56 protein-coding genes and 1 tRNA gene (2 of these 57 cut by a window edge) are annotated in these 56,130 nt (G+C 68.1%); 28 read left to right on the top strand and 29 right to left on the bottom strand.

Annotated features, from left to right (window positions below; genetic code table 11):
* The 3 genes in view from HHX30_RS34290 to HHX30_RS34280 are tightly spaced (at most 52 nt apart) and all read left to right on the top strand, a layout consistent with a single transcriptional unit that may run on beyond the window.
* Window positions 1–252: the end of a carbohydrate ABC transporter permease gene (locus HHX30_RS34290; protein WP_169987469.1), read on the top strand. The gene continues 690 nt to the left of window position 1, outside the view; only the last 252 of its 942 coding nucleotides appear in the window; the start codon falls outside the window, past its left edge; the stop codon is at window positions 250–252.
* The gene (locus tag HHX30_RS34285; protein ID WP_169987467.1) at window positions 252–1,133 is read left to right on the top strand and encodes a carbohydrate ABC transporter permease; all 882 of its coding nucleotides are present in this window, start codon (window positions 252–254) and stop codon (window positions 1,131–1,133) included. Before HHX30_RS34290 ends, HHX30_RS34285 begins: the two co-directional genes overlap by 1 nt.
* A gap of 52 nt (window positions 1,134–1,185) precedes the next feature.
* Window positions 1,186–2,913: an IlvD/Edd family dehydratase gene (locus HHX30_RS34280; protein WP_169987465.1), complete on the top strand. Its 1,728-nt coding sequence runs from the start codon at window positions 1,186–1,188 to the stop codon at window positions 2,911–2,913.
* Between the two features lie 69 nt (window positions 2,914–2,982).
* On the opposite strand, the gene HHX30_RS34275 is transcribed toward HHX30_RS34280, so the two are convergent.
* Genes HHX30_RS34275 through HHX30_RS34265 form a run of 3 tightly spaced genes read right to left on the bottom strand, consistent with a single transcriptional unit; the run spans window position 2,983 to window position 5,614 of the window.
* Window positions 2,983–3,642 carry a response regulator transcription factor gene (locus tag HHX30_RS34275; RefSeq protein WP_169987464.1) on the bottom strand — a complete coding sequence of 220 codons (660 nt, stop codon included), beginning with the start codon at window positions 3,640–3,642 and terminating at the stop codon, window positions 2,983–2,985.
* Window positions 3,639–4,784, bottom strand: coding sequence for a histidine kinase (locus tag HHX30_RS34270; protein ID WP_169987462.1), 1,146 nt, complete (start codon window positions 4,782–4,784; stop codon window positions 3,639–3,641). Before HHX30_RS34270 ends, HHX30_RS34275 begins: the two co-directional genes overlap by 4 nt.
* Complete coding sequence (locus HHX30_RS34265; RefSeq protein WP_169987461.1) at window positions 4,781–5,614, bottom strand: CPBP family intramembrane glutamic endopeptidase; 834 nt, start codon at window positions 5,612–5,614, stop codon at window positions 4,781–4,783. The genes HHX30_RS34270 and HHX30_RS34265 overlap by 4 nt, the downstream gene beginning before the upstream one ends.
* A gap of 257 nt (window positions 5,615–5,871) precedes the next feature.
* Here HHX30_RS34265 and HHX30_RS34260 point away from each other — a divergent pair, with 257 nt between their 5' ends.
* On the top strand, window positions 5,872–6,855 hold the full coding sequence (locus tag HHX30_RS34260; protein ID WP_169987459.1) for an ATP-binding cassette domain-containing protein: 984 nt from the start codon (window positions 5,872–5,874) through the stop codon (window positions 6,853–6,855).
* Window positions 6,852–7,700, top strand: a complete 849-nt coding sequence (locus HHX30_RS34255; protein ID WP_169987458.1) for an ABC transporter permease — start codon at window positions 6,852–6,854, stop codon at window positions 7,698–7,700. Before HHX30_RS34260 ends, HHX30_RS34255 begins: the two co-directional genes overlap by 4 nt.
* Window positions 7,701–7,706: 6 nt before the next feature.
* Here HHX30_RS34255 and HHX30_RS34250 read toward each other — a convergent pair whose 3' ends face one another.
* On the bottom strand, window positions 7,707–10,811 hold the full coding sequence (locus tag HHX30_RS34250) for a BTAD domain-containing putative transcriptional regulator (RefSeq protein WP_169987456.1): 3,105 nt from the start codon (window positions 10,809–10,811) through the stop codon (window positions 7,707–7,709).
* A gap of 88 nt (window positions 10,812–10,899) precedes the next feature.
* Here HHX30_RS34250 and HHX30_RS34245 point away from each other — a divergent pair, with 88 nt between their 5' ends.
* Both HHX30_RS34245 and HHX30_RS34240 read left to right on the top strand, forming a co-directional pair.
* Window positions 10,900–11,682 (top strand): hypothetical protein, encoded by a 783-nt coding sequence (locus tag HHX30_RS34245; RefSeq protein WP_169987455.1) that lies wholly within the window; start codon window positions 10,900–10,902, stop codon window positions 11,680–11,682.
* An 87-nt stretch (window positions 11,683–11,769) separates the two neighbouring features.
* Window positions 11,770–12,354: a dihydrofolate reductase family protein gene (locus HHX30_RS34240; RefSeq protein WP_169987454.1), complete on the top strand. Its 585-nt coding sequence runs from the start codon at window positions 11,770–11,772 to the stop codon at window positions 12,352–12,354.
* Window positions 12,355–12,401: 47 nt separating this feature from the next.
* Here HHX30_RS34240 and HHX30_RS34235 read toward each other — a convergent pair whose 3' ends face one another.
* A complete protein-coding gene (locus HHX30_RS34235; protein WP_169987452.1) occupies window positions 12,402–13,304 on the bottom strand; it encodes an NmrA family NAD(P)-binding protein in 903 nt (300 codons plus the stop codon).
* Window positions 13,305–13,477: 173 nt separating this feature from the next.
* Here HHX30_RS34235 and HHX30_RS34230 point away from each other — a divergent pair, with 173 nt between their 5' ends.
* Complete coding sequence (locus tag HHX30_RS34230; RefSeq protein WP_311922979.1) at window positions 13,478–13,795, top strand: helix-turn-helix domain-containing protein; 318 nt, start codon at window positions 13,478–13,480, stop codon at window positions 13,793–13,795.
* Between the two features lie 69 nt (window positions 13,796–13,864).
* Window positions 13,865–14,266, top strand: a complete 402-nt coding sequence (locus HHX30_RS34225; RefSeq protein ID WP_211593043.1) for a hypothetical protein — start codon at window positions 13,865–13,867, stop codon at window positions 14,264–14,266.
* A gap of 342 nt (window positions 14,267–14,608) precedes the next feature.
* On the opposite strand, the gene HHX30_RS34220 is transcribed toward HHX30_RS34225, so the two are convergent.
* Together HHX30_RS34220 and HHX30_RS34215 are read right to left on the bottom strand one after the other, a co-directional pair.
* On the bottom strand, window positions 14,609–15,055 hold the full coding sequence (locus HHX30_RS34220) for a cytidine deaminase (RefSeq protein ID WP_169987448.1): 447 nt from the start codon (window positions 15,053–15,055) through the stop codon (window positions 14,609–14,611).
* A 502-nt stretch (window positions 15,056–15,557) separates the two neighbouring features.
* On the bottom strand, window positions 15,558–15,938 hold the full coding sequence (locus HHX30_RS34215) for a PLDc N-terminal domain-containing protein (RefSeq protein ID WP_169987446.1): 381 nt from the start codon (window positions 15,936–15,938) through the stop codon (window positions 15,558–15,560).
* A 269-nt stretch (window positions 15,939–16,207) separates the two neighbouring features.
* Between HHX30_RS34215 and HHX30_RS34210 the strand changes: the two genes are divergently transcribed.
* Complete coding sequence (locus tag HHX30_RS34210; RefSeq protein ID WP_169987445.1) at window positions 16,208–16,927, top strand: hypothetical protein; 720 nt, start codon at window positions 16,208–16,210, stop codon at window positions 16,925–16,927.
* Window positions 16,928–17,229: 302 nt separating this feature from the next.
* Here HHX30_RS34210 and HHX30_RS34205 read toward each other — a convergent pair whose 3' ends face one another.
* The 14 genes from HHX30_RS34205 to HHX30_RS34140 form a co-directional block, all read right to left on the bottom strand.
* On the bottom strand, window positions 17,230–17,889 hold the full coding sequence (locus HHX30_RS34205) for a class I SAM-dependent methyltransferase (protein WP_169987443.1): 660 nt from the start codon (window positions 17,887–17,889) through the stop codon (window positions 17,230–17,232).
* Window positions 17,890–18,682: 793 nt separating this feature from the next.
* On the bottom strand, window positions 18,683–19,783 hold the full coding sequence (locus HHX30_RS34200) for an aldehyde dehydrogenase family protein (protein WP_211593042.1): 1,101 nt from the start codon (window positions 19,781–19,783) through the stop codon (window positions 18,683–18,685).
* 14 nt (window positions 19,784–19,797) lie between these two features.
* A complete protein-coding gene (locus HHX30_RS34195) occupies window positions 19,798–20,775 on the bottom strand; it encodes a cyclase family protein (protein ID WP_169987441.1) in 978 nt (325 codons plus the stop codon).
* Window positions 20,762–21,544, bottom strand: a complete 783-nt coding sequence (locus tag HHX30_RS34190) for an IclR family transcriptional regulator (RefSeq protein ID WP_169987439.1) — start codon at window positions 21,542–21,544, stop codon at window positions 20,762–20,764. The genes HHX30_RS34195 and HHX30_RS34190 overlap by 14 nt, the downstream gene beginning before the upstream one ends.
* A gap of 64 nt (window positions 21,545–21,608) precedes the next feature.
* Entirely contained in the window at window positions 21,609–22,694 is a 1,086-nt protein-coding gene (locus tag HHX30_RS34185; RefSeq protein WP_169987437.1) for an extracellular solute-binding protein, read from the bottom strand.
* 266 nt (window positions 22,695–22,960) lie between these two features.
* The gene (locus HHX30_RS34180; RefSeq protein ID WP_169987435.1) at window positions 22,961–24,100 is read right to left on the bottom strand and encodes an ABC transporter ATP-binding protein; all 1,140 of its coding nucleotides are present in this window, start codon (window positions 24,098–24,100) and stop codon (window positions 22,961–22,963) included.
* A gap of 7 nt (window positions 24,101–24,107) precedes the next feature.
* A complete protein-coding gene (locus HHX30_RS34175; RefSeq protein ID WP_211593041.1) occupies window positions 24,108–24,968 on the bottom strand; it encodes an ABC transporter permease in 861 nt (286 codons plus the stop codon).
* Window positions 24,965–25,825: an ABC transporter permease gene (locus tag HHX30_RS34170; RefSeq protein ID WP_169987433.1), complete on the bottom strand. Its 861-nt coding sequence runs from the start codon at window positions 25,823–25,825 to the stop codon at window positions 24,965–24,967. Before HHX30_RS34170 ends, HHX30_RS34175 begins: the two co-directional genes overlap by 4 nt.
* 96 nt (window positions 25,826–25,921) lie before the next feature.
* A complete protein-coding gene (locus HHX30_RS34165) occupies window positions 25,922–26,707 on the bottom strand; it encodes an SDR family NAD(P)-dependent oxidoreductase (protein ID WP_169987431.1) in 786 nt (261 codons plus the stop codon).
* Between the two features lie 128 nt (window positions 26,708–26,835).
* A complete protein-coding gene (locus HHX30_RS34160; protein WP_169987429.1) occupies window positions 26,836–27,624 on the bottom strand; it encodes an HpcH/HpaI aldolase/citrate lyase family protein in 789 nt (262 codons plus the stop codon).
* Window positions 27,621–28,538: a hypothetical protein gene (locus HHX30_RS34155; RefSeq protein WP_211593040.1), complete on the bottom strand. Its 918-nt coding sequence runs from the start codon at window positions 28,536–28,538 to the stop codon at window positions 27,621–27,623. Before HHX30_RS34155 ends, HHX30_RS34160 begins: the two co-directional genes overlap by 4 nt.
* A gap of 20 nt (window positions 28,539–28,558) precedes the next feature.
* Window positions 28,559–29,494, bottom strand: coding sequence for a 3-keto-5-aminohexanoate cleavage protein (locus HHX30_RS34150; protein ID WP_169987428.1), 936 nt, complete (start codon window positions 29,492–29,494; stop codon window positions 28,559–28,561).
* On the bottom strand, window positions 29,491–30,417 hold the full coding sequence (locus tag HHX30_RS34145) for a DUF6282 family protein (RefSeq protein ID WP_169987426.1): 927 nt from the start codon (window positions 30,415–30,417) through the stop codon (window positions 29,491–29,493). The genes HHX30_RS34150 and HHX30_RS34145 overlap by 4 nt, the downstream gene beginning before the upstream one ends.
* An 864-nt stretch (window positions 30,418–31,281) precedes the next feature.
* On the bottom strand, window positions 31,282–32,271 hold the full coding sequence (locus HHX30_RS34140) for a site-specific integrase (RefSeq protein ID WP_169987424.1): 990 nt from the start codon (window positions 32,269–32,271) through the stop codon (window positions 31,282–31,284).
* 1,398 nt (window positions 32,272–33,669) lie between these two features.
* Here HHX30_RS34140 and HHX30_RS34135 point away from each other — a divergent pair.
* The gene (locus HHX30_RS34135; protein WP_169987422.1) at window positions 33,670–34,335 is read left to right on the top strand and encodes a DUF6461 domain-containing protein; all 666 of its coding nucleotides are present in this window, start codon (window positions 33,670–33,672) and stop codon (window positions 34,333–34,335) included.
* A gap of 228 nt (window positions 34,336–34,563) precedes the next feature.
* Here the strand turns inward: HHX30_RS34135 and HHX30_RS34130 are convergent, their stop codons facing one another.
* Window positions 34,564–35,805, bottom strand: coding sequence for an IS110 family transposase (locus HHX30_RS34130; protein ID WP_169987420.1), 1,242 nt, complete (start codon window positions 35,803–35,805; stop codon window positions 34,564–34,566).
* A gap of 323 nt (window positions 35,806–36,128) precedes the next feature.
* Between HHX30_RS34130 and HHX30_RS34125 the strand changes: the two genes are divergently transcribed.
* The 4 genes from HHX30_RS34125 to HHX30_RS34110 all read left to right on the top strand — a co-directional run bounded on the left by HHX30_RS34125 (window position 36,129) and on the right by HHX30_RS34110 (window position 38,464).
* Window positions 36,129–36,614 carry a tyrosine-type recombinase/integrase gene (locus tag HHX30_RS34125; protein ID WP_249350744.1) on the top strand — a complete coding sequence of 162 codons (486 nt, stop codon included), beginning with the start codon at window positions 36,129–36,131 and terminating at the stop codon, window positions 36,612–36,614.
* A gap of 316 nt (window positions 36,615–36,930) precedes the next feature.
* A complete protein-coding gene (locus HHX30_RS34120) occupies window positions 36,931–37,176 on the top strand; it encodes a hypothetical protein (protein ID WP_169953045.1) in 246 nt (81 codons plus the stop codon).
* Entirely contained in the window at window positions 37,173–37,598 is a 426-nt protein-coding gene (locus HHX30_RS34115) for a PIN domain-containing protein (protein WP_169987416.1), read from the top strand. The genes HHX30_RS34120 and HHX30_RS34115 overlap by 4 nt, the downstream gene beginning before the upstream one ends.
* A gap of 209 nt (window positions 37,599–37,807) precedes the next feature.
* Window positions 37,808–38,464 (top strand): SMI1/KNR4 family protein, encoded by a 657-nt coding sequence (locus tag HHX30_RS34110; RefSeq protein WP_211593039.1) that lies wholly within the window; start codon window positions 37,808–37,810, stop codon window positions 38,462–38,464.
* Between the two features lie 464 nt (window positions 38,465–38,928).
* On the opposite strand, the gene HHX30_RS34105 is transcribed toward HHX30_RS34110, so the two are convergent.
* The 4 genes from HHX30_RS34105 to HHX30_RS34090 all read right to left on the bottom strand — a co-directional run bounded on the left by HHX30_RS34105 (window position 38,929) and on the right by HHX30_RS34090 (window position 42,954).
* The gene (locus HHX30_RS34105) at window positions 38,929–39,966 is read right to left on the bottom strand and encodes a hypothetical protein (protein WP_169987414.1); all 1,038 of its coding nucleotides are present in this window, start codon (window positions 39,964–39,966) and stop codon (window positions 38,929–38,931) included.
* 293 nt (window positions 39,967–40,259) lie between these two features.
* Window positions 40,260–40,802: a hypothetical protein gene (locus tag HHX30_RS34100; protein WP_169987412.1), complete on the bottom strand. Its 543-nt coding sequence runs from the start codon at window positions 40,800–40,802 to the stop codon at window positions 40,260–40,262.
* A 6-nt stretch (window positions 40,803–40,808) separates the two neighbouring features.
* Entirely contained in the window at window positions 40,809–41,654 is an 846-nt protein-coding gene (locus HHX30_RS43535; RefSeq protein ID WP_169987410.1) for a restriction endonuclease, read from the bottom strand.
* Window positions 41,655–41,658: 4 nt separating this feature from the next.
* Window positions 41,659–42,954, bottom strand: coding sequence for a helix-turn-helix domain-containing protein (locus HHX30_RS34090; RefSeq protein ID WP_169987408.1), 1,296 nt, complete (start codon window positions 42,952–42,954; stop codon window positions 41,659–41,661).
* Between the two features lie 349 nt (window positions 42,955–43,303).
* Between HHX30_RS34090 and HHX30_RS34085 the strand changes: the two genes are divergently transcribed.
* The 9 genes from HHX30_RS34085 to HHX30_RS34045 all read left to right on the top strand — a co-directional run bounded on the left by HHX30_RS34085 (window position 43,304) and on the right by HHX30_RS34045 (window position 50,056).
* Complete coding sequence (locus HHX30_RS34085) at window positions 43,304–43,588, top strand: hypothetical protein (RefSeq protein WP_169987406.1); 285 nt, start codon at window positions 43,304–43,306, stop codon at window positions 43,586–43,588.
* Between the two features lie 272 nt (window positions 43,589–43,860).
* A complete protein-coding gene (locus HHX30_RS34080; protein ID WP_211593037.1) occupies window positions 43,861–44,550 on the top strand; it encodes a GntR family transcriptional regulator in 690 nt (229 codons plus the stop codon).
* 117 nt (window positions 44,551–44,667) lie between these two features.
* Window positions 44,668–45,090 carry a plasmid replication, integration and excision activator gene (locus tag HHX30_RS34075; RefSeq protein ID WP_169987402.1) on the top strand — a complete coding sequence of 141 codons (423 nt, stop codon included), beginning with the start codon at window positions 44,668–44,670 and terminating at the stop codon, window positions 45,088–45,090.
* Window positions 45,087–45,401 carry a hypothetical protein gene (locus HHX30_RS34070; protein ID WP_169987400.1) on the top strand — a complete coding sequence of 105 codons (315 nt, stop codon included), beginning with the start codon at window positions 45,087–45,089 and terminating at the stop codon, window positions 45,399–45,401. Before HHX30_RS34075 ends, HHX30_RS34070 begins: the two co-directional genes overlap by 4 nt.
* Window positions 45,402–45,485: 84 nt before the next feature.
* Complete coding sequence (locus HHX30_RS34065) at window positions 45,486–46,907, top strand: FtsK/SpoIIIE domain-containing protein (RefSeq protein ID WP_169987398.1); 1,422 nt, start codon at window positions 45,486–45,488, stop codon at window positions 46,905–46,907.
* Entirely contained in the window at window positions 46,904–47,095 is a 192-nt protein-coding gene (locus tag HHX30_RS34060; RefSeq protein ID WP_169987396.1) for a hypothetical protein, read from the top strand. The genes HHX30_RS34065 and HHX30_RS34060 overlap by 4 nt, the downstream gene beginning before the upstream one ends.
* Window positions 47,092–48,708, top strand: a complete 1,617-nt coding sequence (locus tag HHX30_RS34055) for a replication initiator (RefSeq protein WP_169987394.1) — start codon at window positions 47,092–47,094, stop codon at window positions 48,706–48,708. The genes HHX30_RS34060 and HHX30_RS34055 overlap by 4 nt, the downstream gene beginning before the upstream one ends.
* The gene (locus HHX30_RS34050; protein ID WP_169987392.1) at window positions 48,705–48,932 is read left to right on the top strand and encodes an excisionase family DNA-binding protein; all 228 of its coding nucleotides are present in this window, start codon (window positions 48,705–48,707) and stop codon (window positions 48,930–48,932) included. Before HHX30_RS34055 ends, HHX30_RS34050 begins: the two co-directional genes overlap by 4 nt.
* Entirely contained in the window at window positions 48,929–50,056 is a 1,128-nt protein-coding gene (locus HHX30_RS34045) for a tyrosine-type recombinase/integrase (protein WP_169987390.1), read from the top strand. Before HHX30_RS34050 ends, HHX30_RS34045 begins: the two co-directional genes overlap by 4 nt.
* An 80-nt stretch (window positions 50,057–50,136) precedes the next feature.
* Here the strand turns inward: HHX30_RS34045 and HHX30_RS34040 are convergent.
* Window positions 50,137–50,210 (bottom strand) — tRNA-Gly (locus HHX30_RS34040).
* A 119-nt stretch (window positions 50,211–50,329) separates the two neighbouring features.
* Here HHX30_RS34040 and dcd point away from each other — a divergent pair.
* From dcd to HHX30_RS34025, 3 genes are all read left to right on the top strand, one after another.
* Window positions 50,330–50,905, top strand: a complete 576-nt coding sequence (gene dcd / locus HHX30_RS34035; protein WP_169987388.1) for a dCTP deaminase — start codon at window positions 50,330–50,332, stop codon at window positions 50,903–50,905.
* 156 nt (window positions 50,906–51,061) lie between these two features.
* Window positions 51,062–51,679, top strand: a complete 618-nt coding sequence (locus HHX30_RS34030) for a DUF47 family protein (protein ID WP_169987386.1) — start codon at window positions 51,062–51,064, stop codon at window positions 51,677–51,679.
* On the top strand, window positions 51,680–52,678 hold the full coding sequence (locus tag HHX30_RS34025) for an inorganic phosphate transporter (RefSeq protein WP_169987384.1): 999 nt from the start codon (window positions 51,680–51,682) through the stop codon (window positions 52,676–52,678).
* A gap of 55 nt (window positions 52,679–52,733) precedes the next feature.
* Here the strand turns inward: HHX30_RS34025 and mshD are convergent, their stop codons facing one another.
* Window positions 52,734–53,624: a mycothiol synthase gene (mshD, locus tag HHX30_RS34020; protein WP_169987382.1), complete on the bottom strand. Its 891-nt coding sequence runs from the start codon at window positions 53,622–53,624 to the stop codon at window positions 52,734–52,736.
* Between the two features lie 130 nt (window positions 53,625–53,754).
* On the opposite strand from mshD, the gene HHX30_RS34015 reads away from it, so the two are divergent.
* On the top strand, window positions 53,755–55,542 hold the full coding sequence (locus HHX30_RS34015) for a bifunctional UDP-sugar hydrolase/5'-nucleotidase (protein WP_169987380.1): 1,788 nt from the start codon (window positions 53,755–53,757) through the stop codon (window positions 55,540–55,542).
* 40 nt (window positions 55,543–55,582) lie between these two features.
* Here HHX30_RS34015 and HHX30_RS34010 read toward each other — a convergent pair whose 3' ends face one another.
* Window positions 55,583–56,130, bottom strand: the 3' portion of a protein-coding gene (locus tag HHX30_RS34010; RefSeq protein WP_169987378.1) for a response regulator transcription factor. It continues 166 nt past the right edge of the window; the window shows 548 of its 714 coding nt (coding positions 167–714); its start codon lies off the right edge, out of view — the gene reads right to left on this strand; its stop codon occupies window positions 55,583–55,585.

Genomic DNA, 56,130 nt, shown 5'->3' with positions numbered 1-56,130 from the left:
GCGCTGCTCCTGATCCTGGTCTTCTCGCTCATCGGCACCCTGCAGTTCTTCAACGAACCACAGATCCTGCGCTATCTCGCGGCCGGCACGATCTCGCCGGGATTCACCCCCAACATGTACGCCTACCAGCAGGCGTTCGGGCTCGCGAACTTCAACTACGGATCGGCGATCTCCTTCGCCCTCGGCGGGATCGTGTTCGTCTGCGTCTACGCCTTCCTGTTCTTCACCCGCAAGCGGAGGAGCTTCTTCTGATGACCGGCAGCTCCCGCGCCGGCGTACGCCGCCGTCCCCAGCGCCATCTCCCGCTGCAGATCTTCCTCGGCTTCCTGGTCGTCTACTTCCTGGTGCCGTTCTGGTGGGTCATCGTCAACAGTTCCAAAGACGCCCCCGGCCTGTTCAGCGGCAGCAACACCCTGTGGTTCGCCGATTCGGTCGACTACTTCGGGAACCTCCAGCGGCTGTTCACCTTCGACGGCGGCATCTACGGCAGGTGGATCCTCAACTCCACGCTGTACGCGTTCGCGGGCGGGATCGGCGCCACGGTCCTGGCCGTCCTGGCCGGCTACGGATTCGCCAAATACCGGTTCGCCGGCAGGCGCTTCAGCTTCTCGGTCCTGCTGGGCGCGTTGATGGTGCCCGCGACCGCCCTGGTGATCCCCACCTTCATGATGTTCTCCGGGCTCGGCCTGACGAACACGATCTGGGCGGTGATCCTTCCGTCGCTGCTCAATCCGTTCGGCGTCTACCTGATGCACGTGTACGCGCGCGACGCGGTGCCCGACGAGATCCTGGACGCGGCGCGGGTCGACGGCGCGGGTGAACTGCGGACGTTCCTCCAGGTCGCCTTTCCGCTGATGCGGCCCGCGGTGGTCACGGTGCTGCTCCTGTCCGCCGTGGCGTCCTGGAACAACTACTTCCTGCCCCTCGCCATGCTCTCCGACAACCGGCTCTTCCCCGTCACCGTCGGGCTCGGCCTCTGGCAGGGAATCGCCTCGGCGAACAACGCGGGTAGCACCTCTCTTTGGAGCCTCATCATCCTGGGCGCGCTCGTCTCGGTGGTCCCGCTCATCATCGCCTTCTTCACCCTCCAGCGGCACTGGCGCGGCGGACTGTCCGTCGGAGGCCTGAGATAGCCGCGGCCGGTCGTCCAGCAGCAGCAAATCCAAATGACAGAGAGGTGTCCCGATGTCGATGACGAATCGCCCGCTGCGTAGCCAGCAGTGGTTCGGAGCGGAGGGCCGCAACGGGTTCATCCATCGATCGTGGATGCGCAACCAGGGGTTCGCGGACGACGTCTTCGACGGCCGGCCGGTGGTCGGCATCGCCACGACGTGGTCGGAACTGACGCCGTGCAACGCCCACCTGCGCGACCTGGCCGAGTCGGTGAAGCGCGGCGTGTGGGAGAGCGGCGGCCTGCCACTGGAGTTTCCGGCGATGAGCCTGGGGGAGCCGCTGATGCGGCCGACGACCATGCTCTACCGCAATCTGCTGGCGATGGAGGCCGAGGAACTGATCCGCGCCAACCCGCTCGACGGGGTGGTGCTGCTGTCCGGCTGCGACAAGACCACGCCCGGGCTGCTGATGGGCGCGGCCAGCGTCGACCTGCCCACTTTGATGATCACCGGTGGTCCGATGCTGAACGGCAAGTTCCGTGGCCGGGACATCGGATCGGGCACCGACGTGTGGCGTTTCACCGAGGAACAGCGCGCCGGCCGGATGACGGCGGCCGACTGCGCCGAGGCGGAGATCTGCATGTCCCGCAGCCGCGGGCACTGCATGACCATGGGGACCGCCTCCACGATGGCCTGCGTGACCGAGGCGCTCGGCGTCCAGCTGCCGGGGGCCGCCGCCGTACCGGCGGTCGACTCCCGCCGGTACGCGCTCGCGCACGCCGCCGGGCGCCGGATCGTGGCCATGGTCGAGGAGGACCAGCGGCTGTCCACCGTGCTCACCCGCGAAGCCTTCGAGAACGCCATCCGGGTCAACGCCGCGATCGGCGGCTCCACCAACGCCGTGGTGCACCTGCTGGCGATCGCCGGGCGCCTCGGCGTACCCCTGTCGCTGGAGGACTTCGACACGCTCACCGCCGACGTGCCCATGCTGGTGAACCTGATGCCCTCCGGCACACACCTGATGGAGGACTTCGCGTACGCGGGCGGGCTCCCGGCGGTGATGAAGGAGATCGCCCCCCTGCTGCACCTGGACCACGTCACCGTCAGCGGCAAGAGCGTGGCCGACAACGTCAGCGGTGCCCAGTGCTGGAACCGGGAGGTCATCGGCACCATGGAGGAGCCGTTCCAGCCCGCCGGGTCGGGGACCGTCGTGCTGCGCGGGTCGCTCGCGCCGTCCGGGGCCGTGCTGAAGGTCTCCGCCGCCTCGCCCCATCTGCTGCGGCACACCGGACAGGCGCTCGTGTTCGACCGGATCGAGGACTACATCGCCGTGGCCGACGACCCGGATCTGGACGTCACCGCCGACACGGTCATCGTGGTACGCAACGCCGGACCACGCGGCTACCCCGGTTTTCCCGAGGTGGGTAACATGCCCATGCCGCGGCGGCTGCTCACCGAAGGGGTCACCGACATGGTGCGGATCTCCGACGCCCGCATGAGCGGCACCGGCTACGGCACCTGCGTCCTGCACGTGGCCCCCGAGGCGTCGGTGGGCGGCCCTCTCGCACTCGTGCGTACCGGCGACGTGATTCGGCTCGACGTCCCGGCGCGGCGTCTGGACCTGCTGGTCGACGCCGCGGAGCTCGAGCGCCGTCGCGCCGCCTGGCAGCCCCCGCGACCGGCCGCCGAACGTGGATGGGTGCGTCTGTACAGCGAGCACGTCCTCCAAGCCGACAAGGGCGCGGACCTGGACTTCCTCACCGGCGGCAGCGGCAGCGCCCCGCCCCGCCACTCACACTGATCATCCTCGTGGACCGGCGCCCGCCGCGGAGACCGTGCGGGACCTCGGCGGGCGCCGGTCCGGCGGGCCTCAGGTCACCAGGCCCCTGCGGTAGGCGTAGACCACGGCCTGCACGCGGTCACGCAGGCCGAGCTTGGTGAGGATGCGCGAGACGTACGTCTTGACGGTCTCCTGGCTGATGACCAGCTCCGCGGCGATCTCGCCGTTGGACAGGCCGTCGGCGATGAGGCGCAGCACCTCCAGTTCGCGCGGGGTCAGCGCGACGTCGTCCGGTGTGCCCTCGGCGGGGCGGATCCGCGCCGCGTACCTGCCGACGAGCTGCCGCGTCACCTCGGGGGCCAGCAGCGCGGCACCCGACGCGACGGTGCGGATGCCGTGCAGCAGCTGCGCCGGGGGAGCGTCCTTGAGCAGGAACCCGCTCGCCCCCGCGCGCAGCGCCTCGTACACGTACTCGTCCAGGTTGAAGGTCGTCACCACGAGCACCTTGACCGGATGCTCCACCCCGGCGCCGGCCAGCAGGCGGGTCGCCTCGATGCCGTCGAGCACCGGCATGCGTACGTCCATCACCACGATGTCCGGGTTCAGCCGGCGGGCGAGGTCGACCGCGGCGCGCCCGTCCCCGCACTCGCCCACCACCTCCAGGTCGGGCTGCGCATCGATGATCGTCGCGAACCCGGTGCGGATCAGCGCCTGGTCGTCGCAGACCAGGACCCGGACCGGCGCGTTCACGACGGGCTCCCCGCGGGGATGCGCGCCCGTACGACGAAGCCGCCGTCCGCCCGCCCGGCGCTGAACTCGCCGCCGAGGGCGTCCACGCGGTCGCGGAGCCCGGCGAGGCCCCGGCCGCTCCCGCCGGGCGAGCCGGCCCGCGAGCCGGAGCCGTCGGTGCCGACCTCCACGGTGATCTCCTTGCCATAGCGCACACGGACCACCGTGGGGCTGCCGTGGGCGTACTTGAGAGCGTTCGTCAGGGATTCCTGGACGACCCTATAGGCCACGACTTCGGCGCTGCCGCGCGATTCCGCCGGCGTGCCCTCCTCGGTGAACTCCACCGGCTGCCCGGCCCGGCGGGTCTGCTCCACGAGGGTGTGCAATTCACCGACCGACGGCATCGTGTCGGTGTCGTGGTCGGGGTTGAGCAGGTCGAGCAGGTGCCGCAGGTCGGCGATGGCCCGCCGGCCGGTGTCGGTGACGGCACTCAGGGCCGCGTCGAGCCGATCGGGCGCGGTGGTCAGGTAGCGCGCCGCCTCGGCCTGTACGACCATGGCCGTCACGTGGTGGGTCACGACGTCGTGGAGTTCGCGGGCGATGCGGGTGCGTTCGGCGGCGCGGGTGGCCTCGGCGATGTGGCGGCGGCGTTCGGTCTCGGCGGCCCGGGTGGAGCGCAGCCAGGCCCCGATGCCCCACGCGAGGACCAGCGTCAGGTAGAACACCACGTACCCTTCCACCTTCTCCGTAGCGCCGAGCCGGTCGAGCGCGACCGCCAGCGGCACGTACGCCATGGAGAGGAGGATCACGGTGGCACGCCGGTGGCGCTCCAGATGGGCGCCCGTGCTGATCAGCGCGACGGTCATCGCGTTGCTCGCGAAGACGTGGTAGGCGCGGATCTGGTCGAGGACGAAGCCGAGCGTCACCAGAGCCAGACACACGGCCGGCCACCGGCGGCGCACGGCGAGCGGAAGGCACTCCAGAGCGATCACCACGAGCGCCAGTGCGTCGAGGGGACGGACGGGCAGGTCCCCGACCTGCGTCCCCTTGCCGTAGAGCGCCGGTATCAGGGACACAACGGCCAGCAGCAGCCCGAACGGTGCGTCCCGGACCACGACGTCGCACCGCCGCCACAGGTCGGTGACCCGCCGTAAGTCGATCACTGGGTGAGCGTAGCGGTCGCGTCCGCCCGGGCGCCGCGCCGCATGGGGACCAGGTTGCCGCGCCGGCGGGCCAGCCACAGGAACACGACCGTCAGCGCCAGGCCGAACACCACCGCGTACGGGCTCGCCTCCGGACCGAAGTCGCCGCCGGTGAGCAGGGCCGGGCCCGACGTCACGCTGTTCAACAGCCCCTCGCTCGCGCCGTTGCCGGAGACCTCGGTGCTGAAGATGCCGGCCGCGGCGAAGTTCCAGCCGAAGTGCAGGCCGATCGGCAGCCACAGGGTGCGGGTGGCGGCGTAGGCGGCGGCGAGCATGCCGCCGGCCTCGATCGCGATGGCGATCGCGCCCCACAGGTTGGCGTGCTCGTTGGTCAGGTGCATCAGGCCGAACACCAGGCTGGTCAGCACCAGCGCGATCCACGTGCCGGCCCATCCCTCGACGATCCGGAACAGCACGCCGCGGAACATCAGCTCCTCCGTCACCGCGGCGGCGGCCATGAAGCCGAACAGCCCGGCCGCGCCCGTCACCGAGCCGAGGCCGTCACCCCGGTAGTACCCCAGGAAGGCGAGGTTCACGATGACGGCCGCGAACATGCCGACTCCGATCAGCAGCCCACGGCCGACGGCGGGGACGGCGCCTTCCCGGGCCACCTCCACCGGCGCGCGGCGCTCGGACCATCGCACCGCCCAGCCGTACACGAATACCGCGAGGACGGCTGTCGCGACACCGAAGATCAGGGTGAGGAACGCGTTCCCCTGCACCGCGCCCACGGCCGCGTTGCCGGCGAAGGCGACCAGCGCGACGGGCACGAACTGCTTCAACAGTCGCATGACGACTCCTTCGGGAGATTCCGCGACCGGAGCGCCGCGGCTACGCCGAGAACGCTAGGGATCCGGCGGCCGGGAATCGTCACCGTGCGGTGGACATTCGCCGGTAGCTCTCACGGGGGACACGTACGCGCAATCGACCCCAGGCCGGTGAAACCGCCAGGTCAGGGGTGAAACCGGCGTGAAGCCGCGATGAATCCGGCGGCCCGGAAGCTCTTCTCGTACGCCGGGAGGTACCCGGCGGAGAGAGGAGACGCGTCATGGCGGACCTCAGTGCCGTCCGGGCCGACGGCCTGGTCAAGACCTTCGGCGACTTCCGGGCCGTGGACGGAATCGACCTTCACGTACGGCAGGGCGAGATCTTCGGAGTGCTGGGCCCCAACGGAGCGGGCAAGACCACCACCCTCCGGATGCTCGCCACCCTGCTCCCCATCGACGGCGGCCATGCGGAGATCTTCGGCGTCGACGTCCGGCGGGAGCCCCACCGCATCCGGCAGTTGGTGGGCGTGACGGGCCAGTACGCCTCGGTGGACGAGGACCTCACCGCGCGGGAGAACCTGTGGCTGTTCGGCCGGCTGCAGGGCCTGACGAGCACCCGGGCCAAGAGCATCGCCGGCGACCTGCTCGCCCGCTTCGACCTTCAGGAGGCGGCCGACCGTCCCCTGTCCCAGTTCAGCGGCGGCATGCGCCGCCGCCTCGACCTGGCGTCGAGCCTGATCACCCGCCCGCCTCTGATCTTCCTGGACGAGCCCACGACCGGCCTCGACCCGAGAACCCGGGGCCAGATGTGGGACACCATCCGCGAGCTGGTCACCGACGGTTCCACGATCCTCCTGACCACCCAGTACCTGGACGAGGCCGATCAGCTGGCCGACCGCATCGCCGTGATCGACCGGGGCCGGAAGGTCGCCGAGGACACCCCCGACGCGCTGAAGACCCAGGTCGGCGAATCGACCCTGCAGCTCAGCCTGGCGGAGGGCGCCGACACCGCCCTGGGCGCGGACGTCGTCCGCCGGCTGCTGGGCGAGGACCCGGTCCTGAGCCCGGAATCGGGACGCATGAACATCCCCCTCCCCGACCCCGACCGGGCCGCGGACGTCCTGATCGGCCTGCGGGAGGCAGGCCTCGGCATCTCCTCGGTGAGCGTCGCCAAGCCGACGCTGGACGAGGTCTTCCTGGCGCTGACCGGCCACGGCGCCGACGACGAATCCCAGACCAAGCTCCAGATGGAGGCGGCCCGATGACCACGACCACCGTTACCCCGACCCCGCTCGACCCCCGGCGCGTCGACCCGTCCGTCGTGGTCGCCCGCACGACGTCCCACACTTCGCTGCAGGAGACCTGGGTCCAGACCCTGTCCATGGCGTGGCGTGCCCTGAAGAAGATGCGCCGCAAGCCCGAGCAGTTCTTCGACGTCCTCATCCAGCCTCTGCTGTTCACCGCGATGTTCGCGTTCATCTTCGGCGGCGCGATCTCCGGCAGCGTGTCGGACTATCTCCCGGTGCTGATCCCCGGCATCCTCGCCCAGACGGCCCTGACCGTCTGCATGGCGACGGGCGTGCAACTGCGCGAAGACATGGACAAGGGGGTCTTCGACCGCTTCAAGTCCCTGCCGATCGCGAGGATCGCCCCTCTGGCCGGCCCGATGATCGCCGATTTGATCCGTTACGGCATCGCGTCGGTGCTGACGGTCGTCACCGGCCTGCTCATCGGTTACCGCCCCGGCGGCGGTGTGCTCGGCTGCGTCGGCGGGATCGCGCTCACCGTGATCGCGGGCTGGTCGCTGGCGTGGATCTTCACCTGGCTGGGCACGATGGCGCGTTCCGCGCAGAGTGTCCAGGGGATCTCAATGATGATCATGTTCCCGCTCACCTTCCTGTCCAACGCCTTCGTCCCCGCCGAGACGCTGCCCGGCTGGCTGGAGGCGTTCGTGAAGGTCAACCCGGTGTCGCACGTCGTCTCCGCGGTGCGCGACCTGTTCAACGACGGGGCCGTGACGGCCGAGGTCGGCTGGGCGGTCATCGGCTGCGCGGTAGTCGTCGCGGTCTTCGCCCCACTGGCGGTCCGCTCGTACTCCCGCAAGATGTAGCCGGTGTCAGAACAGCCGTTCCAGGACGGCATGCGCCTCGGCCAGCAGGTCGGGGCCGCGTCGTTCGCCGTACTCCGCCGCGATCCGGGACATGACGCCGGGGGCGATCCGTTCGGCGTGCTCGGACAGGACCGACCACTGCAGCGTCGGGACGAACCGGTTGTAGGCGAACCTGTCGGCGAGCACGAGCAGCCGCACCGCCTCCTCGGCGGGCAGCGCTCCCTTCCGCAGGCCCCAGATGCCCAGCCCGGCGAGCACCATCCCCATCACCGGGTAGTCCGTGCGGTCCAGCCTGAAGGCGGTCCGGACTTCGGCACGCAACGACTCGAAGAGGTCCGCGCCGTCGTCGCCCTCGCCGTACAGCGCGAACGCCGAGAGCGCGACGACCTCGCCAAGGGCGCCCCACGGTGTGAAACCGCCCCCCGCGCCCGGGACGCGCAGGTTCCGCAGCGCCTCTGCGGTCTCGCGGTGCCGCCGCAGTCCCTCGGCGACGTCGCCGTCGGCGAGGGTCAGCTGGGCCCTGGCGGCCGCGACCGACAGGACCTCCCCGTAGGTGCCCTGGGAGGCGAGCGCCTCCAGGTCGTCGACCATGCGCGCGGCCTCGTCGCGGCGGCCCTCGGCGAGCGCCGCCATGGCGAGGGCGGCGCGGATCTGGACGGCGTCGTCCACCGCTCCGAGGCGTTCGAGCACCGGGAGCGCCTGGACGGCGTGCCCGGAGGCCGACGCGGAGTCACCGAGGTGCGCGTACAGGCTGGCCAACTGCGTGTGCAGCACCGCCCGGTGCCAGGGACCGCCGTCATCGCCGACGAGTTCGAGGGCGGCTCTGGCCGCTTCGATCGCGCCGACCGGGTCGCCGACGTTCTCCCGGCCGTGGCTCAGCCAGTGCAGCGCGATCCGGCGGATCATGGGGTCGGGATCGGCGGTCAGCTTGTCCAGGCCGTGCTCGGGATCCGACGCCGCTGCGAGCAGGGCGGTCACCGTCGCCCGGAGGGCGGGGTTCGCCGAGTCGGCGCCCAGCCCGGACAGCAGCCGCGTCAACGTCCCGGACTCTCCCAAGGGGACGATCATGGTGTTGAACAGCGCGATGCTCAGGGCCGCCCGGGTCCGGTCGAGGAGCCGGGGCGGCGGCGTCCAGCCGCTCAGGGCGGCGGCGACGGCGGGGGTGAGCACGATGCTGCGCGGATGGTCTCCGCGGATCGACCAGAAGCCGCCCAGAGCCGAGAACAGCATCACGACCGCCTCCTGGTCGGGGTCGGCGAGGGCCTCGCGCAGGATGTCGGAGAGGTTCGTCTCCTCCGCACGCAGCCGGTCCATCGCGTCGACCTGCTCCGGCGAGTACAGCCGGGCGCCGTGCCGGTCGGCGTGACCGACGGCCCACGCGCGTACGGCGGCCCGCGCCTCGTCGGTCTCGCCGGCCGAGTCCAGCCGCACCCGGCCGAACTCCCGCACCGTCTCGAGCATGCGGTACCGGACGCCCTCGGCCGTCTCCACGACGGTGAGCAGGGACTGCTCCACGAGCTCCTCGACGTCGCCGAGAGCGCCGTCGCCGAGCACCTCCTCGGCCGCGTCGAGGGCGAAGCCGTCCGGGAAGGCCGAGAGGCGGCGCAGGGCCCGGCGCTCCCGCTCGCCGAGAAGGTTCCAGGACCAGTCGATCACGGCCAGCAGCGTCTGGTGCCGGGAGGGGGCGCTCCGGTCACCGCCGCGCAGCAGCGCGAACCTGTCCTCCAGCCGTCGGGCGATCTCGGCCGGTGACATCACCCGCACCTTCGCGGCGGCCAGTTCGATCGCGAGCGGCAGGCCGTCCAAGCGGGCCACGACGGCGCGTACGTCGTCCTCGTCGAGGTGCACTCCGGGCCGGGCCGCGGTGGCGCGGTCGCGGAACAGCTCGATGGCGTCACCGGTCCCCAGCTGGGGCAGCGGATAGACGCGTTCGGCGGCGATCGCCAGCGGCGAGCGGGTCGTGGTGAGGACGCGCAGCTCTCGTGTGGTCGCGGTCAGATAGGCGACCAGGTCGGCGACCGCCTCCACCAGATGCTCGCAGTTGTCGAGCACCAGCAGCGTCGGGGCCGGGTCGAGCTGCTGGGCGATCCGGGCCCGGACGTCGGCGCGTTGCCGCGGGGTGAGCGTGCGGCGTCCGGTCACCGAGTCGCGGACGCCGAGCGCCGACCCGACCTCGCCGACCAGGTCCTCGGGCGCGGTCACGCCGACCAGTTCGACGAAGTGCACCACCGGCTGCGGGGCCTCGCGGGCGACGGCATGGGCGAGCCGGGTCTTGCCGAGCCCGCCCGGACCGAGGATCGAGACCACCCGGGAGGTGGCGAGCAGGGCCCGTATCCGCCGGAGGTCGTCGTCGCGGCCGAGCAGCGGGGTCGTGTCGAAGCGCACGCCGACGCGCACGGGGTTGTCGAGGGCCAGCAGCTCACGATGGACCCGCTGCAGCTCCGGGCCGACGTCGGCGCCGACCCGGTCGCGCAGCTTCGACCGATAACGCTCGAAGCGGTCGAGCGCGGCGCCCGTTCCGCGTACCGCGGCCTCGCTGTGCAGGAGATCGGCGAGCAGCCCCTCGTCCCCGGGGTGGACGCGCGCGGCCTCCTCGAGCTCGGGCAGGGCGATGTCATGGTCACCACTGCGGCTCCGGGCCCGGGCGAGCACGACCCGCGCGGCCGCCAGATCGCGTGCCGCGCGCCGGCGCACCTCGGCCAGCGGGCCGCCGCCCTCCGGCGGCAACGCTCCGACGCCCAGCGCGAGCGCCTCCTCGGCCGCCGCGGCCGCGGCGGCCGGGTCCTCGACGAGCAGCGCCCGCGCCCGGTCCGTCAGACCATGCAGTCGGCCCGCGTCGATTCGATCGGGCGGGACATCGAGCCGGTAGCCGCCCCCCTCCGTGACCAGCGCCTCCGGCCCCACGACCGACCTGGTCCGGGACACCAGGACCTGCAGCGCCTTCGCCGGATTGGCCGGTTCGTCGTCCCCCCACACCTCGGAGACGAGGCGGTCCGCGCTCACGGTCCGGGAAGCGGACGCGAGGGTCGCGAGCAGTGCCTGAGCCCTCTCGCCGACCACCGGCTGCCCCCGCCACCGCACCCCGGCGAGCAGGCTCAGGTCGGTCGGCATGGCGCCAGTCTAGGCTTCACCGGGCCGTCCACCCGTTCTCGTTTTACCTATCTGGAGGCCGGACCATTACGCGCGGATCATGTCTGCCATGTGGGCTTCGCTCCGATTCTGGGGGACGGCGCTGCTGGGACTGGCTGCCCTCCCCGTCATCGTCATGCTGATCGCCGATGGTCCCGTCGCCCGCGACGGGACCGTAGTGGAGGCCCTCCGCGCGGGTGTGATGCTGCTGGCGGGAGCGTGGGCGGGCGGGCGGGCCCAAAGCCGGAGTATCGGGCGAATCCTCTTGTTCGGCGGACTGCTGGGCGTGGTCCGGCTGGTGTGCGAGCTTCCGGGCCTCGTCATCGCGTCCGACGAATTGGCCGCGAGCTGGGATTCGTGGCTGCACTACTGGATCTGGGTACCGCAGGTCATGACGCCGCTGCTGCTCGCCACCGCCGTCTTTCCTGACGGGCGCCCGGCGCTGCCGATCGCCGCGAAGCTCTCGGTGTTCGCCGTCGTGGTGGCATCGCTCACCGCCGCCACCTACAACTGGCCGCGCAGCGACGGCGGCGCCGGCGGCAACCCGGCGGCGCTGCCGCCGCGCCTCGGCGACGTGATGCTAGTGATCACACTTGCCGCCGTCCTCGTGGCGATCGTCTGCGTGCTCGCCTCCTTGGCCGTCCGATGGAAGAGAGGCGAGGCGGCTGTGCGGCGGTCCCTGCTCCATCCTCTCGCCGCGCTGCTCCTCGGCATCGCGTACCAGCTGCTGCGCCCCGTATTGCCCGGGGTGCCCGGCGACACGTGGGAGGTGTTCCTCCCGATCTACTGCGCCGTCCTGGCCCTCGCCGTACGCCCGCTCGCTCTGGGAAGGCCTGGCTACGGCTTCGGCTGACCTCACCGTCGATCCGGCAGTCCGCCGTTCGTGTAGAGGGTGAGACCGGGGCGTTCCCGGCGAACCCAACCACGGAGGAGAAACAGCATGGGCAAGGTCGTCGCGATCGAGCATCTGACACTCGACGGCGTCATGCAGGCACCGGGGCACCCCGACGAGGACCTCCGCGACGGGTTCCGGTACGGGGGATGGGCCAGCCGGCGCCAGGACCCCGCCATGCAGGAGGCGATGGGCGCGCGGATGACGGACGCCTGGTCCCTGCTGGCCGGCCGGACCACCTACGAGCGCTTCGCGGACTACTGGCCCGCTCAGGAGCCGAACCCGTTCACCGACGCGCTCAACCGCGTACGGAAGTACGTCGCCTCCACCACGCTGACCGAGCCGCTGACCTGGCAGAACTCCACCCTTCTCAAGGGCGGCGCCGCGGACGCGGTAGCCGGTCTGAAAGAGGAACTGGACGGCACCCTTGTGGTGTTCGGCAGCGGAGTGCTGGTCAGGTCGCTGCTGCCGCGCCGCCTGGTCGACGAGTTCGTCCTCCTGATCCACCCGGTGGTGCTGGGCTCCGGGCGCCGGCTGTTCGAGGAGACCCCGCCGGAGTCCTTCGAGCTCGTCGACTCCACGACGACCCGGACCGGCGTCGTCATCGCCACCTACCGACCCGGCGCGAGGTGAGAGAAAGAATGATGACGGCGAGGAGACAGGCCCCAGCCGCGCTGCTGTCAGGTCCGGCTGGGGACCGACTGGTGAGCGCTTTCTCCGACAGCCTGGACGAGTTGGTCTCGTACATCGCGGGGCCCGGCCGGTAGGAGAGTGGTCAGATCGGTGTCGTGGGCCTCAAGGCATCCGGCGCGGATGTTGGAGAAGATCGAGAGCGTGTGGGTGATCTGGTAAGGGTCCTGGCCACTGCCGGCCAGTGCCTCGCGCGCTGTGGACAGAGAGATCGGCTGGTAACAGACCGGGCGGTTCAGCGTGTCGCTCAGCACCTCGGCGATGTCCTGACCGCCGACCGCCTCGACGCCCTCCAGTTCGTAGGTCTTGCCCGCGTGCCGGCTGCGGCGGCCCGAGGCGAGGTCGCGCTGGGTCTCCGTGGCGACCCGGACGGCGACCTCGGCCAGGTCCTCCTTCGCCACGACGGACACCCGCCCGGCGCCGAAGGCGGCGGCGAAGACGCCGGTTTCGGCGGCCGATGCGGCGGCGGCCGTGGCGAGGCCGGCCGCGACCTCGGCGTACAGGCCGTTGCGCAGGATCGTCACATCGAACGGGGCCGCGGCGAGGCGATCTTCGGTCCAGCGGTGCGGCAGCGCGATCGTCAACAGGTCGCCCGACCTCGCCAGGCTGGTGTAGACGACATGCCGGACGCCCGCCGCGCCGGCCGCGTCCACCACCGCGCCATGGCGGGCCAGCACCACGTCGTCCTCGGCGTATCCGGCCGAGACGAACACCAGGACGTCAACGCCTCGGAAGCCCTCGGTAAGTGAGGCCGGGTCGTCGAAGTCGATCCGGCGTGCGGTTGCCCCGTCGCCCGAGCGAGTGCCGCCGGCCACGTCAAGGCCGTCCTCGGCGGACAGACCACGGAAGATCAGGCCGCCGAGCCCGCCGGAGATGCCGGTGACGAGAATCATTCGAAGCTCCTTGATGATTGGTGCAGGCTGGAACAGCACCCGATCATCCGCGCCCCGCTGCGGCATCGTAAGGAGGCACTTTCGTGTCAGTCACGAACACGGCGGTAATCCCACAGGTCAGCGGCCCTGTTCCCACCGGACCGTGCGGTGATGACGACTGTGGGATCCGCGATGTGCTCGACCGGCTCGGTGATCGGTGGACCGTGCTGGTGCTGGTCGAGCTGTCCAAGGGAACGCGCCGCTTCCGGGAACTGGAGCGGGCGATTCCCGGTATCTCGCAGCGGATGCTCACGCTGACGACCAAACGGCTGTGCCGCGACGGGCTCGTCGAACGGACCGTCTACCCGACCATCCCGCCGCAGACCGACTATCGGCTTACTCCGATGGGCAAGAGCCTGGCGGACATGGTGTTCGCCCTGGCCGACTGGTCCCGCGATCACAAGGACGCCGTCGCCGCGGCCCGCGGCCGCTGGGATCAGGAGCACCTGTGAGTCTCGTGGCGCGATGCCGTCCTGAGCCGGGCCGATGAACTCCGTGTCCGGCCCATTTCCCGCGCCCTCATGCCGGCCTCGGCCGGCCCGTCGAGCTCGTGTCATGATCTTGATGATCTGTGCCTCGGTCCGCTCGCGCCGACGGGCTGCATCCGATCGGACGAGCCGCCGTCGCTGCCGCTCGCCGGCGTCTACGAGCATGAGGCGGCGGGTGAGAACTCGCAGGCCGAGCCGGCCCCGACCGACGGTACGGCAGGGGCTCTCACCCGGCCGTTGCGGGAGGCCGGTTGGTTCTGCGCGCAGGTCCGAGCCAACGCGGACGGCCGTGCCGTGTGGTGCCGGGTCGGTCGCCGCGACGAGGCGGAGGCGGTCTATGCGCAGGTGGCACAGTTCCTGCTCGACCGCGACGACCGGCTCGCCTGGGCATGGTTCCCGTCCACTGAGGCAGCTACGACGGGAACACCGGGCTGATCGTCACCGCCCGGGGCGCCTCCGTGCGGCGCTGGCCGTTCGGCTCCGAGCACTACGCGACCACGATGAGCGCCGCTGTTGACGATCTTCTGGCCGGTGGTTACGACTGCTTCTATCCACCTCAGCAGAGCTGCGACCGGCCGGGGCGCTGCCGAGGGAGGTGATCTCGTGGCGTACTTCGACATCCAGATCGGCGCACCGCTGGCCGCGACTTGATCGCGCAGGCCGGAGCAGGACATCGGACCGCTGATAGCGTCGCGGCTCCTCATGGATGAACACGTTGATGTTGCGGGGAGCGCTCACGCGCCCTTCCCCTGATGCGCGGACCGGGCCCGCGACGGGTCAGGAGGAGTGGAGCTCGGAGTCCGGCCAGGTCCCATCATCGGTGAACTGCGAGCCCCAGTAGTAAGGGTTCACCTCGCGGAGGGGGCGGGCGCTCCAGCCCGCCTCGCCGGAGCCGCCGGGCACGGCGACCTCGACGTCGGGTCCCCATAGGGCCAGGCGCTCCTGGCAGATGCCGCACGGCGGAAGGACGAGGATCCGCCCATGCTCGGGGTCCCGGTGCACGCATACCGAGGCGGTGACCCTTCCGCCGAGTGTGTAGGCCTGGCAGATGGCGCCGGTCTCGTGGCACAGCGCCGCCGCGCCGTTGAGGTTGTCCAGGCCGACGCTGGTGAGGATCCGCCCATCGTCCAGGTAGACGGCCGCGGCGCCGCCCTCCTCGTCCGGCGGCCAGCGCCGTTCCAGTTGCGCGACGGCCGCGTCGACGAGCTTCTGATCAAGCTGCATGCGTCCATCGTGACATGTCCTGACATGGCGGGCGGTGGACACCGACGGGTCCCTGACCGCCTCCGACCGCCTCCACTGCTCTGACGGCTTGTCGCCGAGCCCGCTGTCTTTTCCGCAGTCGAACTGGCCGTGGCGCTCCCAGGCCTACCTGTTGTCGGACGTCGTGCCAGATGATGCCGTCGTCGCCGTCGCCTGGCCAGTGGTGGTGGGGCTGCGGGCGCCGGTCACGGCGGGGTTCGAACGCCGGCGACTCGGGCTGGTCGACCTCTCCGCGGTGCGTCGGGGGCGTTCCGTCCCGCCCCGGACGACGGCGCTGGGACGGTCGCGCCGGCCTTCAGTCTGGGCGACCACCTGCTGGAGGCCGCGCTGCGACCTCTCACCGAGGCGCGCGACCGTGCTTCCGAGATCTCCGCGGACGTCCTCGCACCGCCCTGGGACCCGTCCGTGCTCGGCTTCGCCTCGCTGGCGCTGTGCCGGACCGGGCTCGACCCGTAGCGAGTCATTACTGGTCTTGGTTCTTCTCCGCCTGACGCTGCTGCTCGCGATGGGCGCGGCGCTGCTCCTCGGCCCGCTCCCGGCAGCGGCGGAGGAACTCATCGTCGTCGTCGGGGTTGGAGGGGACGAACCGGCCCGGCCGGTCGTACTCGGGGAAGCGTCCGGTGTTGCCCTTGTACGGCAGCCCGCCGGGCCGCGTCACGCTCTGCGGCCGACCCAAGACCAGCCACAGGATCGATCCGACCTCGGGGAGGAACAGGACGATAATGATCCACAACCCCTTGGGCAGGTTGCGGCAGTCCTCCTCCGCCGTGACGATCACGTCGATCAGGCAGAAGATCCATAAGGCGAGCAGAACCAGGCCGAACCCGCCGTAAATGAGGGGCATCCCGAATCCTCCCAGTGTCAGACGCGCAGAGCGTAGTGGATCCGATCTTCGTCTGGCGCGGATTTCCCGATACGTGATCTTTTCCGATGCGGCGCAAAAGCGTGGAGCGGGTGACGGGAATCGAACCCGCGCTGTCAGCTCGGGAACAGGCTACTGATCTTGCCCACTTGAGCTGGGAAAACAGGGGGTTCAGGTCAAGGCCGGTCGAGTGACCGTGAGTTTCCCTAATTCACCGCTGATCGCCCTCCGTTCTGGCACGCATCTGGCACGTGATCAAGGTCGTGACCTGGCCGCTTCTCTACCTGGCCTCGCGTTGGTCATTCAAGTCGAGCAGGGAGACAATTCCTGACGTGTACTCCATCTATCAGGACGGAAGCGACGCCGGGCGGTTCGCAGCCCAGATCTACCGGGGGCTGCGTGAGGGCGACCTTCGCGCCGAGCCGTTGGTCGAGCTTGCGTGCCTAATGGAGGAACTCGATGCAGGCCGCCCTCCGGTGAGAGAGATCCTAGAACGCCCGACAGCGGAGTTGACATTTGAGGAAGTGGCCCATCTCGGGCGGGACCTGCTTAGGGTGACAGGCTTCGATCAACTATGGGCCACGCTGGAGACAGCAGTGAAGGTCGTGGAAAACGATGTCCGCGCCTCAGGTATCGATGTGGTGCTGACGATCGTGATCCCGGACTGGGATGACAGCGGCTGCGCGCGGGTGGAGTGCTGCGGCGGTTGTGGCGGTCCTGCCATCTGGCCGAGCAGCGGACGAGACGTCGACGTCGCCCTTGTCGAGATCGCAGACGCAGTTCAGGACGTCGTGATGGAGCACATCTGGGGAGTGTGGCCGACCTGTCCCGAGCACCGGCTTGGCTTACATGCTGCCTTGGTGGAGGGCACCGCAGTATGGCAATGCGCGGGCAAGGGCCTCCACACTGCGGCTGCCATCGGTGACCTTGGCCTGAGTGCTCGCCAAAGGCATTCTCGCCGGTCGAAGTGAGGAGATGCATGAGGCTCGGTCATATCCAAGGCCATACGTTGGTCTGGGCCTTCTCGCTTGGAGCGGGTGACGGGAATCGAATCCGCGCTGTCAGCTTGGGAAGTCTTGCAAGATCATGCGGCCTGAGCTGCGAAAACGGTGACCTGGGCGTATGCCGATCAAGTTACCGCGAGTCCCCGTGGCTGCCCGGTGATCGCCGACTGCACGGGCACCACAACGGGCACGCGGCTTCGAATGGCGTCGGAACTTGGCGAACGGCGGGTGGCTCGTTCGCTGACGCGCACCCGCGACTGGCTGATCGTTCAGGCCCGGAAGGCTTTGACCGCCAGGACGGAGGGAATGGGGTGTTTGAGCGGCTCGGTCACCCGGTCGATGTTCAGTCCTGCGTCGATGAACGCGTTGATCAGGTCGGGCAGTGGTACGTGGCTCATTCCCACCCGGTCGCGGACTCCACCCTCGCGCCACCATGGGGAGCGCTTGTGCCACCCGCTCAGGCGGTATGTGGGGTGGATGATCATTGCCCCGTCCGGGCGCGGCTCGATGTGAGGGCCGTTGAAGCACGGGTGCACGCCGTAGAACAGCAGCATCCCACCTGGCAGCAGTACCCGTGCGGCTTCCTTCACCAGGCTGGCGAAGTCATCGATGTCGGTGGAGACCCACAGCGCGGTTACCGTGGCGAAGGTGCCTGGGGCGAACGGGAGCATCGTGGCGTCAGCTTGTAGGAGTGGAGCTTGGTCCCTGTTGCGGGCTCGGCGTAGCTGGTCGGCCGAGCGATCCAGGCCGATGACGGTGCGGCCGGTGGAGCGGATGGCCTGGAGGTACAGGCCTGTACCGCAACCGATGTCCAGGCATAGACCGTCCCCAGGTCCGAGAAGATCGACGATCCAGGAGATGTTGGTGCTGGCACTGGGCCCGATGTAGTCGTCGTACCATTCGGCCTGGCCGTCATATCGGGCGGTCATGATTCATTCATACACGGGGATCTGCCGCTTCGCGTGGCCTTGGGGTTCCTGCTGGCCCCGAACGCCCGTCTGAGGGTCTTGTCGCGTGTGACTCTTTTGCGCGATATCTCAGCGAGCCGACCGGCGGTGCACTCGGGGTAGGCGGTGGTCCGGGACTGAAATCAATGGCCTCGGAGAAGGTAGGGCGTCTGTGGTATTTCGCGGTCTGGAGCCGCCGCCGACCGGGACCGGCTCCAGGCCGCACGCCCGGACGGCGAGCGGGCGTAGGGATGGTGGCTGTCGGATTCCTCTTCCCGCACGGCCGAGTGACGATTTACAACGGTCTCGATGAGAACGGCATGGAGTTCGGAGACCCTGATCAGCGGTATGCGCGCCAGAGGCTCAGCGCGTAAGTGCTCGTGATCCACTGGCGAGGCTTATCGCCCCAGGAGATTGGAGCGGGTGACGGGAATCGCACCGGACCAGTAACAGGGTTCTCACCTGCGGGTTTGCTGTTCAGGCTGGTGGCGTCTACCGGGTTGAGCCGGGTTCTGTGGCGTTCTGCCTACTCCTGCCGGTCCGGTGTGCCCGCGTGGGCACACCGATGATCTCACTCAATGAGGAAGACGCGAGCCGTCAGGACGCCGGGGCCCTGCGGGCGGCGCTCGATCCGCCCCGCATGGGCACGGCATCGGACCGATCGCCGACCTCCATATCGGTTATATGCGGTACGGCGAGCGGCTCACCGGTGCGCGGCCGGTCTCTCCCCGGCCTGAGCTCAACCCGGGCGCGAAACGGTCTGACGGCGCGCGGCCTACGGGTGGGCGTCCAGGGCGATGTACTTCTCCTCGAGCAATCCGAGGATGCCGTCGAAGCCCCCCTCCCGTCCGAGTCCGCTCTGCTTCACGCCGCCGAAGGGCGCGGCCGGATCGCTCACGACTCCGCGGTTGATCGCGACCATGCCCGCCTCCAGTCGGCGGGCGACGGCCATCGCCTCGCGTTCCTCGCCGAACACGTAGGCCATCAGGCCGTGGACAGTGTCGTTCGCCATACGTACCGCCTCGTCGACGTCGTCGTACCGCACGACGGCCACGACCGGGCCGAAGATCTCCGTCGAGCTGATCCGCGAGCCGTGCCGTACACCGGTCAGCAGCGTGGCGTCGTAGAAGGCGCCGTGCTCGGCGGACTTCCCGCCGTGGACGAGCCTCGCCCCCTCCTCGACGGCGCCGTCCACGAGTTCGGCGACCTTGTCCCGCTCGGCGACGGAGACGAGCGCCCCGACCTGCCGTGAGCGGCCGAGACCGGGCCCGACGGACAGCGCGGCCAGTTCCGCGGTCATCCGCTCGACGAACTCGTCGTGCCGCGAACTGTGCACGTAGATACGGTTGGCGGCGGTGCACGCCGCGCCGCCGTTGCGCATCTTGGCCAGCAGCGCGCCTTCGACGGTGACGTCCATGTCGGCCCCGGGGAGCACGATGAGCGGCGCGTTCCCGCCGAGTTCCATCGAGGCGCTGACCACCGTGTCGGCGCAGGCGTGCAGCAGGTCGCGCCCGACCTCGGTCGAGCCGGTGAACGAGAGCTTCCGCACCTCCGGCCGGTTGATCATCTTGGCGACGAGGGGTCCGGTCGGCACCGGCGTCACCAGGTTCACCACACCGGCGGGGACGCCGACACGCCGCAGCACCTCGACCATGTACGCCGCCGTCAGCGGGGTCTCCCGGGCCGGCTTGAGGACCGTCGTGCATCCGGCCGCCAGCGCGGGGGCGAGTTTGCGCGTCGCCATTGCCGCGGGGAAGTTCCAGGGTGTGATCAGCAGGGCGACTCCGATCGGCTGCCGGTCGACGATGATGCGCTTGTCGTCGCTGTAGACGGCGACGTCGAACCCGGCGGCGGTGAGCCCCGCGACCTCGGCCACCTACGTCCGGCTGATTACTTGATCGCGAGCGCGTTCGGCGGCGAGCCCACCCCGCCGACGAGGTTCAGCGGCTTGCATGTGAGGAAGAACTCGTAGACTCCGTCGGCGGCGCAGTCGGCGGCGAGGTCGTCGAGCTTCCACAGCTCGCCCATCGCCATGCCGAGCAGCGCGATGAGCGGGCGGTGCAGCATTCCGCTGTGGTCCACGCCCCGCTCCGGAGGCCGGTCGTGCTCGGACCGGAAGTCGGACTCGAGCACGGGGTCGGCCTCGACGGCCGGGTTGTCGCCCGCGACGAGCGCGATCTGGCGGTCCCAGAGCCAGCGCAGGATCGACTCCCGCTGGGCCAGCCCCGGCGACTTGTTGCGCCGGTTGAACTCGACGCGTTCCTCGGTCGACTTGGCGACGTAGTTCTCGGCCCACCCGGTGCGCAGCAGTAGCAGGTCGCCGCCCTGCCAGGTGACGCCCTGCGCCGCGGCGATCGCGTCGAGGGCCACGTCGTCGAGCGCGATCGTCTGCTCGCAGTCGTACGGCCGGCCCTCCCGCTCGAAGAAGCGGGGCACGTCGAGCAGGACGCCTCGCCCCGCGATCCCCGACTGCGCCCAGTTGTGGATGCCGAGCGCCGTCGAGCCCTCGTTGTTCTCCTCAGCCGGAAGCCCGCCGTAGAAGCCGTGCCTGGGATGCCCGATGTGCCGCAGCGCGTCGAGCTGCGAGGTGGACTGCAGGTAGAAGGAGTCGAGCCAGTCGTCGCGGTGGAACTCGTTGTTGGCGAAGACGTGGTGCTCGGTCCGCCGCCTGGTCCCGGTCGGGTACGGCTCGAAGGCGTTGACCGGGTAGTCGAGGTTGAACCGGCGCCCGGTGCGGACCAGGCGGGCCGCCGCGGCCACGCGCTCGGGGGTCAGGAGGTTGACGGTGCCGAGCTGGTCGTCGCGTCCGAAGACGTCCCAGCTCGACCCGGCGACCTCGGCCTCGGCGAGCTCGTCATAGTTCGGCAATACGTTTCCTCTCTTGGCCGCCGCCCAGTTCGTCGCTGAGCATGGCGGCGGTGCTAAGGAGCTTGGTGAGGGCCGGCGATCCGGGCGAGAGGTCGGCCATCTGGTCGGCTCCGAGCACCGCCACGGTGGCGCAGATGCCGTACTCGTCGTACACGGGCGCCGCCGCGGCGAACAGGCCGTCGGGGTGGCTCGTGATGCTGTAGCCGTTTCGCCGGGCCATGTAGACCCCCGCCTCCAGCTCCGACCGCCTGGCGGCCGACATGCCCTCGGTGGCGCGTTCGAACGCCTGCTGGTCCTTGCAGGCGAGGAAGACGCGCAGTTGCGAGGAATTGTGGTCGAGTTGGGTGCCGGAGTGGACCGTCACGACGAGGGTGCGGCTGAGGTCCTCGTTGACGAGCGCCACGACCGGCCCCCGCGCGCCCCAGACGCCGAGCACCGACGTCATGCGCACGGTGGCGGTGAGCTCCGCCAGGTACGGCGGCGCGATCTCCACGACGCGCCGCCGCCCCAGGGCGTAGATCCCCAGCTGCACCATCAGGCCGCCCAGGACGAAGGTGCCCCTGCGGTGCCCACGCTCCAGAATGCCCGCAGTAACAAGCGAGGCGCAGTACCGGTACGCCGTCGTCCGGTTCAGCCCCAGCCGATCGGCGACGTCCGCCGCCGTGAGCTCGGTCGTATGCGGGCCGAAGAGCGCGCAGATCTGCCCGACCCGCTGGACCGCCTGGATGTCGGAGCCGGAGGCCTCGCCGCTCACGTCAATGTTCGTCATGGCTGAACTCTAGTTCACATGGAGAACTTGATAGTGGACGCGAGGTGAGCGTGTGAGACAACTCTCAGCTCACCAGCCAGTTGTTGAGCTTGGTCGTGACCTCGTCCCAGTGCTGGGAGTACCACTCGATGTCCTGGACCACGGTCTTGCCGGTGTTCGCCGGCCCGTAGACCTCCACGGCCTTGCCGTTGTCGGTCAGGTTCGGCTTGGCCTTGAGGTTGACCGGCACCGTCCCCAGCATCTCGGTGATCTTCGCGACCGGCCCGGGCTGCACCAGCGACCGCAGGAAGTCCTGCGCGGTCTCCTTGTTCTTCGAGCCGAGCGGCACGGCGAGCGCGTTGACCGACACCACGGTCGTGTCCCACACGATCTTGATGTTCTTCTTCTCGTTCAGCAGCGCGATCAGCCGCGAGTCGGACAGCAGGAACATGTCGACCTGGCCGGAGGCGGCCGCCTGCTGCAGCGCGCCCACGTTCGGCGCGAAGAGGGTGTCCTTGCGGATGGTGGCCCACTTGTTCAGGGCGCGGTCGACGTCGAGCGGGTAGAGCTTGTCGGGCGCGACGCCCTCGGCGAGGAGCGGGTACTCCAGGATGCCGTTCTGCAGGTTGGTGATGACGCCGCGCTTGCCGGGGAACTTCGCCGTGTCGAAGAAGTCCGCGAGCGTCTTCGGCGCCGTCGCCGGGTCCGGGAACTTGTCGGCGTTGTAGGCGAACGGGCTGGCGTTCCCGAAGTTGCCGACGTAGCACTCGCCGATCGCGTTGGGGACGAAGTCCTTGGAGTTCAGGTCGCCGAGGTTCAGCTTCTCGAACAGCTTCCCGCAGTGCTGCGTCGCCGCGGCGGGCGCCACCGAGACGACGTCCCACTGGACGACGCCGGAGGTGACCTGCGCCTTCACCTGGGCGACGTCGGCCGGCGAGGAGTTGACGAAGGTGACGTTGGGGTGCGCCGCGGTGTAGGGCTCCTGGAACGCCTTGATCTGCGCGTCCTGGCCCGATCCGCCGTAGGAGACGTAGGCGAGCCGCACCTGCCCGCCGGCCGCGTCCGAGCCCGCGTCGCCACTGCCGCCGCCACCGCCGCCGCAGGCGGCGAGCAGCAGCATGGCCGCGGTGAGACCGGCGCCCGCGAGGACGGTTCCTGATCGAAATTTCATGGTCTTACCTCTCAGAAGGAGTCTGCCGCAAAATTGTTCGCTATGCGAGCAATGTATCCCGAGATGCGCACACGGTACCCGAGTTGCGTCCGACAGGTACAGAGTCCGCATCGAGATCGTTTATGTTTGTGCGAGAAATGCAATGTGAGTTCACGATGCGGCCTTGCCGGCCGTCAGAGGGCATGCGAAAGAAACGCACCGCGAAACCGACGGCGGCCGCGTTTCCCGGCGCTTCAGGCGTGTGGAATGACGGAAAACCCCGGCGGTCAGGCCGCGACGATCCGCTGCGCCCCCGGCCGCCACCAGGCCACGATCTCGTCGCCGATGGCGTAGTCGCCGCGCAGCGGGCTGACCCGGGTACGGCCCGGCAGCCCCCGCCGGCCCATCGCGAGCAGCAGCGTCCGGTACGAGCCCATGTACTCCACGTCCCGGACGACCGCCCGCACGGCGTTGGCCCCGGGCGGCACCTCGTCCCGGCGGGCCGCGACCTCGACGTCCTCGGGCCGCACCACGATCGCGCTGCCCGCGCGCACGCCGGGATGCGCGGCGACGGTGGCGGGATCGACGCCCCAGCTCTCGCCGTCCCAGACGATGCTCCTGTCGAGAGCCGCCTGCCCGAGCTCGAAGACGTTCGAGTCGCCCAGGAACCGCGCCGTGAAGAGGGTCTCCGGCTCGGCGTACAGCTGCTGGGGCGTGCCGATCTGCTCGATGCGCCCGTTGTTGAACAGCGCGATGCGGTCGGAGAGGTTCATCGCCTCCTCCTGGTCGTGCGTCACGAAGACGAACGTGGACCCGACCTCGCGGTGGATGCGCCGGATCTCCGCCTGCAGCGCCGAGCGCAGGTTGCGGTCGAGCGCGCCGAGCGGCTCGTCCAGCAGCAGCGCCCTGGGCTCGAACACGATCGCCCGCGCCAGCGCGACCCGCTGCTGCTGCCCGCCCGACAGCTGCGAGGGGTGGTTGTCGTCGCGCCCGGTGAGCTGCACGAGCTCCAGCACCTCGGCGACCTTCCGGGCGATCTCCCGCTTGGGGACCTTGCGCTCCCGCAGCGGATACGCGACGTTCTGCGCCACCGTCAGGTGCGGGAACAACGCGTAGTTCTGGAACAGCATGCCCAGGTTGCGCCGGTGCGGCGGCACGTCGCTCACGTCGGTCCCGTTGAGCGCGATCGTGCCGGCGGTGAGCGTCTCGAACCCGGCGATGAGGTTCAGGGTGGTCGTCTTCCCCGAGCCGCTCGGCCCGAGGAACGTCATGAACTCGCCGGGCCGGATCGTCAGCGAGATGTCGTCCACCGCCGGGGCCGCGAGCCCGAAGTCCTTGGTGACGCGGTCCAGGCGGATCTCGGTGCCGCTCGGAGTCCCGGGCGACGATCCGGTGGCCTTCACCGTCGTCGAAGGTGTCGTCGTCATGGTTCTCCTATCGGCGGCGAGCCCTGCCGCGGAGCAGCTGGGGCAGTAGGAAGATGATGGTCACGGCCACGACCATCAGGCTCGACGCCGCCGAGATCGTCGGGTCGATCTCGACGGTCACGCTGTTGTACATCTGCACGGGCATGGTCTGGAACACCGGCGACCGCAGGAACAGCGCGAGCACGACCTCGTCGAACGAGACGATGAACGCGAAGATCGCGCCGGTCAGGATGCCCCGGCTGATCAGCGGCATCGTCACTCGGACGAACGCGCGCGACGGCGAGGAGCCGAGCGACGAGGCGGCCCGCAGCAGCTGCGGGTCGAAGCCGCCGAGCGCGCCGGTGACGGACACCACCACGTACGGCACGGCGATCGCCGTGTGCGCCAGCACGTACCCGAGCACCGTGCCGGTGAGCTGCCAGCCGAGGAAGGCGATGTACACCGCGACCGCGACGACGATCGCCGGGGCGACGATCGGCACCATCAGCAGCGTCCGGACGAACCGTGCCACCCTCCCCTGCATCCGCGACAGCGCCACCGCGGCGGCGGTCCCCACCGTCGTGGCCAGCACCGCCGTGAGCGTCGCGACCAGGAACGAGTTGCTCAGGGAGTCCAGCCAGATCGGGTTGGTGAAGAAGTTCTCGTACAGCCGCCAGGTGAAGCCCCGCGGCGGGAACTCGAACGTCGCCGCGTCGCTGAAGCTCATCGGGATGACGAACAGCGTCGGCAGGATGAAGAAGATGACGACGACCCCGCCGAACGCCTTGAGCCACCACGGGATCGGATCGACCTTCGTGTACCGCCGGCGTCCGATAGCCGGGCCACTGGCCGTCGCCGGGCTGCTGGTCATCGCTGGGCTGCTGGTCATCGACGGCCTTCCGTTCGACCGGCCGCGACCACACCGATCGCGGACATGGTGCCACCCATCCGGTTCGCCCACGCCACGAGCACGAGCGTGACGACGAGAACGAGCATGCCGAGCGCCCCCGCGGCGGCGAAGTCGAGCAGCAGGGTGGTGCGCTGCGCGAGCAACTGGGCGACGAGCGACTCCTGCGGCGACCCGAGCAGCGCCGGGGTCACGTAGAACCCGAGGCTGAGCGTGAACACCAGGATCACCCCGGCCATCACCCCGCCCCGGGACAGCGGCCAGTACACCTTCCAGAACGCCGCGGTCGGGGAGGAGCCGAGCCCCCGCGCGGCGAGCAGCAGCCTGCGGTCGATGGCGCCCAGGGTGCTGAACAGCGGCAGCACCATGAACGGCAGCATCACCTGGGTCATCGCGATCGTCACGCCGACGGTGGTGCCGTAGAAGACGACGTCGTCGGCCCCGAAGAACTCGAACAGGCTCTGCACCGGCCCGCCGTCCTGCAGGATGATGATCCACGCGAAGTTCCGCGCCATCACCGACGTCCAGAAGGGGATCAGCACGATCACCAGGAGGATGCCGCGCGCGCGTGGGCTCACCCGGGTCATCAGGTACGCGTACGGGTACCCGATCAGCAGGGCGGCGGCCGTCACCGTGGCGGCGGTCACCGCCGTGCGCCAGAGCACGGTCAGGGTCACGCCGTCGGTGAAGAGGTTGCTGTAGTTGCTCAGCGTCCACCCGGGGGTCGAGACGCTGCGGATCAAAGTGTCGGCCAGCGGCACCAGCAGGATCCCCGCCAGCAGGGCGAGCGCCGGTACCAGCAGGGGCCAACTCGGCCATCTGATCTTGTTCGAGGACATCCTCGTCCCCCTCCAGCTTGTACGGCTCAGGCGGTCAGTAAAGCAAGCCGTTGTTCATATAACAATTACTGTGTCCGTATCGTGAACATTCAACGGCTAGGCGCTGTACCCGCCGTCCACCGGCAGGACGACGCCGCTGATCTGGCTCGCGCGGTCGCTGAGCAGCCACGCCGCCGCGTTCGCCACCTCGATCGTCGTGCCGGCCTTCCGCAGCGGGACTGCGGCGACCCGGCGCTCCACGGCCGCCGGGTCGTCCTGCCGCCACTTGACGAACATCGGCGTCTCGGTGGGGCCGGGGGCGATCACGTTGACCCGGATGCCGAACGGCCCGTTGTCGTGCGCCGCCGTACGGGTGAAGCCGATCACCGCGTGCTTGGTCGCCTGGTACGCGCCGAGGCCCGTGTTGCCGCGGAACCCGCCCACGCTGCTGGTGTTGACGATCGACCCGCCCTTGTCACGCATGGCGCGGATCTCCTCGCGCAGGCACAGCCACACGCCCTTGACGTTCACCGCCATGATCCGGTCGAAGTCCTCCTCGGACACCTCGTCGAGCCGGCCGAGCTGGTTGATGCCCGCGTTGTTGAACGCGCCGTCGAGCCGGCCGTACCGGGCGAGGGTGTCGTCGACGAACCGCGCGACGTCGGCCCCGACGCTGACGTCCCCCACGGTGTAGGCGACGTCGTGACCCGCGGCGGTGAGCTCCTCGGTGAGCGCGGCGAGGGTGTCCCGCGACCGCGCGGCGACCATGACGGAGGCGCCCTCCTCGGCGAAGACCCGTACGGAGTCGGCCCCGATGCCGGTGCTCCCACCGACCGCGAGGACGACCTTCCCGGCGAGCAGCCCGGTTCCGGGCGCGGGGCGCGCTCCTGGGTTGTCGGACAAGATCTCTCCCTCTCAGTTTTGCAATTGGGGTAAATAGTGCATAACGCCGATCCGGCGCTGACCCCGGGGTGGCGGGAAGTGTCCGTCGAGCGGGGTGGTCGTCGGCGCCGGACCGGCGGACGCGCGGCTCAGCCCTCCTGGCCGGCCGCCCGTCCCTCGCGCACGGCGGCCGCGGCGGCCGACCCGAGCAAGCCGGCGTCGTTGCCGAGCATCGTGAAGGAGTACCCCGCGTCGATCGCGGCCCGCACCGACCGCCCGGTCGCCGCCCCGGCGTTGCCGATCGGCTTGCCGGCGGCGGTGCACGCCTTGATCGTCTGGCTGATCAGCTCGACCACCCGCGGGTCGTCCTCCGTCGTCTCCTCGGAGGTGGACAGGTCGGCGGCCCCGACGAGCAGCGCGTCCACCCCAGGCACGGCGGCGATCGCGCCCGCCGACCGGGCCGCCTCGGCGCTCTCGATCTGCGCGATGAACACCGCCTCCTCCTGGCCGTAGCGCAGGTACTCGGCGCGGTCCATCGCGCCCCAGGCCCCGGCGCGGCTCGTCGAGCCGACGCCCCTGGCGCCCAGCGGCGGGAAGCGGATCGCCCGCACTCCCGCCTCCGCCTGGCCGACCGTGTCCACGTGCGGCAGCATGATCCCTTCGGCCCCGGCGTCGAGGACGCGCTGGGCGATGCCGCCGTCCAGGTTGGGGATCCGGACGATCGGCGCCATTCCCAGGTGGTTGGCGGTGCCGATGAGCCGATACGCCGTCTCCAGGTTCATCGCCGAGTGCTCCAGGTCGATGACCACGAAGTCGAACCCGGCCAGCGCGAGCAGTTCGACGCTCTCCATCACCGGCAGCTTGACCCACGTGCCGAGGGCGGGCCCGCCGGCCCGGGCCAGCGCGGCCCGGAACCGGCTGGTGCGCGCCGTGCTCATGGCGCCGGGTACTCGTCCGCGTTGAGGATCCACCCGGGACGGGCGGAGAAGTCCTTGCGCGGCGGCGAGAAGATGTCGATCAGCTGCTGGTACGGGCCCACGCCCTGCGTGGTGTGGATCGCCGGCGGCGGGATGACGGTCAGCGACGGCGTGCCGACGCGGCCGTGATCCTCGGGCCGCCATTGGGTCGAGTCCGGCCCCCAGGGGTACTGCATGTGGTGGACGAACTCCCCCTTCACCCCCAGCGAGAGCTGTTCGAAGTCGTCGTGGGAGTGTGGGGAGAGCTTGAGCGGGTCCCTGGGGGTGGGCTCTTCCGCGAGGAAGTTCACCATCAGATTGGTGGTACGGAAGATCCGGCCGAACCGCCCCTCGGTGATCGGCGTCTCCGCGAGCCGGTAGACGCGCAGCCGGAAGCCGTCCACCGGGTCCGGCCACGGCACCAGCGGGGCGCAGCGGGGGTCCGGCTCGGCGTAGGCGGCGGCGTTGAAGGCCGCGTCGCGCAGGTCCTCGGCGACGGAGGAGAACACCCGGATGATGGGCCCGTCGGTCAGCGCCTCGATGACGCTGTCCCCCGGCGGCACCACCACGAACGCCTCCTCGGCCACCTCCCGCGTCTCGTCCCCGGCGATGACCCGGATCGAGGCGCTGTCGGAGTACAGCAGGACGGCGTACTCGTCGGGCTGTCCCGCACGCGTGAAACGATCGCCGGCGACGGCGTCGGTCCACGCCAGCACGACGTTCTGCCCGCGGGCCAGCCAGGTCCGGCTCCCGCCCGGGCCGGTCTCGGCGGGCGCGAACTCGGAGAACTCCAGATACTGGGCCGCCCGGATGGGGGTGGACGGATCGACGGCCGTCTGCGCGGCCGGGGCGTTCGCCAACTGGGACCGGAGGTCGTCCTTGGCGTACATCGTCATGTGGTTGCCTCTCGCAGCCGTTACAGCGTGATGTTCTTCGCGCCCTTGAGTGCCAGCATCCGGCGGGCGTCGGCGGGCGTCGCGATCTGTTTGCCCAGGTCGGTGAGCACGTCCCGGACCTTCCGCACCTGCTGCGCGTTGCTCGTCGCCTTCTCGCCCTTGCCGATGTAGAGGTTGTCCTCCAGGCCGACGCGTACGTGACCGCCCAGCCAGGCGCTGTGCGCGCAGAACTGCATCTGGTTGCGCCCGGCGGCGAAGGCGGAGAAGTGGTAGTCGCCGCCGAAGAGCTTGTCGGCGATGGCGACCATGTGCGTGAGGTTGGCGTGGTCGGCCCCGATGCCGCCGAGGATCCCGAAGACCCCCTGGATGAGGAACGGCGGCTTGGCGAGCCCCCGCTCGGCGAAGTGGGCGAGCGTGTAGAGGTGCCCGATGTCGTAGCACTCGTACTCGAACCTGGTGCCGCCCCGTTCGCCCAGCTCCCGCAGCGCGTACTCGATCTGTGCGAAGGAGTTGATGAACGGGTGCCCGTAGGTGTTCTCCACGTAGGGCTTCTCCCACTCGTACTTCCAGTGGGTGATCCGGTCCGCGATGCCGGAGAAGACGAAGTTCATCGACCCCATGTTGAGCGAGGCGAGCTCGGGGCTGAACCGGGTCGCCGCCGCGAGCCGCTCCTCGATCGTCATCGACGACGCCCCGCCGGTCGAGATGTTGATCACCGCGTCGCTGCCTTCGACGATCGGCGGGATGATCTTCTCGAAGACGCTCGGCTCGAACGCCGGCCGGCCGTCCTCGGCATGCCGCGCGTGCAGGTGGATGATCGCCGCTCCCGCCTCCGCAGCGGCGAGGGACTCCTCGACGATCTGCTCCGGCGTGATCGGCAGGTGGTCGCTCTGCGACGGCACGTGAACCGATCCCGTCACCGCCGTACTGATGATCACACGGTCGGTGTCGATCACGCCGGTTCCTCCTCCAGCCCCAGCAGGAACGCGGGATTGGCCGCGATCATCCGGCGGACGTCCTTCTCCGGCACGCCGTGGTCGAGCAGCGCCCCCACGAGGTAGATGTAGCCGTCGACGGGCAGCGGGTTGCCCTTCTGCCCCAGGTCGGAGGAGATGACGGTCCGCTCGGGGCCGACCCGGTCGATCCAGTTCACGAGCTGCTCGATGGGCCAGCCGATGGCGGTCACCTCGGGGTGGTACATGGCGATCTCGTGCTCGATGTAGGCGCCGTAGCGCATCAGCTCCTCGATGTCGTCCTCGGACGCGCCGATGATGAAGTCGGGGTGCTGGACGAGCAGGCGCCGCACGCCCTTGCTCTGGGCGACCTTGAACAGGGCCTTCATCGAGTCGACGTCCAGATGCCCGCCGGTGAGCAGCGTGTCGGTCTCGGCGACGATGTCGACGACCGCGGCGGTGTCCGCCGACACCTTCCCGGACTCGTCGAAGATCGACACCTCCGATTCGAGCAGGTCGATGGCGGCGGCGGGGAACTCGCCGCCGTGGTGGTGGTGATCGATGTGCTGACGGGCGCACGTCGTCGGCGCCCAGACGCACCGCCCGCCCATCCGCAGGCTCATCGCCACGGCCGACCGGTTCATGCCGCCGACCTCGCTGTTGAGCGCGACCCCTCCATACACCGGTGTGGGCGCGTCCGCGAGCCAGGTGCTCATGGCGAGCAGGTCCATGACCGTGTTGTGGTGGTGCGACTTGACGAGGATCGCGCGCATCCCGATGCGCGCCCCGTCGTAGGAGGCCTCGACGTGGTTCAGCCGTCGCGGGAAGGGGCTGGGCCCCGAGTGGCAGTGCAGGTCCACGGCACCGTTCAGGACCTTCAGTACGGCGGGCGAGACGGGCTTGGGGTCCTCGGCTGCAAGCAACATGATCTCCATAAGTGCGGACTACGAACTGGCTGTTCATATTACGGAACACAACTGTCCATGTCTACGTTGTGTGAGACGCCGATCGACCAGCGCCCACCGCACCGGCGGCCCGCACATCGTCGCTGGTCAGCCCGCCTTGCCGAGCGCCGCGCAGTCGCCGTTATCTGCGCAAGGACTGACAGCCCGCACGCCAAACAGGCTCCTGGCGCACCTTGCGGCCCGCACCGGGACTCGCTTTTCACGATCCGGACCGATGCACTGCATCGCGAACTTACGACGGATTGGCTGGGCATGACAGGCCTCCCGCGAGCGGAGGGATACTGTCGTAGGCGCCGCGGCCTGGGGAACCCGCTGCGAGGGGCTCGGCGATGTTGAGTGCCGGCGTTGCCAGGCCAGAAAAGGCGAGCAGGATGCGGGCTGGCCTCAGCTCCGGGGGCTGGACGCCGCGGAGTTGCATGTGACGTATGCCGACCAGGAGGCCGATGACCGACAGGTCGACGCTTGGCCCTACGAGGGGAGCCAGCCACGGTGCCCAGTCGCAGGCCGAGAGCCCAGCAGTTGCCGAAGAACAGTGAAGGTGAGCCTGGCAATGGCCACCATGGTCGTGGTGACGGTACGGTGGGCGAAGCCCGCGGTTGTTACCGGCTGCCCTTCTGGCAGCGGATCCTGTTCCGGCCCAGGGCCAGCCGTGTCCGCTTCACCTTCATAAGCGGAGGGCTCGCGCGCGGGGCGCTCTCCACGCTGGGGAGTACCTGCTTTCTCGTCGTTCGTCGGTTTTCTGGGTAGCGCGCTCGCCGCCGCACCGTCGGCTATGGCCGACCCCTTCGTATCGTCTGAGATGAATGTCACCAGGTCTCCGGGCTGTCAGGCGACGGCCCGCAGGGAACCCGTGAGTGCACGGTCGATGGCGTCGATGAGGTCCTGGTCGACGTAGGGGAGCAGGTGGCCGTACCGGTCGATGGTGGTGGTGATCGACTTGTGGCCCATGCGTCGCTGGATCGCGGCGAGCGGGATGCCTTCGGAGATCAACCAGGCGACGTGCGTGTGTCGTAGGTCGTGGATCCGGGGGCGCTTGGTCAGGCCGCGGCTACACGCGTCGTCGATCGCGGGAATCCAGCGGCGGTCATAGAAGGAGGAGTGACGCCACCACGAACCCGTGGGGGAGTTGAAGACGAACTCCTTAGGCCCCTTACCCGCGATGTTCGGCAGAACCGCGTCCATGACCTCGGAGGACAGGGCGACGGTCCGGCGGGACTGCTTGGTCTTTGGTGGGCCGACCTTGAAGGTGTTGTCCGCCTGCCGCTTCCACGCCCGCCGTACGCGCAGGGTCGGCACGGGCTTGCCGAACGGGTCGATGTCGCGCACCTGTAGCGCGGCCAACTCGGCGTAGCGCAGGCCGGTGCCGACGAAAACGGTGAGCATGTCCCGCACATCCGGCTTGGCGCACGCGCGGATCAGGGCGAACTCCTGCTCGGTGAGGAAGACCATCTCGTCGCCGCCCTCGCCGCCCTCGCCGTCATCCAGACGGGGCAGGCGGGTGCGCGCTGCTGGGTTGGAGGTACGCAGCGGGGGATCGGCCTCGACGGCGTCTTGGAGGATGGCGAACAGGATCCCGTGCAGGTTCTGGATGGTCTTTGGCGCCAGCGGGCGGCGCAGCCACTGCTTGGCATTGACGGGGTCGGCGACGCCGTGCTGGAGGGTGTTGACCCAGGTTCGCACGAGGGTGCGATCGATCGCGTTCCCGTCGCGGATGTCCAGGTCGCCGAAGGTCGGCAGGATGTGGTTGCGCAGATCGCGCTCGTAGTCGTGGCGGGTCCGCTCCTCGATGCCCGACAAGCTGGCTACGAAGGTCATCGCGTAGTCGCGGAACGGGATCGGCTCGACCTCGGGCTCGTCGGCTGCCGGCTCCGGAACTGCGGGGGGGCCAGCCGTACCCGCGGATCCATCCCTCGGGCCAGAGGTGGCCCGCGGCTTCCACCGCGAGTTTGAAGGTGACGGCCTGTGCATTCTGTTCGAAGGTCTCCGACTGGCAGGCGCCGTCACTGATCCCGCCGAGCCTCCAGCGGGCTCGGCAGCTGATCTTCTTTCCCTTGCCGGGACGCTTCTCGATACTCGCCACCAGGCAAGTGTCAGCAGGCCGTCAGTGATCCCAAAGGGAATCGCGGGAAGACGGATGTGCCCAAGATGTGCCCAGACGATCACAGCGATCAGAATGGGATCAAGGGATACCCAGGTCAAGGGCTATGTGATAGTGGAGCGGGTGACGGGAATCGAACCCGCGCTGTCAGCTTGGGAATTGCATGGATCGCGGCCTGTACTGGCGCTGACCTGGGCGCGGAGCCGGTCATGAGTGACCGTGGTTGCCCCCTCGTCACCCTGGGTCGCTAATGGCCCGTCGGTCACCCGCAGGGCCCCCATGCGTACCTCGCTAAATCTCAAGGAAGATGTTCGGATGGGAGAACTGCGTACATCGCTCCGATTGATCGGCTACTGGTGGAGCCCGGACGATCCGGGCTGGCCCAAGGCGCACGAGTGAATCGATGTCGACTGGGGTTCCACAGAACGGGAACTGGTCGCCGCCTACCTCGCGGGCGGCATGCGTGCTCCCTACGCAGCCGGAGGACCCTCTGAGTGCCGGATCTGTGGGTGTGCGAACGGCAACCTAGAGCTGACAGATGGGACGTACCTGTGGCCTGAGGGCCTGAGCCATTACGTCCGGGACCACTCGGTGCGGCTCCCTAAGGAGGTCATCGGGCACGCTCTGAAGTGGATGCATACCGAGAGCTGGGTTGAGGACTCGTCTTGGTGGAGGGAGCAGAAACCTCAACGCGGTAGTCCTCGCAGGAACCGAAGCCGCCGCCCTGTATGCGTGGTCGACTCGCCAGGCAGGCGGTCGGGGTCTTCCTGCGCGGACGTGCGCGTCTCGCATCGCTGATCACCCCGGCTGCCTCGACCCACCGCGGAGCGGCAGCGGGCCGGGGACGGAGGGGCAAGCCCGTCTTCGCGTGTACGCCAGCCAGTCGCCGTTCCTCGGCAATCGGACGTCAAGGGTCACAGACGGGCTTGAGCCGTAGGAGCCGGTCTGCTGGGCTTGCCTGGGTCGTGGTGGGCGGGATGATCAGGCTTCCACCTCAGCCAGCTACGGCCTCGGCAGAGGCGTGGACGATCATCCCGGAGCCGAGGCCCCCGCCGGAGGCAATATTGAGCTTGTCGCTCCCAGACGAGGGGCGAACAGAGTTTCGAGAGGACGCTATGTCGGTTGAGGCGGCTGCGGATTCTTACAAATGGATAACCCATGAAGGCTACGCCGGGCTGCGGGTTTCCGGGTTGTCGGTGATTTTCGTGCGCGATCGGGACCACTCATCGTTGCTAGGAGCGCTGGGCCTGCCTATTCCAGTGGATGAGGCAAGCATGCTCACACCGGGAGGGCCCTTCATCGCGTCCGTCTACGCTCACCCGGCAGGCGCCACCGTGGTCGAACGTGGCGGTTACGTGGGCGCGCTCCGCCCTGTCATGGAGGACCTGTCCACCGGCGCGGTGGCCGCCAGCGTCTCACGGACGTTCGAGACCGACATCTATTTCGCCTACGCGGAAGACGGTGAGGTGATCTCCGCTCTCAACATCGACGATCCGGCAGTCAGGCGCGGGCGCTCGCCCGACGCCATCGCAGCCCACATTGCAGATCTCGGCTTCCCAACTTTCGATGACGACCTTGAAGAAGACGAGGACGAGGGCGAAGAAGAAGACATTTACGCCGCGGTACCCGGCAAACGGCAACTGGCGCTATGCTGCGCGTTGGCTCTGGCCACCCGGCTGACAGGGCTTCGGCTGACGGAGGACCAGTTGGCGGTGCCACTGCCCCGATACCCGACCTCGTCGCTCTACTCCGCAGGCGGAGTCGCGACTCCGATCGTATGAATGCGTCACAGCCCTTTGTGTCCGTGGGCCCGTTTATCCTCCGGGCTCGGGCCTTGCTCGTTCACTGAATCAAAGATGACAGCGGTTACGGCTGGTGGCACAGACTGGGTGGCCCTCCCTGCTCGCTGAGCGGCGCTGCGCTGTGGCCGCTGGCTTGTGCGGGATACGGCGTGGCAGGCGTACGGCGGGCGGCCCGAGCCGCCGCCGGCCGGGACCGGCCCCCAGATGTCAGGCTGCGATCTCAGATGTCTTCTTGGGTTCGCCTCCCGCGCGATGCGACCACGCGGTTGCTTCGTCGTATTTTGTGCCCGTCTTCAGGCACCCGTGGAGGATTCCCACCAGCCGGTTGGCGAGTTGGCGGAGAGCCGCATGATGGCCTACCTCGCGTGCTCGCAGCTCGTCGTAGTAGGCGCGGGCGCCGGGTGAGGCGCTCAATGCGGCGAATGCCTGAGCGCCCAGGGCGTCGATGAGCCGGTCGTTGTGCACGAATCGTGCCAGCACAACCTTCTTCTTGCCGGAGGCCCTGGTGATCGGGCTGGTGCCGGCATAGTTCCTGCGGGATTTGGCGTTGTCGTAGCGGTTGGGGTCGTCGCCGAACTCACCCAGCACCCGGGCACCGAGTAGATGTCCCAGGCCGGGTTGGCTGAGGTAGATCTCAGCGTCCGGGTGCCGGCCGAAATGCGCTTCGACCTGGTCTTCCATGGTCTTGATTTGCTCGTTCAAGGTGACCAGGATCGCTGCTTGGGCACGCACCGAGGCGGCGTAGGCGGCAGTGACGACCTCGGGCTGGCCCAGGTGATCAGCCCGCAGGGCCACCTGAATCGCCGAGGCCTTGTCGGCCACGTTACGGCGCCGGGCTCGCCTAAGTGCCGCGCTGATCTGCTCAAGGGTCAGTTCGGCCGCCGACGCCGGATCCGGTGCAATCGCCAGCAACGCCAAGGTGTCAGCCCTGGTCAGGTCATCGAAGGCGGCCAGAGCCGCAGGGAAGTACTCACGCAACGCATGGCGGAGCCGCTGCACGTGACGGGTGCGCTCCCAGACCAGCGTCTTATGCGCCCGGGCCACTACCTTGATCGCCTCACCCTGAGGCGTATCACCGGCGATCACCCGATGCTGATACCGATCGGTTCGCACCATGTCGGCCAGCGTGCGCGCGTCCGCGGCGTCGCTCTTGGCCCCCGAGACGCTGTGCCGCTCGCGGTACCGTGCCACCGACAACGGATTCACCGCATACACCCGGTAGCCCGCCGCGATCAACGCCTGCACCCACGGACCTCGATCGGTCTCAATGCCGATCACCACCTGATCCGCCTCGACGCCCTCGGCCACATGCCGGCCGATCAACTCATGCAGTTTCGCGATCCCGGCGACGCCTTCCTCCAGCCGCGCTTTGCCCAGCCGTCGTCCCGTCTCGTCATGCAGCTCGACATCATGGTGCTCCTCAGCCCAGTCATCCCCGACGAACAGCACCTCAGTTCCTCCCAGTCAGTGACGGCACCCTGGTCCAGCAGCTCGCGGGAGAATGTCCGCAACCTAATGATCTAGTGCTCACGGCCGACTGCCCGGCACGACATCCCATCAGCGATCAACTCTCCCGACCACCGACAGGGGCACGATCTGGGGGTAGAACTCCCCGCAAGGGTCCCGGCCGCACGAGTGCTCACCTGTCGACGGCTACCGTTACCGAGTCTGCCCGAAGCTCAAAGCTGACCCGGTAGCTCTCATTAGGCCGCACGCCCGGACGCCGAGCGGGCGACGGCCCGCGAGGCGGCGCGCAGCGCCGCCGCCTTGACCTGGAGGCCGGGACCGTGCGCGTTCGGGCGGCTTTCGTCGAGCGCTCCACGGGGGAGCTGGTTCTCGGCCCGCCCAAGTCCAAGGCGGGCCGGCGGGTGGTCGGCATCCCCGAGGGGATCATTCCGGCCCTGCGTGAGCACCTGGCGACCTACGTCCAGGACGAGCCGGGCGCGCTCGTCTTTCCCGGTGCCAAGGGCGGGCCGCTGCGGCGTAGCGGCTTCAACACCCGTACGCGCTGGGTCGATGTCGTCAAGGACATGGGCATGCCGGGCCTGCACTTCCACGACCTTCGGCATACGGGCAACATGCTCGCAGCCGAGTCGGGCGCGGGGCTCAAGGACCTCATGGCCCGGATGGGTCACGACAACGTCCGGGCGGCCATGATCTATCAGCACGCCGTACGCGGCGCGGACAAGGTGATCACCGATGCGATCAACAAGCAGCTCCAGGCGCGGGACGTGACCGACGAGATGCCCGCAGGTTGATCCACGGAGCTAATGGCCCGCTAATGGCCTGCGAAGATCAAAGAGCCGCAGAAAGAATCAAGGCCCGGGTCGGGATTCTCTTCCTGACCTGGGCCTTCGCTCGTGGAGCGGGTGACGGGAATCGAACCCGCGCTGTCAGCTTGGGAAGTCTTTCAGGATTATGCGCTCTGAGCTGGGAGTACGTTGACCTGGGCCTACGGCGGTCGAGTCACCGTGAGTCCCCGCAGCTCCCCACTGATCGCCAATCGAACGGGCACGCCACGGGCACGCCATCATGTTCCTGCCGCTAGCGAGATCGCCAGCGTAGACTCGGAGTATGAGCGCCGGGCATGCGCATGAGGAGCTTCATCACCTGGTCGACCGGCTGTCGCCGGACCAGGCGGGTCGGCTGCTGCGGTTGGTCAAGACAGACCCGGAACTCGCTGAGGCCGCGAACGAAGATTTGTCGGAACCGGTACGGCGTCGCCGACTGTCGATCGCGGGAATCGGCGCATCCGGAGAGGGCGATCTGTCAGAACGGGTCGAAGATCTGCTGGCGGAGCGATTCAATCGGTCGGTGTGACCGCTACGCTCCTGGACACAGGGCCGCTGATCGCCGTTGTCGATCGCGATGACAAGCACCATGCCTTATGTGTGCGACTCCTTGAGCAGTTGGAAGGGCCGTTGCTTCTTCCTTCGACCATCCTGATCGAGGCTGGTTGGACGATCAACAGGCACATGGGACCGGCCGTACACGCGCAGTTCCTTGATCTCGTCACGGAAGAGTTCGAGCTGGTCGATCTGCTTGCCGCTGACGTACGACGTATGGCCGAACTCGTCCGGCTCTACAAGGATGCTCGCCTCGACCCTGCAGATGTGTCCGTGGTCGCAATCGCCGAGCGTCTGGGAATCACACAGATCGCGACGATCGACCGGCGCGACTTCGGCCTAATCCGGCCCCGGCATGTGGCCGCGTTCAGGCTGCTGCCGGAGGTGCTCGCTTAGATCTTGGAGCGGGTGACGGGAATCGAACCCGCGCTGTGAGCTTGGGAATAGGCTACTGATCTTGCCGTGCTGAGCTGGGAAAACGGGGTGCAGGTCAGGGCTGGCCGATGACCGTGAGTCCCCGTGATTCACCGCCGATCGCCGTCCGTTCTGGCACGCATCTGGCACGTGATCTAGCGCTGTGTCAGGCAGCGTATTTCCCTGGGGAGGTGTGGACCAAGATGGCTGGAAGGGAAGACAGCATGTCGTCGGTTTCGTCGTCGTGGCACCATATCGACGCCTGGCTGGCGGCGCATGCGCCGGTCACTCTGGCGATGCTCAATCCTCCGGCGACTGCGGAAGCGGTGGAGTCGGCTCAGCAGGTGCTGGGGATGCGTTTCCCCGACGAACTCACAGAGTCGTTGAAGTGTCACGACGGGGCGATCGATTGGATGAGCCTGTTTCCGGAACAGCAATCACCGCTCTCCGTAGCGGGCATTGCAAGGCAGTGGCAGATCCATATGGAGACGGCGTCAGACAGTGACGGCTTCGTCAGGCGGCCCTGGGACGATGAGCCCTGGTGGCATTCCCGGTGGATCCCCTGGGGGGAGACCGCTGACGGCGTCGTGCACATCATCGATCTCCGCCCCGGTCCTGACTGCGGCCGGCTCGGGTGGGCTGGCCACGATGGCTGCGACTTCTCTGATTCGTGTCCGAGCCTGGGCACGTATCTGCGCGAGGTGTCTCAAGCCCTATATCTCGGATGCGGCGTCCGCGGCATGTACCCCTACCTGACCTCGAACGGGCAACTGTGGTGGGACCTGGGTGAAGACTGCCGTTCGCTGGACGGCGAACCGCTTCTACCCGCGCCAGTGGGCCTAGGCTGATCGGCAGTGCTCTCAAAGAATGGAGCGGGTGACGGGAATCGAACCCGCGCTGTCAGCTTGGGAATTGCATGGATCACGGCCCGTAGGGGCGCTGACCTGGGCGTGGAGCCGGTCACGAGTGACCGTGGTTGCCCCCTCGTTCCCCTGGCTAATTGCACGCTAATTGCACGACGATCAGCCTGTGACCTGGCCCTTCCCGTGCGGCGCGCACGCCTCCGCCTCCTGATCACCCCGTCTGCCGTCGACCCGCCCGAAGGGGAAGCGGGCCAAGGCCACCGGGTCCAGGTGGAGCGCCCTACTGGACGAACGACCTGGACCCGGTGGCCTTGGTCTGCTCGGCTTGTCCCGGGTCGATGGCGGACGGGGCGATCAGGCCCTCTACCTCAGCTAGGTACGGCCGGCCACGATGAGCAGGCCCTTGGTGATCACCCCGGAGCCGGAGTGCCCCCGCCGGAGGCGGCTATTCACAGCGGCGCTTCCCATGACGAACCCCATTCGTCATCATCCTCTAACACGTTGTCGTCCATTCGATCGTGGACAATCTGGCTGACTCGCTCGTGGGTGATCTGCTCCCCGGCTTCCAAGGCAGCTAGAACGTCTGTAAACGCTCCAGCCAAAGACGAGCTCTCAGGGTCATCCCACGCAAGCCCGTACATTGCCGCGTAAAGAGCGGTGATCAGTAGGGCATTTGCACGGGTTGGGTTATCATCTTTGCTTCGCGTCCACCGACCCTCGCTGTCTTGCGAGAGACCCAGAACTGGTAGTAGCGCTTCAGCCTCGGAGATAGAACACCCTACAAACTTGGAGAACTCCTGAATGTTCCAGATCTCTCGGGTGTCTGCGAGGTCCTGGACATCGCCGATAGTACCGGCTCTCTTCTGAAGCCGTTCCTTGAGGCCGAGAATAGTGCGCTTTCCAGCCTTCCAGACGGAAGCTAAAGCGTGCAGGCCATCTGCTACCCCGCCGATCCGTGCGAGGACTTTTTCGGCAGCTAGAAGCGCTACGCCTATCTGAGTCCAGTCGAGATGGTCAAACGCGCCTGCAGGGCTCGATGGGAAGAGGTAGATCTTGTGAGGATCACCTTTGATGAGGTCCTTCTGGGCGGCTATCTCTAGCGTGCCCATAGGTACCGTGGTTACCCTCTGTCCCCACTGCACTTGCCCTTCCTCATTGAGAATGGGCGCAGTAATCAACCGAGCTTCCCGGCCCTCATCTGCGTTGTCTGCACGGAAGAATGCAACTTCATGCACAGCTTCGGAGACCGGCCGCAGGGCCCATTCGCTGACTGGACGCTCCTCGGACTCCCAGATGTGGGCTGTGACTCCCAGCGTCGCGGCAGCCTGATTCAGGACGTCTCCGAGGGTTGTTGCCGGGTCAACCTCGAAGCTGACGCGGGGGAGATCAAGCCACCTGGCGTCGCGGCTTCCCGCTTGTGTTGCAAGGTCCTGTGGGCACGACCAGGCTCCGAAAGGTGCGCCAGCCACAGCTACTTCGACTCGCATGGCAGGAGGCTAGAGGGGGGACTGCGTCTCGCGGGTGGGTATGCGGATTCGGATGCGAAATCGAGTCACGGAGGCGGTCCAAGCCGCCGGCGGCCGGGACCGGCCCCCAGGCCGCATGCCCGGCCGCCGAGCGGGCGCAGGGCCGCGAGGCGGCGCGGAGCGCCGCCCCTTGACTATTAAAAGAACAATTCGGCAGCAACGTGGAAGGGTCGAGTGTAGCGAACGCGATGGTTAGTAGCGGAGCAGTCGGAAAGAAAGCGCCGCTGTTCGTAGGCGAAGCGCTTTTTGAAGGCTCACTCGTACTGTAGGTAGAATCGCTCTACGGAATCCATAATCAAGTCGGCTGGATCCTCTCCTCGTTCTTTCATGTAGAGCATCTCTATTAGATGCTCTACGGTTATGAAAAGGATTACTTTGCCGTCCTCGCTATAGATTGTGTTCCGCTTGATGTGTGCTGCATCGTTTGGTTTTTTGTTGCTGACGATGAGCGCGAGGCGACCCATCGGCCGGTTGAGGTAGTTTCGCGTCTGGTTGACCTCTTCCTTTCCTATTTCCTCATCCTTGTAGTTCTTAAACTCAACAAGAACCATTCGAGCATTTAGCTCTTGCAGTAAGTGTCCCCAATGATTGGATGTATCTAAATTGCGATTGGGGAATACGGCGTCGCGTCTGTCGATTCCAGAATAGCTTCGCGCCTGCTCGATTGGCTCGGATAGTGGAGGGACGAAGAGAAACCGCAAAGTAGCGAGGGCGGCGTCTTCGAACTCTCGCCAGCCCTCTCTCCCCGCCGGGCACGCTTCCAGTCTTTTGCGTAAACTATCTGGCGTGACGGTCACGTCTGACTACTTTGCAGAGATGGGGGGAAAGTATTTTGATACGATATTCGGTCTGCCAACCAATAGGCGCCTTAATTCTGGCCCTTCTATGACCCTAATCCAGATGCCCATAGAAAGCGAGTATTCGTCTAAATACTCTCTGGTTGGAGATGTGAGCCGACCATTTGTTACGAGCAATCCGCGCGCGCGCTTCCCTACAACGTCCATCAGCAGCCGTTGCACGGTGTGGACGGTTGCTCGCCCTCCTCGTGCGTAGAGCTTTGCCTCCACCAGCCACCTTGTGGTCTCGGAGGCCCCGAAGGGATCAGTGCTGCTGTAGTCGGCCCTGAAGTCATACGACTCCACCCCATAAGAATCACCTCGAACCTTGAATCCATATGATTCGAGAAAGTCTCGTGTTAGCTCTTCAAATTTGCGGGGTGTAAGCGCTGAGAAGTCTATGACCTTGTATCCAGTTAGCAACCCTCTAATAGAGCGAATCCCTGCGGTGTAGTCGGTGCTAAGGTCGATAATTCGGCGCTCGTGGAGCGGGCTCGGTATGTCGCAAGTGACAAGGAGTGCTGGGATTAGATCTATCGAGCGGCGATCCAGCTCGGCAACAAAAGTATCAGTTACCGCGCTTGCATGTGTGGAGCCATCTAGCAGATTCGGCGACAGGAGTATCATTACAACGTCGCTCGGCTTTATGGATGTGGATAAATTCTCCAGCGAGGCAACACTGTCAAATGTTCGAACTAGGGGCGCTAGCTCTATGTTAAATCCATCAGCTTGTAAATGCCGTGAAAGGCGAACAGCGCTGTGTGTGTCTTCTTCGGCAAAGGCGATGAACGTTCGAAGATTTGAAGTAGTCACCGCTTTAGTCTAGTAGGTCGCTGCGGCGATTAACTAGGGCCTTGCGTGCAATCTGATAGCGCTCGTGGAACTCTTCGGCGACGGCTTCGCGGCGGTAGCGCTGGCGTAGGACGCGGTCCAGGTCTCCGGCTCGGTTCACGAGGTCGGTGAGGGACTTGCGTTCGATGTCGAAGGCCGCCATGCCCTGCTCGACGGCGGCGTCAAGGTCTCCGCGTCGGGCGTGGACGATGCCGAGGTCTATGTGAGCGTCGGCAACCCGCATCGGTGCATTCGAAGTGCCATCGGGGCGGGTGTGCATCTGGATCGTCTCAAGGGCGTGTTCCTCGGCCCGGTCGTTGTCCTCCAGCCAGGTGTACGCCGTGGCCGCGTAGAACACCCACTTGGCGTGGTCGAACACGAAGTGGTGATCCGGGTTCTCGGGGAGCGGCAGCTTGGCGAGGATGTCGGCCCCGCGCGACAGCGCCTTGTCGGCTTCGCGGCGGTCGCCGATGCGGGCCAAGCCGCGGGCTTCTTGCAAGGTGAGCTGTACCTGCGCGCTGGATTGGCCGGCGAGGGCCTGGCCCTGGCGGGCGGCCGTGACAACGTCCTCGTATCGACCTTCGACCAGGGCGAACCATGCGGACATCTCGTGTGCCCAGCCCATGAGTTCGCCGTGCCCGACCTGGCGGCCCATCTCGTAGGCGGCCTGGCGGGCCGTCTCGGCTTCCTCGCGCTCACCCAGGTCGTAATGGACGCAGCCGAGCAGGGCGGTAAGCCATCCGGTGATGACCAGCAATTCGCGGTGCTGGTCGAGTGTGATCCTGCCTGACAGGAGCCGGGTCACCTGGGCGAGGCGCTTTTGTGTCCGGTCGCGCAACGTCGCGGCGGGAACAACCGGGTAGGCGCGGCACAGCAGATCGACAGCCTCGGCGAGGGCTTCGAGAGTGCCGGTTCCAACATCAGACGCCTGGAGCTGCTGGGCAAGTTCCATCGTGCCGTACAGCTCGGCCTCGGCCCGAAGCGCGTCGACCGGCATGACGTGTGCCTCGATGAGACGGCTATTGCCGTTGCCTCTCTTTGTGGGAGAGAAGCCGAGATCTTCGGGCTGTAGTCCGGTGGCTTGAGTCAGTGCGAGCCGGAATGGCGCACGGGGCCAGGAGACTTCGCCGGCCTCCCATCGCCTGATGCGTTCTTCATCGACGGCGAGACGTTCCTTGATGCCCACAGGGGTCCGGTTGATCCGCTCGGCGAATTCGGCGCGGGTGAGCTGTTGCGCGTTGCGCCATGCGCGGAGTTGGACATTCGGGATGCTGTCTGGCATCTCGGGGTCTTCCTCCCGTCGGGGGGTCATCAGGGGGTTAAGAGGGGGGCTTTTCGGGGGTCCTATCGCGCTCGCTTTGCCGGTGGACTTGCCATCAACCAACCACGGTACGTCAAGCGGCTTCCCGCCACAGGGAACGCCGGATGAACGAGGAGATGGCGACGGTGACCCGGCCAGACGAGAACAGCGAGGCAAGACCCTGTCCTTCGTGTCGGGGGCGTGGCACCAAGCAGTGCCATTCACGCCGTCAGCTTGTCGTCGGCGGCGAAACCAGTGACGATCGCGACTCGGGTGGGGAGCGGGAGTGCCTCGACTGCCTCGGAAACGGCCGGGCCGAAGGGAGCGGAACATGAATCCGATCGAGGTTGCGGCGGTGGCCTACATGAACCGAAGCGACGAGGCGGACAAGCTCATCCGACTGCGTGACGCGCTGACCCGGCTCAGCATCAATGCTGAGCTGCGTGACAACAACACGGCGCTGATGGTCCAGCCGCCGAGTGGGCGCGGGATGCCGGTGTGGGTCTTCGTCGGCTACGGCGGCCAGTACTACTCATGGAACTCGGCAGGCAGGCGGCACCCGGTGTCCGATCTGGAGGGCGCCGCGAAGGCGATAGCCGCCTACATCTGCCGCTGAAGCGGGCGCGGCGAGGCAGTTGAGCCGACGACGGGTCGGCAGCCATCAATCCCTGCCTCGTCGCGCTCTTGATCTCCGGCAGGGCCACAGTGACTCGCCCCCGTGTCTCCCCGTGTGGTCCTGCCGGTCCCCTCCGCCTGGACTGCGAGTGCAGCCGAACGAGGTGACAGAAGCATCGAGCCGGTCTAGGCTCAAACTTGGTAAAACAACCTGTCGGCTGCTGGACGGTCGTGATGTCTCTAGAGTCCGTGCCTCCGAAGTATGCACAGCTTGTGCAGACGCTTCAGCGGCGTATCGAAGCGGGGGACTACCCTCCCGGAACCCTCCTGCCGAGCGAGAATCAGCTCATCAATGAGTTCGGCGTCTCCCGTCCGACCGTCGTGGCGGCCCTGCGCGTGCTCCGGGAACAGGGCTGGATCGAGTCCCAGCAGGGCAAGGGACGTTTCGTGCGGGGCCGCCCTGCCCTCGCCTCGCTCGAACAACCCCGGCCCGGCCACGCCTACCTCACCAGCGCCGAGACGCCCTCGGCCGAACTACTGGAAGTCGGCGCGGTAGCCGTGCCGAACAGGATTGCCGCTCTGCTCGACCTATCGCCCAAGAGTAAGGCGTTCCTCCGTCGCCGACTGGTCTCACGCGGCGATGAGCCTTCCGAGATCGTCTCGCTGTGGCTGCCCCTCGACCTGTCGGAGGGGACGAACCTCACGAGCGCTGAGCCACTGGCCCAGGGCATCCGCGAGCACATCCAGGCCCGCAAGGGCGTCCGGTTCGATCACATCATCGAACAGATCACGGCACGGATGCCTACCTCTGACGAGGTCAAGCAGCTCGGCATGCCCAAGAACACGCCGGTCCTCGACGTCTATGCGGCTGTACGTGACCCCGGCGGCCGGCCCCTTGCCGTGCTGGCCGTCGTGCTGCCTGCCGACCGTCACGAGCTGGAGGACGCCTATCCCATCGGGTAGGAACGCCTCACCTCCGGAGCCCACTTAGCTTAGGCACTTGACCTAGCAAGTGGGCTCTCTTATGCTCAAGGCACTCGATAGGTTAAGTGCCTATCAGTCGAGAGAGGAGGATGCCTTATGGCTCTACAAGGTCCGATCCCCGTCAGCTTCGCCATGGTCTTCCCGCACGGCTGCTACCTCGTCGGTGAGGTGGAGGCGGTCAAGGACTTCGACGCCTCGACCAACGGCCGATTCGTGCAGGCGCGGGACAAGCAGAGCGGCGAACTGGTCTGGCAGATCGCCGTCATGGACGCCGACCCCCAGGTCAAGCCCGCTCAGAAGACCGTCGCCGTAAAGATCATCGCCCCGGTCCAGCCGGTTCCCCCGGCACCGGTCGCGGGGCTGCCGTTCACGCCGGTCGAGTTCGACGGCGTCACCGTCACCCCGTACGTGAACGGAAACGGCCGCTTGGCCTACTCCATCCGCGTCCGGGAAATGCGGCCGCCTCGGATGGGCTCGGCCAAGTCCGGACACACGGGCGGCAAGGAGGCGGCGGCGTGAACTGGCGGCCGTACACGCACCTGTCGATGTCGGTCGATCCCGGTGAGCGTCCCCGCATCGGCGTCTCGTTCTACGGCTCGATCACTGCGGCCAGCGCGCGAGTGCTGGAGTCGGGGCGGCCGTACCTGGTCCTGGAGTCCGGCGAGGCGGACGTGACGGTCTCGGCCACTGGGGCGGCCGGGCCGGTCACCGCCGAAGACCTGGACATCGCCCGGCAGATCTTCAACGCCGCTGCCCGGTATCTGGCCGACTGCGAGCGCCTGCACGCCGACCACACCGAACACGCGCAGGTCACCGGCCCGGCGGCCTGACACGAAGCGGGGCCGCTGGAACTGGCATTCCAGCGGCCCCCGGATCTCTCACACACGCCAATGCCTGAGAGGACACCAAGCCTAATGTTCAAGAACCTTCCCGGCGACGAGGCACGCAACCTCGTCTCCACCACACCAGACACCGCCGTGGTCTTCCGCCCGGCCGTCATGCAAACTCCCGCCATCGTCACCCTCGTGATCTGGCTGTCCCACCTGCTCACGGGCCTGGTCCGCCTCCTCGTGCGGCATCCGGTCGCGGTGGCCGTCCCGGTCGGCCTCGGGGTGATCTGGACCCTGTACGGCTGGCGGCTGGCCCTGGTGATGGCCGCTTTCCTGCCCTCGGCCGGGCTGTCGTGGCTGCTTCTGGATCGGGCCTCGTTCCTAAGGTTGGTCGGCTGGCCGCTGCTGGCCTGGTGGCGGCTCGTTGCCGTCTACCGGCGGCACTGGCAACCCGTGATGGTCGTCTCCGGCCTGGGGCGGCACATCCGGGGCCGCGACTACCTGCCCCGCCTGGTCCGGGTGGAGTGCGACGGCTGGGCCGACCGCGTGAGCGTGAAGATGCTCCACGGCCAGGCCGTCACCGATTGGGCCGACCGCATCGAGCACCTGGCGCACGGCTTCGGCGCTCCCTCTTGCCGGGTGGCCGTCGCTCGGGCCGGGCGGCTCGTGCTCACCTTCCCCCGGCGCGACCCGCTCGCCGAACCCCTTCCCGCCGTTCCTATCCCTGAGGTGGCGGAGGTGGGGCCGGTCGAAATCGGCCGGTGTGAGGACGGCTCACCGATGCGGCTCAAGGTCCACGGCACGCATGTCCTGATCGCGGGCGCGACCGGGGCCGGTAAGGGCTCCTACCTGTGGTCGACAATCCGCGGGCTCCTCCCCGCGATGCGGGCCGGGCTGGTGCAGGTCTGGGCGCTCGACCCCAAACGGATGGAACTGTCCTTCGGCCGGGCGCTGTTCGGTGCGAGATACGCGGCCGATCCGAAGGAGTGCGCCGACCTGCTCGACGAGGCCGTGAGCGTGATGCAGGAGCGGGCCGATCGGTTCGCCGGCCTCCAGCGCTCCCACACACCGACCACCGCTGACCCGTTCGTCCTGGTGCTCGTCGACGAGGTTGCATTCCTGACCGCCTACCAACCGGACAAGCAACTCCGTCAGCGCATCACGGCGGCCCTGGCCACTCTGACCACGCAGGGCCGGGCGGTGGGCGTCGGGGTCATGGCCGCGCTCCAGGACCCGCGCAAGGAGGTCATGAACATCCGCAACTTGTTCCCCGACAAGATCGCCCTCCGGCTCGATGAGTCCGAGCAGGTGGACATGGTCCTCGGCGACGGAGCCCGCGACCGGGGTGCACTGGCTGATCACATCTCACCCGTCCCGGAGCTGGGCGCGGGCGTCGGCTACGTCCGTCTCGAAACCTCGCCTGACCCGGTGCGGGTGCGGGCCGCGTACGTCTCCGATGCCGACATTCGGGCGATGGTCGCTGAGTTCGCGGGGGTGGGCCGATGATGCGCCTTGCCCACATCCTCGACGGGCTGCGCTGCTCGGGCTGCGGCGCGCTGGATGTGCTGTGGCTCGACCCTGTGCGCGGCATCGTCGAGTGCCACGAGTGCGGCGAAAAGGCCGCCGTGATGGTCGATGGTCTCGGTCCGGCCGACCTCCTCGACCCCCTCAGCGCGTGGGACGGTGACCGGTGACCAACCCGAACGACCGCTCCACACCGCGCGCCGTGCGGATGGCTCAACCGCTGGCCCGTGAGGTCGTGGAAGAGATCGCCAAGCAGTACGGCGTCTGTATTCGGCCGGTTCCGCTGCGGCGGCAGGACATCGTCACCGGTCAGGTTGAGGTCATCGACGTGCCCTGCGGGGCGACGCTGGAGAGCAAGTGCCCGCCGTGCGCCAAGCGCAACCGCCAGCTTCGCCGGGCGCAGTGCCGGGAGGGCTGGCACCTCGACCACGAACCCGTGAACCTGCCCGACAATGCCGACGACTATCAGCGTCACCTCGTGGAGCTGCGGGCCGACGCCCAAGCTTGGCGGGACGAGGTCGAGAAGGCCGGCGGCGACACCACCGACCTGGACGCTGCCATTGAGGACCTGGACGAGGAGATCAACCGGGCGGGCATGCGCGGCAACGTCCTCGGCCGCACCTCCGGCAAGCGCACGCGCTCGACCAAGCGGCGGCAGGACGCCCCGGACCTGCCCAAGCGGCAGATGACCAAGACCACACTCGGGCGGACTTTCACCGGCTCGGACGGCAAGACCTACCGGCCCTCCATGTTCGTCACGCTGACCATGCCCTCCTACGGACGAGTTTTGGAGGGTGCGCCCGTCCATCCGGACACCTACGACTACGCGCGGGCGGCCCGCGACGCGCTGCACTTCTCCAAGCTCGTCGACCGCTTCGTGCAGAACCTCCGCCGAGTGGCGGGCTATGACGTGCAGTACTTCGCCACCGTCGAACCTCAGAAACGGCTCGCGCCGCACCTGCACATGGCGATCCGCGGCACCCTTCCGCGTGCGGAACTGCGGCAGATCATCGCCGCGACCTACCACCAAGTGTGGTGGCCGTCCACTGATGTCGTGCGGTTCGAGGGAGATCACCTGCCGGTCTGGGAGGACGGGGCCGGCTACCTCGACCCGGCCACGGGGGAAGTCCTGCCGACCTGGGAACAGGCCCTCGACCAGCTCGACGCCGACGAGGACGCCGAACCTTTGCACGTGCTCCGGTTCGGCGACCAGCTCGACATTCAGAGCGTCCTCGCGGGAACCCCGGACGCCGACCAGCTCATCGGCTACCTGTCCAAGTACCTGACCAAGTCCCTCGGCGACGCGCTCGGCACCGACGACCCACGCCGCAAGGCGCACGCCGAACGGCTGCTCGACGCGCTGCGGTTCGAGCCGTGCTCGCCGACGTGCCCGAACTGGCTGCGGTACGGCGTCCAGCCCAAGGGCGCCAAGCCGGGGATGGCCCCTGGGCGGTGCAGGGGCAAGGCGCACAAGCCCGATCACCTCGGCTACGCGGGCCGTCGCGTCCTGGTCTCCCGCAAGTGGTCCAACAAGACCCTCACCGAGCACAAGCAGGACCGGCGCACCTGGGTCCTGGAAGCCCTCGGCGTTCCTGACGAGCCGGTGGACCCCCACCGCTACATCTGGCGACCGGTCAAGCCCGGTGATCCCGACCTGGCCCCCATCGGCGTGCGGCTCCTGCGCTCGATCCACGAACGCCAGCGCTGGCGCAACCACATGAACCAACTCCAGGTACTCGGAGACGGCCAAGATCTTTCGGCAACTGAAGGGAGGGCAGCATGAGCAAGACCCCGGCGAGGCCACCCGCTGACCGCCTGCTCACGGTCGCCGAGGTCGCCGAACGGCTCGGTACGACCGAGCGCTTCCCCCGGCGGCTCATCGAGGAACGCCGGATCGCCTTCGTCCGCCTCGGAAGGAAGGTGCGCATCCCTGAATCCGTGCTGAACGAGTTCATCGCCGCTGGCATGGTGCAGCCCATCACCATGAGGACCGGGAGGGCGGCATGAGCAAGCGGCGGTTCGGCCGTGTTCGGCAACTTCCCTCGGGCCGGTTCCAGGCGCGCTATCCGGGGCCTGATGGCCTCGACCGTCCCGCGCCCACGACCTTCGCCAGCAAGCGTGAGGCCGACATCTGGTTGACCAAGAAGGAAGCCGAGATCCACTCGGGGGACTGGCTGAACCCGGACCGGGGCAAGGTCAGCTTCAAGGAGTACGGCGCGGCCTGGGTGGACGAGCGGCCGGGCCTGCGGCCCAAGACGGCACAGCTCTATGAGGGGCTGCTTCGCCTTCACCTGGTCCCGACTTTCGGCAATCAGGCCATGAACGAGATCCGAGAGGCGCACGTGCGCAAGTGGCGCAAGAGCCTCTTGGACGGCGGCGTCGGCGCGGTCACCGTGGCGAAGGCGTATCGGCTGCTTAAGGCGATCTTCAACACGGCGATAGAGGACGGGCTGATCAAGTCGAACCCCTGCAAGATCAAGGGGGCGGGCAAGGAGGAATCGCCGGAACGGCCGGTGCTGACCATGAAGCAGGTCTTCGCCCTGGCCGACGCGATCGATCCCCGATACCGCTTGTTGATCCTCCTGGCGACCTTCGCGAGCCTGCGATGGGGCGAACTCGCGGCCCTCAAGCGGAAGAACGTCGATGCGGAGGCCGGGACGATCCGCGTCACCGGGACCACGACCGAGCTCAAGGATGGGTCGGTCACGATCGGGCCGCCCAAGTCGGAGGCCGGCAAGCGCATCGTCAGCGTCCCGGCCGTGCTGCTCCCCGATCTCCGGGCGCACCTGGAGACGTACGCCGAAGCGGGGGATGAGGGCTTCATCTTCGTCGGGCCGAAGGGCGCCCAGCTCCGGAGGGCGAACTTCACCCGGACATGGAGCAAGGCACTCAAGGACGCGAAGCTCAGCGGCTTCCACTTCCATGATCTCCGTCACACTGGGAACACGTTCGCCTCACAGTCCGGCGCGACTCTGCGGGAGCTGATGAACCGCATGGGGCACTCGACCACGCGGGCCGCGCTGATCTATCAGCACACCGCGATGGAGCGGGACCGGGCCATCGCCGACGCGCTCGGGAAGCTCGCCGAGGAGGCGCTGAGCAAGCAAGATCCAGACGGATCGGGCACGTAACGGGCACGGAAGATCGAGATGACCCCGAAAACAATCAAGGCCCCGGTCGGGAATCTGTCCCTGACCTGGGCCTTCGGGCTTGGAGCGGGTGACGGGAATCGAACCCGCGCTGTCAGCTTGGGAAGCTGATGTTCTGCCATTGAACTACACCCGCGTGACGGGCTGTGGAGCCCGTCGCTGCCCCTACTGTAGCGGATCCGGGGCGTGCTCCTGCAGCCCCGACGCGAAGATCCGCGACACCCGCCGCTGAAATGGCCTACTAGCCTTGCATCCGTGCTGCTTTCCGATCGTGACCTTCGTGCCGAGATCGAGTCGGGCAGGGTGAAGCTCGACCCGTACGACCCGGCGATGATTCAGCCGTCCAGCGTCGACGTGCGACTGGACCGCTACTTCCGGGTGTTCGAGAACCATCGTTACCCGCACATCGACCCCGCGATCGAGCAGCCCGATCTCACCCGGCAGGTGGAACCGGACGGCGACGAGCCGTTCATCCTGCATCCGGGCGAGTTCGTGCTCGCAAGCACGTACGAGGTGATCAGCCTGCCCGAAGACATCGCCTCGCGGCTGGAGGGCAAGTCGAGCCTGGGCCGGCTGGGCCTGCTGACGCACTCGACGGCCGGCTTCATCGACCCCGGCTTCGAGGGACATGTCACACTCGAACTGTCCAACGTCGCCACGCTGCCGATCAAGCTGTGGCCCGGGATGAAGATCGGGCAGCTGTGCATGTTCCGGCTCAGCTCGCCCGCCGAGTTCCCGTACGGCTCGGACCGGTACGGCTCGCGCTACCAGGGGCAGCGGGGGCCGACCCCGAGCAGATCGTTCCTGAACTTCCACCGCACCAAGATCTGAAGCGTCTGAGGCAACAAGTGTGTCACGGGAGCCGTTCTGGGCAGCGGGAAGGGGAAGAGTAGGTTACAAGCGGGCTTGTATGGCCTGAACTTCGCATTTCCACTGGTAACCCGTACCCTTCTCTGCGGACCGTCCCCGCACATCTGGAGAAACGACGTGCGCCTGCGTCTCACGCCCCGTGAGGACAGCTACTACGACTTGTTCGCCGACTCGGCGAACAACCTCGTCACCGCATCGCGTCTGCTGGTCGAGATCATCAGCGACGGTTCGGACCGGGAGGCTCTGGCCGAGAAGATGCGCGCCTGCGAACACGCGGGCGACGAGCGCACTCACGCGATCATGAACCGGCTCAACGAAAGCTTCATCACGCCCTTCGACCGTGAGGACATCTACCGCCTCGCGTCGAATCTCGACGACGTGATGGACTACATGGAGGCCGCGGCCGACCTGATCGTCCTCTATCAGATCGACCACCTGCCCAAAGAGGTCGTACGTCAGGTGGAGGTCCTCGAACGGGCAGCCGAGCTGACCGCGGACGCGATGCCGCGCCTGCGCGGGATGCAGCACCTCAACGAGTACTGGATCGAGATCAACCGGCTCGAGAACCAGGCTGACCAGGTCTACCGCAGGTTGCTGGCGAAGCTGTTCAGCGGCGAGTACGACGCGCTGACCGTGATGAAGATGCGCGAGGTCATCGAGCAGCTCGAGCTCGCGGCCGATGCCTTCGAGCACGTCGCGAACACGATCGAGTCGATCGCGGTCAAGGAAAGCTAAGTGGAGCTCGCGCTTGTCATCGGCGTGGTCGTCATCGCGCTGGTGTTCGACTACACCAACGGTTTCCACGACGCCGCCAACGCCATCGCCACCTCGGTCTCGACCCGCGCCCTCACGCCCCGTCTGGCGCTGCTCATGGCCGCGGTCATGAACTTCATCGGCGCGCATCTGGGCACGTCGGTCGCCTCGACCGTGGGCAAGGGGATCATCGCACCTCCGGACGGCAGGCACGGCCTGATCATCGTCGGCGCCGCGCTGATCGGGGCCATCGTCTGGAACCTCATCACCTGGTACTTCGGCCTGCCATCGTCCTCCAGTCACGCTCTCATCGGCGGCCTGATCGGCTCGGCCCTGGCCGCGACCGAGGCCGTGAAATGGGGCGGGGTGGTCGAGAAGGTCGTCATCCCGATGGTGCTGTCCCCGGTCGTGGGCTTCTTCCTGGGCGCGCTCATCATGATCGCGATCTTGTGGATCTTTCGCAAGGCCAATCCCCACAAGGCGGGCAAGGGGTTCCGGTACGCCCAGACGGTGTCCGCGGCCGGGATGGCCCTCGGCCACGGCCTGCAGGACGCGCAGAAGACGATGGGCGTGATCTTCCTCGCTCTGGTCGTCGGAGGGTACGTCCCCCAGGACTCGGACATCCCCGAGTGGGTCATCACGGCGTCGGCGCTGGCGATCTCCCTCGGCACCTACGCCGGCGGCTGGCGCATCATGCGCACGCTGGGCCGCAGGATCATCCACCTCGACCCGCCGCAGGGCTTCGCGGCCGAGGCGGCGGCGGCCGGCGTCCTCTACACGGCGGCGATCGGGTTCGGCGCGCCGATCTCGACCACGCACACGATCACCAGCGCCATCATGGGCGTCGGCGCCACCAAGCGGCTGTCGGCCGTGCGGTGGGGCATCGCCGGCAACATCGTGACCGCGTGGGTCCTGACGATCCCGGCCGCGGCCGTCGTCGCCGCGATCGGCTACTTCATCCTCAATCTCATCCTCGGATAGAGGACGCTCCTCCACAGACGGGCCGGCCCCCGGAAGGGGACCGGCCCGTCGGCGTTCACCGCCGGTACATCACGTCGGTCTTCCACCGGGTGAACCCGAGCGACTCGTACAGCCGGACCGCCGCGGTGTTCTCCTCGTCCACGTAGAGAATGACGTGACCGAGGCCGAGCGCCCGCAGGTGCGCGAGCCCGGCCAGGGTCAGCGCCCGGCCGAGGCCCGTGCCGCGCTCGCCGGGCGCGACCCCCACCACGTAGACCTCCCCGACCGGCTCGTCGCCGTCGTGCACCTTGGTCCAGTGGAAACCCGCCAGCGCGTCTCCCCGTACGGCGAGGAAGAAGCCGGCGGGGTCGAACCACGGCTCCCGCTCCCGCAGTTCGAGGTCGTCGAGGGTCCAGGAGCCCTGCTCGGGGTGGGTGGCGAAGGCCAGCGCGTTGAGCGAGAGCCACGCCTTCTCATCGCGCCCGGGCTCGAACGCGCGCAGCCGTACGCCCTCCGGGAGGGCGGCGGCGGGCAGGGGCTCGGCCAGCGGGCGGCGCATCTGCCACAGCGACCGCACCCGGGCCAGGCCCGCGCTCGCGGCGAGACGGGCGGCGCCGGGCAGGTCGCCGTGCGCCCACAGGCGCAGCCGGCCCCCGCTCGCCTCAAGCGCGGCGCCGAGCAGCCGCCGGCCCAGGCCGCGCCGGCGGTAGGCGGGATGCACCACGAGTTCGCCGCTCGGCCCCTCCTCGGGGTCCGCCGGATCCAGGTGGGCGAAGCCCGCGACGTTCTCGTCCTCGTACAGCAGTACGGCTCTCGCGCCCGGCTCGGCGCCGTGGCGCACCTGAAGCATCACGTGCTCGTTGAGCGGACCGACACCATCGGCCTCGGCGGCCGCCTCCACCAGGGCGAGCACCGCCGCCACCTGCTCGTCATCGAGCCGTTCCGTGATCTCCACGCGTACGTCCATGTCTGGCACGATAGGTGAAGGTCAGGCGATTCTCGTACCGGGCTTCGGCAATAGACGCCATGCGTTCCCTCCCTGAATCGTTATCTCTGCGCAATTTCCCGCTCAGGTCCCCGCTCTACTGTCGAGGGTCATGACCCGAGCATCACTGACGCGACTGGCCGTCGCCGGCGCCGCCGTGGTGGGCGTCGCGGCCCTCACGATGGGCACGGCCGCCGCATCTCCCGCTCCCCAAGCCGGCAAGCACGACAAGAAGCCCGGCCCCTCCGTCCCCGTCCGGTTGCTGACCATCAACGACCTCCACGGCAACCTCGAGCCCCCGACTGGGTCCAGCTCCCGGATCCTCGACCCGAACGGCGCGAACACCGACACCGACGGCTCGCTGACCGGCATCGCCGGCGCCAAGTACTCGATCGCGGGCGGCGCCTCCTACCTGGCCGCCCACCTCAAGCAGCTGCGCGACGCCAACACCCTCCTGGTCGGCGCGGGCGACCTCATCGGCGCCTCGCCGCTGCTGTCCGCCGCCTACCACGACGAGCCGACCGTCGCCCTGCTCGACCAGCTCGGCCTGACCGCCTCCTCGGCCGGCAACCACGAGTTCGACGAGGGCATCGACGAGCTCAACCGCATCATGAACGGCGGCTGTCACCCGGTCGACGGCTGCTCCCCGGCCGGTGAGTGGAAGGGCACGAGCTTCGACTACCTCGGGGCGAACGTGCTCAAGGAGGGCAAGGGCGACTACGCCCTGCCGCCCTACTACGTCAAGAAGATCAACGGGGTGAAGATCGGGTTCATCGGCCTGGTGACCCAGACCACCCCGAACATCGTCACCGCCGCCGGCATCAAGGGCCTGCAGTTCACCGAGGAGGTCGCGGCGGCCAACAAGGTGTCGAGGGAGCTCGCCAAGCACGGCGTCAAGGCGCAGGTCGTGCTGGTCCACGAGGGCGACAACATCACCCCGAACCAGGACCCCAGCTCATGCCCGGTCGTTCCCGGCAACGGCTCGCGGATCGCCACCGGGCTCGACCCACAGATCGACCTGGTCATCAGCGGCCACAGCCACCAGGCGTACGTCTGCAAGGTGAAGGACCCGGCCGGTCAGGACCGCGTCTACACCCAGGGCTCGTCGTTCGGCCGCGCGATCACCCAGATCGACTTCCGGGTGGACCGTAAGACGAAGGACATCGTCCGCTCCAGCGTCGTCGCCAAGAACAACGTGGTGACGCGTACCGTCACCCCGGACGCCGACACCGAGGCGTACATCAAGACCTGGCAGGAGCGGGTCTCGACCGTCGCCAACAAGCCGATCGGCCAGATCACGGCCAACATCGGGCGCGGCGGCAACGTGGGCGAGACCCCGCTCGGCGACCTCATCGCCGACGCGCAGCTGGAGGCGACGAAGGACGGCGGCAACGCGGAGATCGCGCTGATGAACCCGGGCGGGGTCCGCACCGACCTGACCTACGCGCAGAGCGGCTCCGAGGGCGACGGCGTCGTGACGTACGGCGAGGCCTTCCAGGTGCAGCCGTTCAACAACCTCATGCAGGTCGTCACGCTCACCGGGGCCCAGCTGAAGGCGCTGCTGGAGCAGCAGATCTGGACGGTCGACCCGGTGACCGGCGGCATCACGCAGCGAATCCTCCAGCCGTCCGCGTCGCTGACCTACACCTTCGACACGACGAAGCCGGTGGGCTCGCGGGTCTCCGACATCAAGATCAACGGCACCGCGGTGACCGACGCCCAGCAGATCCGGGTGGCCGCCAACAACTTCCTCGTCGGCGGCGGCGACGGCTTCTCCGTCTTCACCCAGGGCACGAACCTGTGGAGTGGCCCGCTGGACATCGACGCGTTCGTCGCCTACATGGGCGCGCACTCGCCGATCGCCCCGCCGGCGACCGGCCGTATCAACCTCATCAGGTAACCAGGCGAAACGCGATGGCCCGCCCCATCGGGGCGGGCCATCAGCGGCGAGCCGGTTCGGCCTCGTTCTGCTGCTCGCCGCCGCGGTCGGGGACGAAGCGGTAGCCGACGTTGCGGACCGTTCCGATGAGCGCCTCGTACTCGGCGCCCAGCTTGGCACGCAGGCGCCGTACGTGCACGTCCACGGTCCGGGTGCCGCCGAAGTAGTCGTAGCCCCAGACCTCCTGCAGCAGCTGGGCCCGGGTGAAGACCCGGCCCGGGTGCTGGGCGAGGTACTTCAGCAGCTCGAACTCCTTGAACGTGAGGTCCAGCGCGCGCCCGCGCAGCCGGGCCGTGTAGGTCGCCTCGTCGATCGTCAGGTCGCCGCTGCGGATCTCGTCGGGAACCTCCTCGGCGGCGGCCAGCGCCAGCCGCCCGACCGACATGCGCAGCCGGGCCTCGACCTCCGCCGGTCCCGCGGTGTCGAGGAGCACGTCGTCGACACCCCACTCCGCCGACATCGCCGCCAGGCCGCCCTCGGTCACGATCGCCATCAGCGGGGACGTGACGCCGGTCGTCCGCATCAGCCGGCACAGGCTCTTGGCCTGCA

This window comes from Microbispora sp. H10836, assembly GCF_012999525.1.
In the GTDB taxonomy this organism is placed as follows: domain Bacteria; phylum Actinomycetota; class Actinomycetes; order Streptosporangiales; family Streptosporangiaceae; genus Microbispora.
Note: the sequence above shows the minus strand (reverse complement) of the source record. Positions and strands in the feature narration are given on the sequence as shown.

Excerpts from the sequence above, each read along its gene's own strand:
- HHX30_RS34260 (WP_169987459.1), top strand. The coding sequence starts at position 5,872 with ATGGCGGACCTCAGTGCCGTCCGGGCCGACGGCCTGGTCAAGACCTTC.
- HHX30_RS34215 (WP_169987446.1), bottom strand. The coding sequence starts at position 15,938 with ATGCCCCTCATTTACGGCGGGTTCGGCCTGGTTCTGCTCGCCTTATGG.
- HHX30_RS34065 (WP_169987398.1), top strand. The coding sequence starts at position 45,486 with ATGTTCAAGAACCTTCCCGGCGACGAGGCACGCAACCTCGTCTCCACC.
- HHX30_RS34135 (WP_169987422.1), top strand. The coding sequence starts at position 33,670 with ATGTCGGTTGAGGCGGCTGCGGATTCTTACAAATGGATAACCCATGAA.
- HHX30_RS34280 (WP_169987465.1), top strand. The coding sequence starts at position 1,186 with ATGTCGATGACGAATCGCCCGCTGCGTAGCCAGCAGTGGTTCGGAGCG.
- HHX30_RS34265 (WP_169987461.1), bottom strand. The coding sequence starts at position 5,614 with ATGCGACTGTTGAAGCAGTTCGTGCCCGTCGCGCTGGTCGCCTTCGCC.
- HHX30_RS34235 (WP_169987452.1), bottom strand. The coding sequence starts at position 13,304 with ATGATTCTCGTCACCGGCATCTCCGGCGGGCTCGGCGGCCTGATCTTC.
- HHX30_RS34140 (WP_169987424.1), bottom strand. The coding sequence starts at position 32,271 with ATGACCTTCGTAGCCAGCTTGTCGGGCATCGAGGAGCGGACCCGCCAC.
- HHX30_RS34075 (WP_169987402.1), top strand. The coding sequence starts at position 44,668 with ATGGCTCTACAAGGTCCGATCCCCGTCAGCTTCGCCATGGTCTTCCCG.
- HHX30_RS34175 (WP_211593041.1), bottom strand. The coding sequence starts at position 24,968 with ATGACCAGCAGCCCAGCGATGACCAGCAGCCCGGCGACGGCCAGTGGC.
- HHX30_RS34155 (WP_211593040.1), bottom strand. The coding sequence starts at position 28,538 with ATGACGATGTACGCCAAGGACGACCTCCGGTCCCAGTTGGCGAACGCC.
- HHX30_RS34105 (WP_169987414.1), bottom strand. The coding sequence starts at position 39,966 with ATGCGAGTCGAAGTAGCTGTGGCTGGCGCACCTTTCGGAGCCTGGTCG.
- HHX30_RS34245 (WP_169987455.1), top strand. The coding sequence starts at position 10,900 with ATGTGGGCTTCGCTCCGATTCTGGGGGACGGCGCTGCTGGGACTGGCT.
- HHX30_RS34180 (WP_169987435.1), bottom strand. The coding sequence starts at position 24,100 with ATGACGACGACACCTTCGACGACGGTGAAGGCCACCGGATCGTCGCCC.
- mshD (WP_169987382.1), bottom strand. The coding sequence starts at position 53,624 with ATGGACGTACGCGTGGAGATCACGGAACGGCTCGATGACGAGCAGGTG.
- HHX30_RS34045 (WP_169987390.1), top strand. The coding sequence starts at position 48,929 with ATGAGCAAGCGGCGGTTCGGCCGTGTTCGGCAACTTCCCTCGGGCCGG.
- HHX30_RS34255 (WP_169987458.1), top strand. The coding sequence starts at position 6,852 with ATGACCACGACCACCGTTACCCCGACCCCGCTCGACCCCCGGCGCGTC.
- HHX30_RS34225 (WP_211593043.1), top strand. The coding sequence starts at position 13,865 with ATGCCGGCCTCGGCCGGCCCGTCGAGCTCGTGTCATGATCTTGATGAT.
- HHX30_RS34120 (WP_169953045.1), top strand. The coding sequence starts at position 36,931 with ATGAGCGCCGGGCATGCGCATGAGGAGCTTCATCACCTGGTCGACCGG.
- HHX30_RS34220 (WP_169987448.1), bottom strand. The coding sequence starts at position 15,055 with ATGCAGCTTGATCAGAAGCTCGTCGACGCGGCCGTCGCGCAACTGGAA.
- HHX30_RS34185 (WP_169987437.1), bottom strand. The coding sequence starts at position 22,694 with ATGAAATTTCGATCAGGAACCGTCCTCGCGGGCGCCGGTCTCACCGCG.
- HHX30_RS34240 (WP_169987454.1), top strand. The coding sequence starts at position 11,770 with ATGGGCAAGGTCGTCGCGATCGAGCATCTGACACTCGACGGCGTCATG.
- HHX30_RS34205 (WP_169987443.1), bottom strand. The coding sequence starts at position 17,889 with ATGACCGCCCGATATGACGGCCAGGCCGAATGGTACGACGACTACATC.
- HHX30_RS34145 (WP_169987426.1), bottom strand. The coding sequence starts at position 30,417 with ATGTTGCTTGCAGCCGAGGACCCCAAGCCCGTCTCGCCCGCCGTACTG.
- HHX30_RS34190 (WP_169987439.1), bottom strand. The coding sequence starts at position 21,544 with ATGACGAACATTGACGTGAGCGGCGAGGCCTCCGGCTCCGACATCCAG.
- HHX30_RS34160 (WP_169987429.1), bottom strand. The coding sequence starts at position 27,624 with ATGAGCACGGCGCGCACCAGCCGGTTCCGGGCCGCGCTGGCCCGGGCC.
- HHX30_RS34060 (WP_169987396.1), top strand. The coding sequence starts at position 46,904 with ATGATGCGCCTTGCCCACATCCTCGACGGGCTGCGCTGCTCGGGCTGC.
- HHX30_RS34050 (WP_169987392.1), top strand. The coding sequence starts at position 48,705 with ATGAGCAAGACCCCGGCGAGGCCACCCGCTGACCGCCTGCTCACGGTC.
- HHX30_RS34015 (WP_169987380.1), top strand. The coding sequence starts at position 53,755 with ATGACCCGAGCATCACTGACGCGACTGGCCGTCGCCGGCGCCGCCGTG.
- HHX30_RS34170 (WP_169987433.1), bottom strand. The coding sequence starts at position 25,825 with ATGTCCTCGAACAAGATCAGATGGCCGAGTTGGCCCCTGCTGGTACCG.
- HHX30_RS34090 (WP_169987408.1), bottom strand. The coding sequence starts at position 42,954 with ATGCCAGACAGCATCCCGAATGTCCAACTCCGCGCATGGCGCAACGCG.
- HHX30_RS34085 (WP_169987406.1), top strand. The coding sequence starts at position 43,304 with ATGAATCCGATCGAGGTTGCGGCGGTGGCCTACATGAACCGAAGCGAC.
- HHX30_RS34250 (WP_169987456.1), bottom strand. The coding sequence starts at position 10,811 with ATGCCGACCGACCTGAGCCTGCTCGCCGGGGTGCGGTGGCGGGGGCAG.
- HHX30_RS34285 (WP_169987467.1), top strand. The coding sequence starts at position 252 with ATGACCGGCAGCTCCCGCGCCGGCGTACGCCGCCGTCCCCAGCGCCAT.